Source organism: Streptomyces sp. NPDC050448, assembly GCF_040655295.1.
GTDB lineage: Bacteria > Actinomycetota > Actinomycetes > Streptomycetales > Streptomycetaceae > Streptomyces.
Genome location: NZ_JBFAJR010000002.1, coordinates 83,827 through 140,834 on the forward strand (window position 1 = coordinate 83,827; position 57,008 = coordinate 140,834).

Annotated in this window: 47 protein-coding genes and 3 pseudogenes (2 of these 50 only partly in view); 17 read left to right on the forward strand and 33 right to left on the reverse strand. The window is 73.1% G+C overall.

Annotated features, from left to right (window positions below; genetic code table 11):
• On the forward strand, positions 1-38 hold the 3' end of the coding sequence (locus AB0I68_RS03140; RefSeq protein WP_363175441.1) for a ferritin-like domain-containing protein. It extends 1,105 nt beyond the left edge of the window; only the last 38 of its 1,143 coding nucleotides appear in the window; the start codon falls outside the window, past its left edge; the stop codon is at positions 36-38.
• A 72-nt stretch (positions 39-110) separates the two neighbouring features.
• Here the strand turns inward: AB0I68_RS03140 and AB0I68_RS03145 are convergent.
• The 3 genes and pseudogenes from AB0I68_RS03145 to AB0I68_RS03155 form a co-directional block, all read right to left on the reverse strand.
• A pseudogene (locus AB0I68_RS03145) lies at positions 111-236 on the reverse strand (DUF3291 domain-containing protein); the annotation flags it as partial.
• A 33-nt stretch (positions 237-269) separates the two neighbouring features.
• On the reverse strand, positions 270-1,751 hold the full coding sequence (locus AB0I68_RS03150) for a penicillin-binding transpeptidase domain-containing protein (RefSeq protein WP_363175442.1): 1,482 nt from the start codon (positions 1,749-1,751) through the stop codon (positions 270-272).
• Positions 1,748-3,121: an FtsW/RodA/SpoVE family cell cycle protein gene (locus tag AB0I68_RS03155; protein ID WP_363175443.1), complete on the reverse strand. Its 1,374-nt coding sequence runs from the start codon at positions 3,119-3,121 to the stop codon at positions 1,748-1,750. The genes AB0I68_RS03150 and AB0I68_RS03155 overlap by 4 nt, the downstream gene beginning before the upstream one ends.
• Before the next feature lie 95 nt (positions 3,122-3,216).
• Here AB0I68_RS03155 and AB0I68_RS03160 point away from each other — a divergent pair, with 95 nt between their 5' ends.
• The 3 genes from AB0I68_RS03160 to AB0I68_RS03170 all read left to right on the forward strand — a co-directional run bounded on the left by AB0I68_RS03160 (position 3,217) and on the right by AB0I68_RS03170 (position 6,165).
• Complete coding sequence (locus tag AB0I68_RS03160; protein ID WP_363175444.1) at positions 3,217-3,627, forward strand: DUF6325 family protein; 411 nt, start codon at positions 3,217-3,219, stop codon at positions 3,625-3,627.
• Entirely contained in the window at positions 3,627-3,962 is a 336-nt protein-coding gene (locus AB0I68_RS03165) for an SHOCT domain-containing protein (protein ID WP_363175445.1), read from the forward strand. Before AB0I68_RS03160 ends, AB0I68_RS03165 begins: the two co-directional genes overlap by 1 nt.
• Positions 3,963-4,383: 421 nt before the next feature.
• Positions 4,384-6,165 (forward strand): NlpC/P60 family protein, encoded by a 1,782-nt coding sequence (locus AB0I68_RS03170; protein ID WP_363175446.1) that lies wholly within the window; start codon positions 4,384-4,386, stop codon positions 6,163-6,165.
• Here AB0I68_RS03170 and AB0I68_RS03175 read toward each other — a convergent pair.
• From AB0I68_RS03175 to AB0I68_RS03195, 5 genes are all read right to left on the reverse strand, one after another.
• Positions 6,117-7,376 (reverse strand): styrene monooxygenase/indole monooxygenase family protein, encoded by a 1,260-nt coding sequence (locus tag AB0I68_RS03175; RefSeq protein ID WP_363175447.1) that lies wholly within the window; start codon positions 7,374-7,376, stop codon positions 6,117-6,119. The genes AB0I68_RS03170 and AB0I68_RS03175 overlap by 49 nt on opposite strands.
• Before the next feature lie 124 nt (positions 7,377-7,500).
• Positions 7,501-8,091, reverse strand: a complete 591-nt coding sequence (locus AB0I68_RS03180; protein WP_363175735.1) for an ATP/GTP-binding protein — start codon at positions 8,089-8,091, stop codon at positions 7,501-7,503.
• Positions 8,092-8,125: 34 nt separating this feature from the next.
• Complete coding sequence (locus tag AB0I68_RS03185) at positions 8,126-8,533, reverse strand: DUF742 domain-containing protein (RefSeq protein ID WP_363175448.1); 408 nt, start codon at positions 8,531-8,533, stop codon at positions 8,126-8,128.
• Positions 8,530-9,009: a roadblock/LC7 domain-containing protein gene (locus AB0I68_RS03190; RefSeq protein WP_363175449.1), complete on the reverse strand. Its 480-nt coding sequence runs from the start codon at positions 9,007-9,009 to the stop codon at positions 8,530-8,532. Before AB0I68_RS03190 ends, AB0I68_RS03185 begins: the two co-directional genes overlap by 4 nt.
• On the reverse strand, positions 9,006-12,296 hold the full coding sequence (locus AB0I68_RS03195; protein WP_363175450.1) for a nitrate- and nitrite sensing domain-containing protein: 3,291 nt from the start codon (positions 12,294-12,296) through the stop codon (positions 9,006-9,008). Before AB0I68_RS03195 ends, AB0I68_RS03190 begins: the two co-directional genes overlap by 4 nt.
• Before the next feature lie 471 nt (positions 12,297-12,767).
• Here AB0I68_RS03195 and AB0I68_RS03200 point away from each other — a divergent pair, with 471 nt between their 5' ends.
• Entirely contained in the window at positions 12,768-13,541 is a 774-nt protein-coding gene (locus tag AB0I68_RS03200; RefSeq protein ID WP_363175451.1) for a protein phosphatase 2C domain-containing protein, read from the forward strand.
• Between the two features lie 77 nt (positions 13,542-13,618).
• Here AB0I68_RS03200 and AB0I68_RS03205 read toward each other — a convergent pair whose 3' ends face one another.
• The 5 genes and pseudogenes from AB0I68_RS03205 to AB0I68_RS03225 all read right to left on the reverse strand — a co-directional run.
• Complete coding sequence (locus AB0I68_RS03205; protein WP_363175452.1) at positions 13,619-14,059, reverse strand: MarR family transcriptional regulator; 441 nt, start codon at positions 14,057-14,059, stop codon at positions 13,619-13,621.
• A gap of 128 nt (positions 14,060-14,187) precedes the next feature.
• Positions 14,188-16,584 (reverse strand): endopeptidase La, encoded by a 2,397-nt coding sequence (gene lon, locus AB0I68_RS03210; protein WP_363175453.1) that lies wholly within the window; start codon positions 16,582-16,584, stop codon positions 14,188-14,190.
• A gap of 616 nt (positions 16,585-17,200) precedes the next feature.
• A complete protein-coding gene (locus AB0I68_RS03215) occupies positions 17,201-17,956 on the reverse strand; it encodes a DUF4097 family beta strand repeat-containing protein (RefSeq protein ID WP_363175454.1) in 756 nt (251 codons plus the stop codon).
• An 89-nt stretch (positions 17,957-18,045) separates the two neighbouring features.
• Positions 18,046-18,588 (reverse strand): DinB family protein, encoded by a 543-nt coding sequence (locus tag AB0I68_RS03220; RefSeq protein WP_363175736.1) that lies wholly within the window; start codon positions 18,586-18,588, stop codon positions 18,046-18,048.
• Positions 18,580-19,446, reverse strand: a pseudogene (locus AB0I68_RS03225) (sulfurtransferase); the annotation flags it as partial. The pseudogene AB0I68_RS03225 and the gene AB0I68_RS03220, both read right to left, overlap by 9 nt.
• Positions 19,447-19,759: 313 nt before the next feature.
• Here AB0I68_RS03225 and AB0I68_RS03230 point away from each other — a divergent pair.
• A complete protein-coding gene (locus AB0I68_RS03230) occupies positions 19,760-20,287 on the forward strand; it encodes an N-acetyltransferase (RefSeq protein ID WP_363175455.1) in 528 nt (175 codons plus the stop codon).
• On the opposite strand, the gene AB0I68_RS03235 is transcribed toward AB0I68_RS03230, so the two are convergent.
• The 3 genes from AB0I68_RS03235 to AB0I68_RS03245 form a co-directional block, all read right to left on the reverse strand.
• Positions 20,284-20,523 carry a DUF397 domain-containing protein gene (locus AB0I68_RS03235; protein ID WP_363175456.1) on the reverse strand — a complete coding sequence of 80 codons (240 nt, stop codon included), beginning with the start codon at positions 20,521-20,523 and terminating at the stop codon, positions 20,284-20,286. The two genes, AB0I68_RS03230 and AB0I68_RS03235, sit on opposite strands and share 4 nt — an antisense overlap.
• Before the next feature lie 2 nt (positions 20,524-20,525).
• Positions 20,526-21,356 (reverse strand): helix-turn-helix transcriptional regulator, encoded by an 831-nt coding sequence (locus tag AB0I68_RS03240; RefSeq protein WP_363175457.1) that lies wholly within the window; start codon positions 21,354-21,356, stop codon positions 20,526-20,528.
• A 100-nt stretch (positions 21,357-21,456) separates the two neighbouring features.
• Positions 21,457-23,223 carry a hypothetical protein gene (locus tag AB0I68_RS03245; protein WP_363175458.1) on the reverse strand — a complete coding sequence of 589 codons (1,767 nt, stop codon included), beginning with the start codon at positions 23,221-23,223 and terminating at the stop codon, positions 21,457-21,459.
• A gap of 73 nt (positions 23,224-23,296) precedes the next feature.
• Between AB0I68_RS03245 and AB0I68_RS03250 the strand changes: the two genes are divergently transcribed.
• The 5 genes from AB0I68_RS03250 (at position 23,297) to AB0I68_RS03270 (ending at position 31,379) form a co-directional block, all read left to right on the forward strand.
• On the forward strand, positions 23,297-23,491 hold the full coding sequence (locus tag AB0I68_RS03250) for a hypothetical protein (protein WP_363175459.1): 195 nt from the start codon (positions 23,297-23,299) through the stop codon (positions 23,489-23,491).
• A 190-nt stretch (positions 23,492-23,681) separates the two neighbouring features.
• Complete coding sequence (locus AB0I68_RS03255) at positions 23,682-24,938, forward strand: hypothetical protein (RefSeq protein ID WP_363175460.1); 1,257 nt, start codon at positions 23,682-23,684, stop codon at positions 24,936-24,938.
• A 429-nt stretch (positions 24,939-25,367) separates the two neighbouring features.
• Positions 25,368-26,108, forward strand: a complete 741-nt coding sequence (locus tag AB0I68_RS03260; RefSeq protein ID WP_363175461.1) for a response regulator transcription factor — start codon at positions 25,368-25,370, stop codon at positions 26,106-26,108.
• A gap of 68 nt (positions 26,109-26,176) precedes the next feature.
• Positions 26,177-27,229 (forward strand): HAMP domain-containing sensor histidine kinase, encoded by a 1,053-nt coding sequence (locus tag AB0I68_RS03265; RefSeq protein ID WP_363175737.1) that lies wholly within the window; start codon positions 26,177-26,179, stop codon positions 27,227-27,229.
• 259 nt (positions 27,230-27,488) lie between these two features.
• Positions 27,489-31,379: a multifunctional oxoglutarate decarboxylase/oxoglutarate dehydrogenase thiamine pyrophosphate-binding subunit/dihydrolipoyllysine-residue succinyltransferase subunit gene (locus AB0I68_RS03270; RefSeq protein ID WP_363175462.1), complete on the forward strand. Its 3,891-nt coding sequence runs from the start codon at positions 27,489-27,491 to the stop codon at positions 31,377-31,379.
• Between the two features lie 1,277 nt (positions 31,380-32,656).
• Here AB0I68_RS03270 and AB0I68_RS03275 read toward each other — a convergent pair.
• The 4 genes from AB0I68_RS03275 to AB0I68_RS03290 all read right to left on the reverse strand — a co-directional run bounded on the left by AB0I68_RS03275 (position 32,657) and on the right by AB0I68_RS03290 (position 35,508).
• The gene (locus AB0I68_RS03275) at positions 32,657-33,496 is read right to left on the reverse strand and encodes a hypothetical protein (protein ID WP_363175463.1); all 840 of its coding nucleotides are present in this window, start codon (positions 33,494-33,496) and stop codon (positions 32,657-32,659) included.
• Positions 33,497-33,509: 13 nt separating this feature from the next.
• A complete protein-coding gene (locus tag AB0I68_RS03280; RefSeq protein WP_363175464.1) occupies positions 33,510-34,184 on the reverse strand; it encodes a pentapeptide repeat-containing protein in 675 nt (224 codons plus the stop codon).
• Between the two features lie 63 nt (positions 34,185-34,247).
• A complete protein-coding gene (amcA, locus tag AB0I68_RS03285) occupies positions 34,248-34,484 on the reverse strand; it encodes a multiple cyclophane-containing RiPP AmcA (protein WP_363175465.1) in 237 nt (78 codons plus the stop codon).
• Entirely contained in the window at positions 34,462-35,508 is a 1,047-nt protein-coding gene (locus AB0I68_RS03290) for a radical SAM protein (RefSeq protein ID WP_363175466.1), read from the reverse strand. Before AB0I68_RS03290 ends, amcA begins: the two co-directional genes overlap by 23 nt.
• 685 nt (positions 35,509-36,193) lie before the next feature.
• Between AB0I68_RS03290 and AB0I68_RS03295 the strand changes: the two genes are divergently transcribed.
• A complete protein-coding gene (locus tag AB0I68_RS03295) occupies positions 36,194-36,766 on the forward strand; it encodes an HD domain-containing protein (protein ID WP_363175467.1) in 573 nt (190 codons plus the stop codon).
• A gap of 98 nt (positions 36,767-36,864) precedes the next feature.
• On the opposite strand, the gene AB0I68_RS03300 is transcribed toward AB0I68_RS03295, so the two are convergent.
• The 3 genes from AB0I68_RS03300 to AB0I68_RS03310 all read right to left on the reverse strand — a co-directional run bounded on the left by AB0I68_RS03300 (position 36,865) and on the right by AB0I68_RS03310 (position 38,556).
• Positions 36,865-37,038 carry a hypothetical protein gene (locus tag AB0I68_RS03300; RefSeq protein ID WP_363175468.1) on the reverse strand — a complete coding sequence of 58 codons (174 nt, stop codon included), beginning with the start codon at positions 37,036-37,038 and terminating at the stop codon, positions 36,865-36,867.
• Positions 37,038-37,259, reverse strand: coding sequence for a hypothetical protein (locus tag AB0I68_RS03305; protein ID WP_363175738.1), 222 nt, complete (start codon positions 37,257-37,259; stop codon positions 37,038-37,040). The genes AB0I68_RS03300 and AB0I68_RS03305 overlap by 1 nt, the downstream gene beginning before the upstream one ends.
• 112 nt (positions 37,260-37,371) lie before the next feature.
• Positions 37,372-38,556 carry a helix-turn-helix transcriptional regulator gene (locus AB0I68_RS03310; RefSeq protein WP_363175469.1) on the reverse strand — a complete coding sequence of 395 codons (1,185 nt, stop codon included), beginning with the start codon at positions 38,554-38,556 and terminating at the stop codon, positions 37,372-37,374.
• An 89-nt stretch (positions 38,557-38,645) separates the two neighbouring features.
• Here AB0I68_RS03310 and AB0I68_RS03315 point away from each other — a divergent pair.
• The 3 genes and pseudogenes from AB0I68_RS03315 to AB0I68_RS03325 all read left to right on the forward strand — a co-directional run.
• Positions 38,646-38,858: pseudogene (locus tag AB0I68_RS03315) on the forward strand (HAD family hydrolase); the annotation flags it as partial.
• 536 nt (positions 38,859-39,394) lie between these two features.
• A complete protein-coding gene (locus AB0I68_RS03320; protein WP_363175470.1) occupies positions 39,395-40,123 on the forward strand; it encodes a hypothetical protein in 729 nt (242 codons plus the stop codon).
• A gap of 237 nt (positions 40,124-40,360) precedes the next feature.
• Positions 40,361-40,735 (forward strand): hypothetical protein, encoded by a 375-nt coding sequence (locus AB0I68_RS03325; RefSeq protein ID WP_363175471.1) that lies wholly within the window; start codon positions 40,361-40,363, stop codon positions 40,733-40,735.
• A gap of 185 nt (positions 40,736-40,920) precedes the next feature.
• Here the strand turns inward: AB0I68_RS03325 and fxsT are convergent, their stop codons facing one another.
• The 7 genes from fxsT to AB0I68_RS03360 form a co-directional block, all read right to left on the reverse strand.
• Complete coding sequence (gene fxsT / locus AB0I68_RS03330) at positions 40,921-43,929, reverse strand: FxSxx-COOH system tetratricopeptide repeat protein (RefSeq protein WP_363175472.1); 3,009 nt, start codon at positions 43,927-43,929, stop codon at positions 40,921-40,923.
• Between the two features lie 64 nt (positions 43,930-43,993).
• Positions 43,994-45,250: an HEXXH motif domain-containing protein gene (locus AB0I68_RS03335; protein WP_363175473.1), complete on the reverse strand. Its 1,257-nt coding sequence runs from the start codon at positions 45,248-45,250 to the stop codon at positions 43,994-43,996.
• Entirely contained in the window at positions 45,247-46,995 is a 1,749-nt protein-coding gene (locus AB0I68_RS03340; RefSeq protein WP_363175474.1) for an FxsB family cyclophane-forming radical SAM/SPASM peptide maturase, read from the reverse strand. Before AB0I68_RS03340 ends, AB0I68_RS03335 begins: the two co-directional genes overlap by 4 nt.
• A gap of 126 nt (positions 46,996-47,121) precedes the next feature.
• The gene (gene fxsA, locus AB0I68_RS03345) at positions 47,122-47,316 is read right to left on the reverse strand and encodes an FxSxx-COOH cyclophane-containing RiPP peptide (protein WP_363175475.1); all 195 of its coding nucleotides are present in this window, start codon (positions 47,314-47,316) and stop codon (positions 47,122-47,124) included.
• Between the two features lie 91 nt (positions 47,317-47,407).
• On the reverse strand, positions 47,408-50,569 hold the full coding sequence (locus AB0I68_RS03350; protein WP_363175476.1) for an SAV_2336 N-terminal domain-related protein: 3,162 nt from the start codon (positions 50,567-50,569) through the stop codon (positions 47,408-47,410).
• 6 nt (positions 50,570-50,575) lie between these two features.
• On the reverse strand, positions 50,576-51,607 hold the full coding sequence (locus AB0I68_RS03355; RefSeq protein ID WP_363175477.1) for a MoxR family ATPase: 1,032 nt from the start codon (positions 51,605-51,607) through the stop codon (positions 50,576-50,578).
• 25 nt (positions 51,608-51,632) lie between these two features.
• Positions 51,633-53,714 carry a trypsin-like peptidase domain-containing protein gene (locus AB0I68_RS03360; RefSeq protein ID WP_363175478.1) on the reverse strand — a complete coding sequence of 694 codons (2,082 nt, stop codon included), beginning with the start codon at positions 53,712-53,714 and terminating at the stop codon, positions 51,633-51,635.
• A gap of 132 nt (positions 53,715-53,846) precedes the next feature.
• Here AB0I68_RS03360 and AB0I68_RS03365 point away from each other — a divergent pair, with 132 nt between their 5' ends.
• On the forward strand, positions 53,847-54,032 hold the full coding sequence (locus AB0I68_RS03365; protein WP_010061466.1) for a DUF6104 family protein: 186 nt from the start codon (positions 53,847-53,849) through the stop codon (positions 54,030-54,032).
• 66 nt (positions 54,033-54,098) lie between these two features.
• Here AB0I68_RS03365 and AB0I68_RS03370 read toward each other — a convergent pair whose 3' ends face one another.
• The 3 genes from AB0I68_RS03370 to AB0I68_RS03380 all read right to left on the reverse strand — a co-directional run bounded on the left by AB0I68_RS03370 (position 54,099) and on the right by AB0I68_RS03380 (position 56,656).
• Positions 54,099-55,190 carry a methyltransferase domain-containing protein gene (locus tag AB0I68_RS03370; protein ID WP_363175479.1) on the reverse strand — a complete coding sequence of 364 codons (1,092 nt, stop codon included), beginning with the start codon at positions 55,188-55,190 and terminating at the stop codon, positions 54,099-54,101.
• 119 nt (positions 55,191-55,309) lie between these two features.
• Positions 55,310-55,771: a hypothetical protein gene (locus AB0I68_RS03375; protein ID WP_363175480.1), complete on the reverse strand. Its 462-nt coding sequence runs from the start codon at positions 55,769-55,771 to the stop codon at positions 55,310-55,312.
• Positions 55,772-56,656, reverse strand: coding sequence for a helix-turn-helix domain-containing protein (locus AB0I68_RS03380; RefSeq protein ID WP_363175481.1), 885 nt, complete (start codon positions 56,654-56,656; stop codon positions 55,772-55,774).
• Positions 56,657-56,659: 3 nt separating this feature from the next.
• Here AB0I68_RS03380 and AB0I68_RS03385 point away from each other — a divergent pair, with 3 nt between their 5' ends.
• Positions 56,660-57,008, forward strand: the 5' portion of a protein-coding gene (locus AB0I68_RS03385; protein ID WP_363175482.1) for a hypothetical protein. It continues 125 nt past the right edge of the window; 349 of the gene's 474 nt are visible here — the first part of the coding sequence; its start codon is at positions 56,660-56,662; its stop codon lies beyond the right edge, outside the window.

The window sequence follows — 57,008 nt, forward strand, 5'->3', positions numbered from 1 at the left end:
ATGGCGCCACCGGTGCCCCTGGCGCTGTCGGGGACTAGGGGGTGCCAGGCGGCCCGGGCCCGGCCCTGATCCGCCGGACACCCCCTAACTAAGCCCCGTAGGGCCCGGCGCTACGCCGACGGCTCCGGCGGGAACGACGTGCGCAGGGTGAACGCGTACGGGGTCGGGCCGTGCTCACGCAGGTGGAGCAGTCGCTTCTCGGCGTCCGCCACCGTGGGCCGCTCCCCCGCCGGAACGCATCAGCCCCGCCCGTTCCCCCGCAAGGCGTTTCACTGGGTGGACGGGGGCGGCGGCGCCCCGTGCAGCGCGGCCTCCATCACCGCGCGGGCGATCGGCGCCGCCGCGCCGTTCCCGCTGATGTCCCCGCGGTGTGCCTCCGCGTCCTCGACCACCACCGCCACCGCGACCCCCGGCAGCGGCGCGTCCTCGGCCTTGGCCCAGCCGATGAACCAGGCGTACGGGGTTCCCGCGTTCCCGACGCCGTGCTGGGCGGTGCCGGTCTTGCCGCCGACCACCGCACCCTGGATCGCGGCGTTCCGCCCGGTGCCGTTCTCCACCACCTTCACCATCAGCTCCTGTAGCCGCAGCGCCGTCGCCGGGTTCATCGCCCGGCCCAGGCTGCGCTGCTGCCCGCGCCGGACCTGGCCCCCGTCGGCCCGGGTGGTCCGGTCCACGAGGTAGGGGGATTTGAGCTCGCCGCCGTTCGCGACCGCCGCCGCCACCATCGCCATCTGCAGGGGCGTCGCCGTCGTGTTGAACTGCCCGATCGAGGACAGCGCCAGCTGGTCCGGGCTCATGTCGGTGTCGAAGTTCGACCGCGACACCCAGGCCGGCACCCGCAGCCGCGCGTCGTCGAACCCGAACCGGCGGGCCGCGTCCACCATCCCGCGCAGCCCGACCTGGACCCCGATCTTCGCCATCACCGTGTTGCAGGACCACTGCACCGCCTCCGCCATCGAGGCGTCCTGACAGCCGGTGCCCGCGTTCGGCAGCAGGGTGCTGGTGCCCGGCAGCGGGTAGGGGTCGGGGGTCTGCGTGGGCGCGTCCACGTCGGCGACCACGCCCGCGTCCAGGGCCGCGGCCGCCGTCACGATCTTGAAGGTGGAGCCGGGCGGGTACGTCTCGCGCAGCGCCCGGTTCAGCATCGGCCTGGCGGGATCCGCGTTCAGCCGCTCCCAGGCCGCCTTGACGCCCGGGCCGGTACCGGAGAGCACGGCCGGGTCGTACGAGGGGCTGCTGACCAGCGCGAGGATCTTCCCGGTGGCGGGGTCGAGCGCGGCCACCGCGCCGCGTCTGCCCGCCAGCCCGGTGTACGCGGCCAGCTGCATGCCGGCCCGGACGGTGGTCGCCGCGTTCCCGCCGGCCGGTCGGCCGCGGGCGAGGTCGTACCAGAGCGGGAAGGCCGAGAGCCCCGGATCGGTGCCCGAGAGGATCGCGTCCTCGGCGCGCTCGAGGAGGCTGGTCCCGTACGTCTGCGAGGAGAACCCGGTGACCGGCGCGTACAGCGGCCCGTTCGCGTACGTCCGCTCGTAGCGCAGCAGCTGGTGGCTGTCCCGGGATCCGGTGACGGGCCGCCCGTCGACCAGGATGTTCCCGCGGGGCTGGCCGTAGCGCTCGATGGCGGGGCGCTTGTTGGCCGGGTTCGCCCCGTACGCGGCGGCCTCCCAGACCTGCACCCGGGCCACGTTGACGAGCAGGGCGAGGAGCAGCAGGGCGCAGAAGTACGCGCACCAGCGGATGTACCGGATCACGCTGCGGCCTCCGCTCCGGCCGGGCGGGGCCGGCGGGCGCTGTCGCCGAGCCGGACGAGCAGCGCGACGATGATCCAGTTGGTGACGACGGAGGAGCCGCCCTGGGCGAGGAACGGCATGGCCATGCCGGTGAGCGGGATCAGCCCGGTGACTCCCCCGGCGATGACGAACACCTGGAGCGCGACGATCGAGGCCAGCCCGGTGGCGAGGAGGCGCCCGAAGGGGTCGCGCAGGGCGAGCCCGGCGCGGAATCCGCGGTCCACGAGGAGCCCGTAGAGGAGCAGGATCGCGGTGAGTCCGACGAGGCCGAGCTCCTCTCCGGCGGTGGCGAGGACGAAGTCGGACTTGGCGGCGAAGCCGATGAGGAAGGACTGGCCGTGGCCGAGTCCGGAGCCGAGGAGTCCGCCGGCCCCGAAGGCGAAGAGGGACTGGGCGAGCTGGCCGGGCCCCTCGCCGCGCTCGATGGAGGCGAAGGGATTCAGCCAGTCCTCGACGCGGCTGTGCACATGCGGCTCCAGGGCGCCGACGGCATACGCGCCCAGGGCGGCCAGCAGCAGCCCGATCGCGATCCAGCCGATCCGGCCGGTGGCGGTGAACAGCATGACCACGAAGAGCCCGAAGAAGAGCAGTGAGGTCCCGAGGTCCCGCTCCAGGACGAGCACGCCGACACTGAGCAGCCAGATGGCGAGGATCGGGCCGAGGACCCGGCCGGGCAGGAGCCGCAGCTTCCACAAGAGCCGGCGGCCGGTGAGGGCGAGCGCGGTGCGGTTCGCGGCGAGGTACGCGGCGAAGAAGACGGCGAGCAGGATCTTGGCGAACTCCGCGGGCTGGAAGGAGAGTCCGGCGAACCGGATCCAGATGTGGGCGCCGTTGACGGCCGGGAAGAACACGGGGACGAGCATCAGCGCGAGGGCGGCGGCCACGGAGAGGTAGGCGTACTTCTGCAGCACGCGGTGGTCGCGCAGCAGGGCGACGACGAGGACGAAGAGGGCCACGCCCAGGGCGGACCAGCGCAGTTGGTCCCCGGCGGTGAGGTGGGCGGGGGTGGTCGCGTCGAGGCGCTGGACGAGGACGAGGCCGAGGCCGTTGAGGAGGACGGCGATGGGCAGGACGAGCGGGTCGGCGTACGGGGCCCGGAAGCGGACGGCGAGGTGCGCGAGCAGGGCGGTGCCGGCGAGGCCGGCGGCGTAGCGGCCCGCGGGCAGGGGGGTGTGGCCGGTGGTGGCGAGGCCGACGTAGAGGTGGCCGAGGACGGAGATGAGGACGGCCCCGGCGAGGAGTGTCAGCTCGACGCCCCTGCGTTTGGAGGCGGAGCCGTCGGGGGGTGGGGGCGGGGCGGGCTCCGCCACCTCTGCCGTCAGAGCGGTCATATGGGAAACGTAGCAAGCAGACGGATGGTATGTCCGCTTATGTCATAGAGTGCCGAAGAGTCGTCAGAAACGGTCACGAGTGGGAGCCGCGGCACATGGGACCAGTGGAATTCATCGTCCTCGCCTTCCCGGAGGAGCAGCTGCGCGTACCGGCGGTCGAGGCCGTGATGGGACTGCGCAAGGCGGGGGTGGTACGGCTCATCGACGGGCTCGTGGTCACGAAGACGGCGGCGGGTGAGGTACTGGCGGCGGAGTTCGACGAGTTCATGGAGCTCCAGGGCCTGCTGAGACACCGCGAGGCCGCGCAGCTGATCGGGGCGGAGGACGTCCGGGAGGCGGCGGAGCTGCTGGAGCGGGGCAGCTGCGCGCTGCTGCTGCTGGTGGAGCACGTGTGGGCCGAGGACGCGGCGATCGCCGTACGTGCGGCGGGCGGGCGGATCGTGGGCTCGGTCCGGATCCCGCCGGAGCGGGTGCCGGCGGGATCCGGCGGGGCGGGGGTGGCGTGATGTTCATCCGCCCGATCGGGGTGACGGTCCAAGCGGCCAATCGGCCGGCGGGGCGCCCGCTGCTGCGGGGGCTCCTGTCCCGGGCGGCGGGCGCCACCGCCCCTGCCGGGGAGGCGACTGCGGAGACGGCCGAGGCTGCCGAAGCCGCCGAGCCGGTCTCTCCTGGGGAGCGGGCCGCCGAGCCGGGGGCTCCGCCAGGGGGGCCGGCCGCCGAGCCGGGGGCTCCGCCGGTGGGGCTGGCCGCCGAGCTCGCGCAGCTGGCGGAGCTGGCCCGGGAGGGCCTCCTGACCCCGCAGGAGTTCACGGAGGCCAAGGCCCGCCTCCTCCACCCCTGACCGAGCGGCACCGGCCGCGGTTCGGCTGCGCCGCCGCTGTCGGGGACCGGCCCCCGAACCCTCCCCCGGACTCCGCCGGAGGGACCCCGGCGCCTCAAACGCCGGCGGGGCTGGAGTTGCCGGGGGCGGGCGTGGGGTGGGGTGGGGTGTCGGCCGGGGCGCAAAGCCTGATGTGTGGCGCGGATCCCGGACCCCTGTTGCACCGCGGAACAGGCGCCGTAGTTCATGCCCCGCCCCCGGACGACACCCCACCGCGCCCCCCGGCACGGCCCCCGAAGCCCAGCCGCGCAGGGAGTCGCCCCGCAGGGAACGGCCTCCGGTCTGACTCCCGCCCGGCCATGGCGCGGCGGGGCGGGTGCTGGGCCGGACAGGTGAGTGTGGGGAACTGGCCGTCTTGGGTGGGGGATTTGTCATACCGGGCGTGGCAGCATCGGCCGCCCTGGAGGTGATCACATTGTCACGCCGCCTGCTCCGCGCCGCCTGCATCGCCGCCGTGTTCGTCACGGCCGGGCCGCTCCCCGCCACCCACGCCGGTTCCCTGCCCGACGCCTCGTCGGGCAGGGACCCCGCCGCCACCCGGCACACCCCCGGCGCTCCGGGCGCCACCGGCTCCACCCGCAGCCCAGCCCCCGGCGGGGCCGAATCCACCACCCCACGGACCCGTGGCACGGCAGGAGCCACCACCCGCCGGACCCCAGGCTCGACGGAAACCACCCCGCGGCAGGCCACCGGCGGGGCCAACTCCCGAGCGCAGAGCCGTGGCACGACGGCCGCCGCCCCCCGGACTCCCGGCTCGGCGGACGGCACCGCCCCGCAGAACCCCGGCACGGCGGCCGCCGCCTCCCGGACCCCCGACGCCGCAGACGGCGCCGCCCGGCAGAACCCCCGCTCGGCCGCCGGCACCCCGCAGGCCGCCGGCACCGCAGGCGCCACCACCCGGCAGACCCCCGGCACGGCGGACGCCACCGCCCCGCAGGCCGCGGCCACCGCAGACGCCACCAGCCAACAGAACCCCCGCTCGGCCGCCGGCACCCCGCAGGCCGCCGGCACCGCAGGCGCCACCACCCCGCAGAACCCCGGCACACAGGCCGCCGGTCGCGCAGGCGCCGCCGCGCAGGGGCTCGGCCCGGTGAATGCCGGCGCTCCGCAGGGGCTGGGTGTCGGGGCGCTGCTCGCGCAGTTGCAAGGGCTCTACCGTCAAGCCGAAGAGGCCGCCGAGGCCTACAACGCCACCGAAGTCGCGCTCAAGGCCGGCCAGGACGAGGAGCGGCGGCTCGGTGCCGAGCTCGGGAAGACCCGTACCGCCCTCAGTGCGGAGAAGGCCGCCGCCGGGCGGCTGGCCCGGGAGCAGTACCAGGGGGCCCGCAGCTTCTTCCCGTACGTCCGGATGCTGCTCACCGGCGACCCCCAGGCCGCCCAGGACGAGCGCCGGCTCATCGCCCGCGAGGGCGCCCGGCGGGCCGGGGTGCTGGCCCGCCTCACCCGCGGCGAGCACCGGGCCGGCGACCTCGCCGCCGCCGCCCGCAAGTCCCTCGACGCCCGGCAGTCCCTGACCGCGCAGCGGGGGCTCCACAAGCAGCAGGCCGACCTCAAGCTCAAGCAGGTCGAGCGGATGCTCGCCTCGCTCAGCGCCGATCAGCTCGCCCGGCTCGGCACCCGCGAGGCCGCGGACACCGCCACCGCGCAACGGGAGCTTCTGAACTCCGGCCGGCTCGCCACCACCCCCCGTACGCCCACGGCCGCCGGCGGCGCCGCCCTGACCTACGCCACCGAGCAGATCGGCAAACCGTACGTCTGGGGTGCCGAAGGGCCGGGGTCCTTCGACTGCTCCGGGCTCACCTCACAGGCCTGGGCGCACGCCGGCCGGTCCATCCCCCGGACCAGCCAGGAGCAGTGGGCGCAGCTCCCCAAGGTGCCGCTGGACCAGCTGCGCCCCGGCGATCTGGTGGTCTACTTCCCCACCGCCACCCATGTGGCCCTGTACGTAGGCGACGGCAAGGTGATCCATGCGCCACGGCCCGGGGCGAAGGTCAAGGTCTCCCCCCTTGCGGCCAATCCGCTTCTGGGAGCCGTGCGGCCCGACCCCGACGGGGCCCCGCTCGCCGAGTACACCGCACCGCCGATGCCCCAGGCCGCGGAGGGCGACGACGCCGGCTACTCCGCGGAGGAGGCGCCGGCCGACGACGCGACCTCCGCCAGGTAGTCCGCCGCGTCCTGCGGGTCGTAGAAGTACGCGTCGAAGTCGGCCGGGTGGTCGAAGCCGTTGGCGAAACGGTCCGCCACCGGCTGCAGCTGCCCGGCCGCGCCGATCAGGTTCAGCACGTGCTCCGGCGGGACGCCCAGCATCGCGTTCGTCCACTGGGTCACCGGCTTGCCCGTCGTGAACCAGAACGTGTCGAAGGTCGCCTTCATCCACGCCTCGTCGAACGGCTTGTCCCCGTGCATCAGGATCGACGACAGGTACGAGGCCGCGCACTTCGACGCGGAGTTCGAGCCCTGGCCCGTGATCGGGTCGTTCGCGACGACCACGTCCGCGACGCCCAGCACCAGCCCGCCGCCGGGCAGCCGGCCGATCGGGTTGCGGACGATCGGCGCGTACCGGCCGGCCAGCGTGCCGCCGGCGTCCGTCAGTTCCGCCTTCTTCGCCCGCGCGTGCTCCCAGGGCGTGAACTTCTCCATCAGCTCCAGCGTGAGCGCGAGGTGTTCCGCCGGGTCGTTCACTCCGCGGAACACGTCCAGCGGACCGCCCGGGAGGCCCTCCCAGAACAGGATGTCCGCCCGCCCCGACGTGGTCAGCGCGGGCATCACGAACAGCTCGCCCACCCCCGGGACCAGGTTGCAGCGCACCGCCTCCGTCTCCGGGTGCTCGGCGCGCGGCTCGAGCCCGTGCACGTACGAGACGGCCAGCGCGCGCTGCGGCGTGTCGTACGGGGAGCGCGCCGCGTCCCGCCCGAACATCGACACCAGCTCGCCCTTCCCCGCGGCGACCAGCACCAGGTCGTACGTACGGGAGAAGTAGTCCAGGTCGGCGACGGACGCGCCGTGGATCACCAGCTGTCCGCCGCGCTGCACGAAGGTGTCGAGCCAGCCGGCCATCTTCACGCGCTGGTCGACGGACTGCGCGTACCCCTTGAGGCGGCCGAGCCAGTCGATGGGGCGGGAAGCGTCCGGGGCGGCCACGGAGACGCCGATGCCCTCGATCCGCGGGGCCTGCCGCTCCCAGAAGTTCAGCCCGAGGTCGCGCTCGTGCTGGAGCGCCGTATTGAACATGACCTGCGTGGACATGATCCGCCCGGTGCGGATCTCGTCCGCGGTCCGGTTGGACATGAGGGTGATCTCGTACCCCTTCGCCTGGAGGCCGAGGGCGAGCTGGAGACCGGACTGGCCGGCCCCCACGACGAGTATCTTGCGCATCTCACGTTCTCGATTCGGTGTGCAGTTCGGCGTTCGGCGTCGGCGGTTCTGCGGGTTCCACGGTTCTGCGGGTTCCACGGTTCTGCGGCTTCCACGGTTCTGCGGCTTCCACGGTTCCGGGGACCTATTCGGGGGTCGCGTCCAGCGCGTGGCCCACCAGCGTCAGCAGGGAGGCGACGACCGTGTCCCGCTGCCGCGCGTCCATGATCATCACCGGCACGTGCGGCGGGATGGTCAGCGCCTCGCGCACGTCCTCCGGCTCGTAGGCGTCCGAGCCCTCGAAGTGGTTGACGGCGACGGAGTACGGGAGCCCGCAGCTCTCGAAGTAGTCGAGGGCCGGGAAGCAGTCGCGCAGCCTGCGGGTGTCGGCCAGGACGATGCCGCCGATGGCGCCGCGCACCAGGTCGTCCCACATGAACCAGAACCGCTCCTGGCCCGGGGTCCCGTACACGTACAGCACGAGGTCGTCGTCGAGGGTGATGCGGCCGAAGTCCATCGCGACGGTGGTGGTGCTCTTGTCCGGCGTCGCGGACAGGTCGTCCGTCGGCAGGCTGGCCTGGGTCATCACCGCCTCGGTGCGCAGCGGGGTGATCTCGGAGACGGACGACACGAAGGTGGTCTTGCCGACGCCGAAGCCGCCCGCGACCAGCACCTTGACGGCGACGGGGGCGCGGGAGCGGTCGTACTGCCAGGGCTGGACGGCCTCGTCGTCCAGGACGTCCGGGCCGGCGGGCGGGCCGAGGGGCGGGTCAGAGACGGCGAAGACCACTGAGCACCCTTTCCAGCAGTGCGCGTTCGGGGCGCCCGGGGCCGTGCCCCGTCCCGTAGACGCGGATCCGTCCCTGGTCGGCGAGGTCGCTGACCAGGACGCGGACCACCCCGAGCGGCAGCTTCAGCAGCGCGGATATCTCGGCGATGGTGCGCATGCGGCGGCAGACCTCGACGATCGCCGGCATCTCGGGCATGCGGTCCGTGCTTCCCGCGGGGTCCTGCGGCTGCGACGCCCGGGTGTCGAGGGCGGCGACGAACGTCTCCACGTGCAGGACCTGCGTGAAGCGGGTGCGGCCGCCCGTGAGGGAGTACGGGCGGACGCGGGCGGGCCGGCGGTCGGCTCCGCGTATCGGCAGCCGCTCGGACGCCGAGGCCGTACTCCTCACGGGGTCTTCTCCATCGACTGGCGCAGCTCGCTGCGGACTTCGGGGGTCAGGACGTGGCCGGCGCGGCCGACGAACAGGGCCATGTGGTACGCCACCACGCTCATGTCGCAGTCAGGGGTGGCGTGCACGCCGAGCAGCGAGCCGTCGCTGATGGCCATGACGAAGACGGAGCCGAACTCCATCGCCACCATCGTCTGCTTGACCGCGCCGCCGTCCATGAGCTCGGCGGCGCCGGTGGTGAGGCTGCCGAGGCCGGAGACGATGGTGGCCAGGTCGGCGGATGCGCCGCGCGGGCCCTTGGTGGGCGCGGGGGTTGCGCCGGCGGCCCCTCCGGGGTCGGAGGACAGCAGCAGGAGCCCGTCCGAGGACACGACGGCGACGGAGTTGACGCCGGGCACCTCCTCGACCAGGTCGGTCAGCAGCCACTGCAGGTTGCGGGCCTGGGTGCTCAGTCCGTACGTACTGGGCGCGGTCATGTGCGTGCCTCCTGTGCGGTGTCCCCCTGGTCGGTGTCCTGTGCGAGTTCGGCGGCCGCGACGCGCCGTCCGTCCCGCGTCCCCTGGTAGAAGCCGCCGAGCCGGCGGCGCAGCTCCTCCGCGTCGACGCGCCGCGGCGGGTCGGGCCGTACGGCTTCGGTGCGGGCGGTGCGTCCGGCGGCCACGGCGCGCGGGGTGCGCTTGGGCAGCCCCTTGCCGGTGACGGCCTCCGGGGCCTGTTCGGGGTGGCTCCCCTGGCGGGGGACCCAGCCGGCCTCGGCGGGTGCGTGCCGGTGGGGCTCCGCCGAGCCGTCGGGGGCGAAGGCGGTGGCGGTGCCGGTCTGCCCGGGGAGGGTCAGGCCTTGTTCCGATACGTCGGCCAGCGGGCCGGCATCGGGCAGCGGGTCCGGGGACGCCGGGTCGGGGTCGGACCCCGCGAAGGCCTCCGGTCCTGCGTCGGGGACGACCCGCGCGAGCAGCTCGTCGCCGGGATCCCGCTCGACCGGGACCTCTTCGGCGCCGTCCGCTTCGGGGGCTGCATCCGGGACGACCCGGGCCAGTAGTTCCTCGGCCGGGGCCGGGACGGTGAACACCTGGTCGGTCGGAGGCAGTACGCCCTCGGGGTCCGCGAAGGCGTGGCCGGCGGCGAACACCCGGTCGGTGGGCGGCAGCCCACCGTCCACGGCCAGGCCGTGCGCATCCGCGTCGGGCTCCAGGCCCCCGGCCAGGTCCGGCCCGAAGTCCGGGGCCAGCTCCGCGCCCGACACCTCGGCCGCGCCGTCGGTGCCCGAAACCGGGTCCGGGACCGGTTCCGCGCCCGGGGGCGACGCCTCGGCGGCGGCCGCAGCCCCGCCAAGCGGCGCATCCGGGTCGGGCTCCGGTCCCCCGGCCGGATCCGGAGCGAACTCGGGGGCCAGGTCCGCATCGGCATCCGGAGCCGCGCCCGGGGCCGGCTGCGCGCCCGGGAGCGGCGCCTCGGTGGCGGCCGTGGCCTCGCCGGGCAGTGCATCCGGGTCGGGGCCGGGCCCCGCAGCCGCGTCCGGCCCGAAGTCCGGGAGCTGGGCGAGGTCAGGACCAAGGGCCGAAGCCTCGGCCGCTTCCGGCGTCTCGGTGTCCCACTCCATGCTCCGCAGGAGCTCCGCGTCCGCCTCCGGGCCCAGGTCCCGGAAGGGCGCGGGCTCGGGCTCGGCCCCGGCCTCGGCCTGCGCCAGGAGCTCCGCGTCCCGTTCCGCCACCGGAGGTACCCGGCGGGGCGGGATGGTGTTCTCGTTCGCCTCCGCGATCACGCCCGGCAGCTGGAGCTCCGGCATGCCCGGCGAGGCGAAGGTGTGCACCGGCGAGGTCGGCGGGGTGACCGGGAGCAGGGCCGCCGGGACGACCACCAGGGCCTCCGTGCCGCCGTGCCGCGGGGCGCGCAGCTCCGCGGTGACCCCGTGGCGGGCCGCGAGGCGCCCCGCCACGTACAGGCCGAGGCCCAGGCCGTGTTCCGCTTCCGGCTCCTCGTCGTACGCCTCGGGCGTGGCCAGGCGGGCGTTCAGCGCGTCCAGCCGGTCGCCGGAGACGCCGATGCCCTCGTCCACGACGGACAGCACCACGTCACCCGATTCGAGCAGCCGCCCGGAGACCTTCACCTTGGCCTCCGGCGGCGAGAACGTCGTCGCGTTCTCCAGCAGTTCGGCGAGCACGTGCGAGATGTCGTCGGCCGCGTGCCCCGCGACCTGGGTGAACGGGGGCAGCGCCGCCAGGTCGACCCGTTCGTAGCGCTCGATCTCGCTGACCGCGGCCCGCATGACGTCGACCAGCGGGACCGGGGCCCCGGCGCCGTGGCCGTGCTCCTGTCCGGCCAGGACCAGCAGGTTCTCGTTGTGGCGGCGCATGACCGTCGCCAGGTGGTCCATCTTGAACAGGGTCGCCAGCCGGTCCGGGTCCTGCTCTTTGGACTCCAGCTCCTCGATGACCGCGAGCTGGCGCTCCACCAGGCCGAGGGTCCGCAGCGACAGCGAGACCGACGTCGTCGACATGACGCGGCGGTGCTCTTCGAGGCCGGCCCGCAGCTCTGTCAGCTCCTGCTCCAGTGCATCCCGGCCCGAGGTCAGCGCCTCGTTGCGGCCGATGAGCCGGCGCCCGTCGGCGACGAGGCCGGCGATCCGGGTGTGCAGGGAGACCGTCTGGTCGCGGACCGCGTTGAGGTGGCGTACGACCTCGGCGAACTCGTCGTTGCGGCCGGTGAAGCGGACCGGCTCGACCGAGCCCTCCGGGGTCGCCAGCCGGGCCGCGCCGCGGCGCAGTACGGACAGCGGCCGGGTCAGCGAACGCGCGACGGCCGTCGAGAAGCCGACGGCGACCAGGAACAGCAGGCCGAGGACCGCGACCAGCATCTCCAGCCGGGTCACGTCGTCGTCGCGCAGGGTGGCGAGCGCGGTGGCCCGCTGCCCGGCGAGGGTGGACTCCACGGACCGCATGCGGTCGATCCGGGCGGTGAGCGCGGGGGCGACGGTGGCGCCGTCGAGCTTGCGGTCGGCGGTGGACAGCGTGGGCCGCTCGGTGAGCCGCTTGAGGTAGTCGTCGGCCGTCTTGACCTCGGGGCCGGTGACGGTGGCGGCGAGGGTCTGGCGTACGTCGGGCCGCGCGACCCGGGTGAAGTCGTCGAGGGCGGCCTGCTCCCGTACGCGGGCCCGCTGGGCGGCGGTGGTCAGTTCGTCCACGGCCGCCGTGTTGGAGGACTGCTCGCCGCGGGGGACGGCCAGCGCGGCGAGCAGCAGTCCGCGGGTGGCCGAGGCCTGATCCACGGCCTGGCCGAGGGGGGCCAGCGGGCGGGTGGTGGCGAGGGCGGCGACGGCGCGCGGCGGGGTCAGCTCGGCGAGCCGGTCGCCGGGGGCGAGCAGCTCCGCGATGACGCCCGTGTACGCCTGCTGGGCGGCGAGGGCGCTGCCCTTGCCGTCGACGGCCTCGCTGCGGACGGCCTGGACGCGGCCGAGGGCGCGGGCGAGCGCCTCGTCGGCCTCGTTCTGGACCTCGGCGAGCTGGCGGTCGGTGAGCGCGGTGCGCTCCTGGACGGGGCCCTTCGCCTGTGCGCCGGGGCGGCCCTTGGCCACGTACTCGACGACGGCGTCGCGCTCGTCGCCGAGGAGGTGCGCGAGGGTGAGGGTGTGCTGGGTCTGCTCGGCGAGCGTGACCAGCTGCTGGGAGTCGTTCAGCTCCCGTGTCGCGGAGACCACGGCTGGGGTACCGGCCGCGAGGACGGTGAGGCCGGCGACGGCGACGCCGAGGACGAGCCTGCTGCGCACGCGGACAGGGCGTCCTGCGGGGGCGGGTCCGTCGGTGGCGGTGCCGTTCTTCCGAGACCGCTTCTTCTGCACCGGTGCTCGCAATCCTGTACGTGTGCTCGTGCTCGTCTACTCGTGTGGCCGAGGTAACGGCCGGTCAACAAGTAAACGCCCCCTGCCCCCTCGTACCGCCTCAGACCTTTGCAGTGTGTTGGGGAGAGAGCCCGACATCGCCCACCCGGCCACTCGAACGAGTGAACATCACGGATGAGTTGGCAACCAACTCGGCGGGGCGCTGCCAGAGGGCCGTCATGGACGGGTGGTTGAAAGATCGATGGGGGCTTTGGCAGTATGCCCGCCCACATCTCCCGGGGGGCCGCCGAGCGCCTCCGGGGACGGGCGGCTGCCGCCCGTCCCGCCTGCTCCACATTGGTACGGACTTTTCGGTCCAGCGCGGCCGTGCGGTGTATGCGCGCCGGGCAGAATGTCCGCATGCGCATCGACCTCGCCTCGGCCCCCGGCAACCCGGAACGCCCCAACGAGGACTGGCTATCGGCGGCGATACCCGCTGCGGGCGGCGGAGTCCTGGTCGCCCTGGACGGGGTCACCCCGCCGAGCGGCGAGGTGGGGTGCGCGCACGGCGTGCCCTGGTTCACGGCCCGGCTCGGGGGCCGATTGACCGAACTGTCCGGATCGCGGCCGGACATGCCGCTGGACCGGATCCTGGCGGAGGCCGTCCGCGACACCGCCGACGCACACCGGGACACCTGTGACCTTTCTCACGTGCGGACCCCGCAGGCGACGGTGGTGATGGTCCGTTGGGACGGGGCGTCCGTGGAGCACCTCGTGCTGTCGGATTCCGTACTGCTCCTCGAAGGGCCCGGGGGCGAGGTGACGCCGGTGCTCGACGACCGGCTCGACCGGATCCCGCGCGAGCTGCTGCGGACGCAGACCGCGGCGGACGCGCTGCGCAATGCGGAGGGCGGGTTCTTCACGGCGGCCGCGGACCCGGCGGTGGCCGCCCGCGCGGTGACCGGGCGCAGCCCGCGCGAGCGGGTCCGGGCGGTGGCGGCGCTCACCGACGGGGCGAGCCGGTGGACGGACACGTTCGGGGAGGGTGACTGGGCGCAGTGCCTGGCGGTGCTCCGGAAGGAGGGCGCGCAGGGGCTGATCGGCCGGGTCCGCGCCCTGGAGTCGGACCCGGGCCGCCACCTGACCCGCGGCAAGCGCCACGACGACGCGTCGGCGGCGTACGCGGAGCTGTAGCTGTAGCTGTAGCTGTAGCTGTGTCAGCCCGGCCGGACACAGCCATCGGCCGGTGTGAAATCCAGCCCCGCCGGGGCCTACTCCTCGCCCTGGTTCAACTGATTCAGCAGTCGGGCCAGTTCCGCGACCTCACCCCGGTCCCAGTCCGCGAGCTTGCGCATGTACTGCTCGCGCCGGGCGCCCCGTACGCGCAGGAACCGGTCCCGGCCCTCGTCCGTGAGCCCGACCAGGAAGGCCCGGCCGTCGGCGGGGTCCGGCTCGCGGGCCACCAGGCCCAGCACCTCCAGGGCGCGCAGCTGCCGGCTCATGGTGGCCTTGCCGACCCCGAAGTAGGCGGCGAGCTCGGTGGCCCGCTGGCGGCCCGCGGCCTCCAGCCGGACGAGGAGCCCGTACGCGGCGGGCTCCAGCTCGGGGTGCAGGGCGCGCGCCATCTCCCCGGAGGAGGCGCGGGCGCGCCGGAGGAAGACGGACAGCTCCCGCTCCAGAGCAAGGAACTCCTGGTCTTCACTTCCGTGCACGTCCGCTCCCATCGGTGGTGTCCTGAGGCACCAGTATTTCGCAGCGGGTACGGCGGCGGCCCGGGGCCCCGCCGGAGCAAGGTCCCGGGCCGTGCGCGCCGAGCGGCCGGGGGATCAGGGGGCCGGGATCAGGCGGCTGCGGCGACGACCGCCTCCGCCTGGCTGAGCGCCAGTTCGAGGACCTGGCGTACGTCCGTCACCGGGTGCACCTCGAGCCCTTCCAGCACTTCGGACGGGACATCGTCCAGGTCGGCCTCGTTCCGCTTCGGGATGATGACGGTGGTCAGGCCGGCCCGGTGCGCGGCGAGCAGCTTCTGCTTCACCCCGCCGATGGGCAGGACGCGCCCGGTCAGCGAGACCTCGCCGGTCATGGCCACGTCGGTCCGGACCTGTCGGCCCGACAGCAGCGAGGCGAGGGCGGTGGTCATGGTGATGCCCGCGCTCGGTCCGTCCTTCGGTACGGCGCCGGCCGGGAAGTGGATGTGCACGCCCCGGTCCTTCAGGTCGGCGACCGGGAGTTCGAGCTCCGCGCCGTGCGAGCGCAGGAAGCTGAGCGCGATCTGCGCGGACTCCTTCATCACGTCGCCGAGCTGCCCGGTCAGGGTGAGCCCGGCCGCCCCGGTCTCGGGGTCGGCCAGCGAGGCCTCGACGAAGAGGACGTCGCCGCCCGCGCCGGTCACGGCGAGCCCGGTGGCCACGCCGGGGACGGCGGTGCGCCGCTCGGCGGGGTCCTGCGCGGACTCCGGGACGTGGTGCGGGCGCCCGATGAGCCCCCGCAGGTCGTCGGCGCCGATGCGCAGCGGCAACTCCCGCTCCCCCAGTTCGTGCTGGGAGGTCACCTTGCGCAGCAGGCGGGCGATGGAGCGCTCCAGGGTGCGCACGCCCGCCTCGCGGGTGTACTCGCCGGCCAGCCTGCGCAGGGCGTCCTCCTCCAGGACCACCTCGTCGGCGCCGAGTCCGGCGCGTTCCAGCTGGCGGGGCAGCAGGTGGTCGCGGGCGATGACGACCTTCTCGTCCTCGGTGTAGCCGTCGAGGCGGACGAGCTCCATGCGGTCGGCGAGGGCCTCCGGGATGGCCTCCAGGACGTTGGCGGTGGCCAGGAAGACCACGTCGCTCAGGTCCAGTTCCACCTCCAGGTAGTGGTCCCGGAAGGTGTGGTTCTGGGCGGGGTCGAGCACCTCCAGCAGCGCGGCCGCCGGGTCGCCCCGGAAGTCCGAGCCGACCTTGTCGATCTCGTCGAGCAGCACGACGGGGTTCATGGACCCGGCTTCCTTGATGGCCCGGACGATCCGGCCGGGCAGCGCGCCGACGTACGTGCGCCGGTGGCCGCGGATCTCGGCCTCGTCGCGGACGCCGCCGAGGGCGACGCGTACGAACTTGCGCCCCATGGCGTGCGCGACGGACTCCCCGAGGGAGGTCTTTCCGACGCCCGGAGGCCCGACGAGCGCGAGCACGGCCCCGCCCCTGCGGCCGCCGATGACGCCCATGCCGCGCTCGGAACGCCGCTTGCGCACGGCGAGGTACTCGGTGATGCGGTCCTTCACGTCGCTGAGCCCGGCGTGCTCGGCGTCGAGGACGGCCCGGGCCCCGCGGATGTCGTACTCGTCCTCGGTCCGCTCGTTCCAGGGCAGTTCCAGCACCGTGTCCAGCCAGGTGCGGATCCAGGAGCCCTCCGGGGACTGGTCGCTGGCCCGCTCCAGCTTCTCGACTTCCTTGAGCGCGGCCTCCCGTACCTTCTCGGGGAGGTCGGCGCCCTCGACGCGGGCCCGGTAGTCGTCGGACTCCTCGCCGTCCTTCTCCCCGTTCAGCTCGCGCAGTTCCTTGCGTACGGCCTCCAGCTGGCGGCGCAGCAGGAACTCGCGCTGCTGCTTGTCGACGCCGTCCTGGACGTCCTTGGCGATGGACTCGGCGACGTCCTGCTCGGCGAGGTGTTCGCGGAGCCAGGTGACGGCCAGCCCCAGCCGTGCCACGGGGTCGGCGGTCTCCAGCAGCTCGACCTTCTGGGCCACCGTCAGGAACGGCGAGTACCCGGAGTTGTCGGCGAGCGCGGACACCCCTTCGATCTGCTGGACCCGGTCCACGACCTGCCAGGCCCCGCGCTTCTTGAGCCAGCTGGTGGCGAGCGCCTTGTACTCCTTGACGAGCTCGGTGACGGACCCCGGCAGCGGATCGGCCAGTCTTTCGTCGACGCTCTCGCCCTCGACCCAGAGCGCCGCCCCGGGCCCGGTGGTCCCGGCCCCGATCCGGACGCGGCCGACACCGCGGATGAGCGCCCCCGGATCGCCGTCGGAGAGCCGCCCCACCTGCTCGACGGTCCCGAGCACACCGGTGCCGGCGTACTTCCCGTCGACCCGCGGCACGAGCAGCACCCGGGGCTTCCCGCTCCGGACCGCCGCCTGGGCGGCCTCGACGGCCCCCCGTACCTCGGCATCGGACAGGTCCAGCGGAACGACCATCCCAGGCAGCACGACCTCGTCGTCGAGCGGCAGCACGGGCAGAGTGAGCGTTACGGACGTCGAAGCCATGATCTTCCCTCCGGCAGTGAAGTTGAGCTATGCCGACTCAATGCATGTGCGCCCCCCGATGTTCCCCAACCCCCGTTCGCCCCCGGCGAACACGCTCCGGCGATGTCCTGTAGCGGCTGACCTTGCACAGGTCGGATTGACCTTGCATCCGGGCCTGCACAGAGAAACCGGATCTTGCCTACGGCTGCGGGTTCGTACTGTCGGACGACGTCAGAGCGTCAGCGGGAGCGGGAGACGACACGAGATGTCAGGGGTCGGCGACATGAGCCTTGTCGGTAGGTGGTGACGGCTCGGAGAGCATCCGCAGACTGGTAAGCGATCAGGCTCCTCGGACGGAGGAGGAACGGACGCACCCTCGCCACCGGCGGCTTCGACAAGACCGTGCGGCTGTGGAACGTCGTACTCCCCCAGCCGGCCGCAGCAGTGAAGAAGATCTGCCAGTCCGTCAATCGCGGCCTCACCCGCGAGGAACGGACGGCGTACCTGCCAGGCCAGTCGGTGGGGCGCGTGTGCTCCGCCCGCTGACGCAGCACACCCCTGAAGCGCCGCGGGACCGGCGTCACTCCGTCAGTGGCCAGCCGCCTGCCGGGATCGTTCCACAGTCCGAACGACGTGCTCAGTCCGTGGGTGTGATGTGGATGTCGCCCGAGGAAGTGCGGATCGAGAGGCGGGACGGTGCCGTCGGGGTCGTCGGGAGGGGGGTGTCCTGCTTGCCCGAGGCGGTGGCCGTCGTGATCCGGTACGGGGCCTGCGGGACCTGGAGGGTGATGTCCCCCGAGCTGGTCTGCGCCGACACCGACGCCGGCGGCTTCGCGAACGTCAGGCTGGCATCGCCCGAGGAGGCGCGGAGCTCCGCGGTCGGGCCGGTGAGGCCGGTGGCGGTGACCGACCCCGACGAGGTACGGACCTTCAGCGGGCCGGCGATCCGGTCGGCCCTGACGTCGCCGGAGGAGGACGAGAGCTCGGCCCCGGCCACCCCGGCCACTGTGATGCGGCCGCTGCTGCTCTCCAGCTTGACCGTGGCCGAGGCCGGGATCTCCAGGCGATAGTCGATGTAGCAGGTGTCGGAGCAGCCGTCCGTGAACGTGAGGACGCCTCCGGAGACCCGTTGACCCGGCGTCGGCGCGGTGTCGCCGCGGTAGTGGACGGTCCGGTGGACGGTGACCCCCGGGCCCGTGCCGGGGGTCACCTCGATGGAGCCGCTCGTCGCCTCCTTCACCTCGACCGCCGTGACGGCCTCGCCGACCGTGGCGTCGGCGGCCGCCGTCTTCTGCTCGGTGTCGTCGAGGGAGCATCCGGAGAGCAGCAGTCCAGCGGCAAGGGCGACAACTGCCGTGCGGGAGAGCCGGGGGGAGATGACGTGGGAAGGCATGTCCGAGAGTCTGCCGACTCAAGATCCACCTGCCGATGGCGGCTACACCCGGATCCATGGTGGTGCTGGCACCACCCCGGCCCCCCTCCTCACAAGCCGGCCGCTCCGTCGATCCGCTCGCGCAGCAGGTCGGCGTGCCCGTTGTGGCGGGCGTACTCCTCGATCATGTGGATCAGCACCCAGCGCAGCGACACCTTCCCGCGCCACCCGTCCTCGCCCTCCGCGTCCAGGTCGGGTGCGGCGGCCGCGAAGGACTCCGCGAACGCGACCTCGTCCCGCCAGGCCTCCCACGCCGCCGCGACGGCCCCCGGGCCGGACACCGCCCCGTCGAAGTCGCCGTCCGGGTCCGCCTCCGAGGAGAACAGGGCCGGCACCTCCTGCCCGGCCAGGACCCGGCGGAACCAGCGGCGCTCCACGTCGGCGAGGTGCCGGACCAGGCCGAGCAGCGAGAGTGTGGACGGCTCCGCCGACCGCAGGGACAGGGGCTCCGCGGCCAGCCCGGCGCACTTCAGCTCGAGCGTCGCGCGCTGCGCCGCCAGGACGTCGGCGAGCAGGATCCGCTCGTCGCCCGTCGTGGAGCCGGTGAAGCGGGTCTCGGAGGCAGCGAAGAATTCCGCCCGCCGGCCCGTCACCGCGGGCAGCTCCGGGCGCATGGCCCAGTCGGTCCACGAGCCGTCGTACACCGCCAGGTCGCAGTAGCCGGCGAGGGTGGCGCCCAGCGCCAGCACGCACGCCGTCACACCCGAACCGCAGCTGAAGTACAGCCGCTCCCGGTCACCGCTCAACGCGGCGAAGGCCTCGCGGAGTTCCCCGGCGGGCCGCATCAGGCCGCCGTCCCGCTGGAGGTCCCCGAACGGCAGGTTCACCGCCCCCGGCATGTGCCCCCCGCGCAGCCCGGCCCGCGGTTCCGGGGCGGTGCCGGTGAAGCGCTCGCGGGTACGGGCGTCCACTACGACCGCTGCCGGATCGGCCAGGGCCGCGCCGACCGCGTCGGCGTCCACCAGCAGCCCGGTCCGCGGCCGGGCGGTGAAGGAGCCGCGCGGGCCCTCGTACGCGGGGCCGCACGCCTCGACGGGCAGTCCGGCGGCGGTCCAGGCGGGCAGCCCGCCGTCCAGGACGGCGGCCCGGTCGAAGCCCATGGCGCGCAGCATCCACCAGGCGCGGGCGCTGGAGTAGATGCCGGCGCCGTCGTAGACGACGACGGTGCTGATGTCGTCGACGCCGAGCGCGCGTATCGCCTCCTCGAACTCGACGGCCCCGGGCATGGCGTGCGGGGCGGGGGCGTCGTGGTCGGACAGGGCGCCGTCGAGGTCGAAGGGCCGCGCGCCCGGGATCCGCCGGCCGGCGCCGCGGTGGGCGCCGACGGAGGCGTCGAACACGACGAGGCCCGGCTCGCCGAGCCGGCCGGCCAGCCAGTCCGCCCCGACCAGCGGTCCGGGCCCGGCAGCGGCGACGGCGGCGGCGGCCTCGAGAGGACGGGACGGGGTCATACGGCACCTCCGGGTGAGGGACGGGCCTCGGCAAGGGAAACGGCCCGTCGCACATCCTCCTACGGGGCCCGACGGCTGTTGCAACGCGCCTTGCCGGGAGGGGAGTTCGCGAGGATGCTCCTGGATGAGTCCCTGGACGCCCTCACCGAGGACGACGGGGAACGCGGGCCGTTCCGCCGGGCGCTCGGGAGCACCTCCGGGGTCGCCCGGCTGGCCGGCGAGGTCGGCCTCCCGGTGGCCGAGGCCGTCCGCCGGGCGCCGGCGCTCTTCGGCGTGCAGGTCCCCGTCTCCCCGAGGTCGTTAGGGTGCGGCCATGGAACCGGAAACGATCACCGTCCTGGACGGCCGCGAGTGGACCCCCGATCCGGAACCGGTGCACCGGATCCTGGCGGACCTGATCACCGGCGGCGCGGCCCTGGGCTGGGTCGACCCGCCCTCGCCGGACGAGGTCGCACAGCTGCTCGACGACGTGGTCACCGCGGCCCGGTCCGGGGACGCGGCCCTGCGCGTCGCCCACCTGGGCGGCCGCCTCGTCGGACTGGGCTACTGGCGGCGCTACGCCAGGCCGACGCACCGGCCGCATGCCGATCTGGAGAAGGTCGCGGTCGACGCTGCGGCCCACGGGCGCGGCATCGGCCGGGCGCTCACGGCCGCCCTGATCGCGGACGCCCGGGCCGCAGGGATCGAGGTCCTCACCCTGGACGCCCGAGGCGACAACACCCACGCCCTGGGGCTCTACCGCTCACTGGGCTTCGCCGAGTACGGCCGCCTCCGCGACTTCGTCGCCGTCGGGGACGACCGCTACGACAAGGTGTTCTACATGCAGGACTTGCGCGGTTAGCGCGCCGCCCAGGCGGTGAAGTCGGCCCAGGCGGCGGGGGCCACGGTCAGGGACGGGACGGCGAGGTCCTTGGAGTCCCGGACGTGGACGGCGTGCGTGCAGGTGGCCACTTCGACGCACGCGCCGCCGCTGGAGTCGCTGTAGCTCGACTTGTACCAGTCGTACGCCACCTCGACGCACGCGCCGCCGCCGTCGTTGCTGTAGCTGGACTTGAACCACCGCAAGGTGCCGCTCATCGCTACTCTCCCGCCAACCGCTCGACAAGGCCCAGTGATTCACGTGGGCCAAGGGCCTGTGCGCGGATCCTCGCATACCGCTGTGAATAGGTGCTCACCTTCGCCCCGTCGCTGAGCAGCAGGCTCTCGTCCTGCATTTCCAGGTAAACCAGACGCTCGTGCTTGGGTGTTTCGACGAGATACATCCCGCCACGCATGCCCGCGTGCTCACCGGAGAACCCGCAGTCGAGGGGGAGCACCTGCACACTGACATTGCGACGCTGGGCGAGCTCCGCCAGGTGCCGGTACTGGTCGCGCATGATGATCTTGTTGCCGACCCCTCGGCGCAGCGCAGCCTCGTCGAGGATGAGCTGGATGAGCGCTGCGGGCTCCCGGTCGAAGAGGGCGGTGCGGGCCATCCGTGCCTCGACCAGCTCGTCGAGTCTCTGAGTCGAGAGAACCGGGTAGCCGCCCGCCATCAGTGCGCGGGCATAGGGCTCCGTTTGGAACAGGCCGTAGATCGCCTGATTCTCGAACAGGTACAGGCTGAGGGCTTCCTGCTCCAGTAGGGCGAAGTCCTGGAAATACGGAGGGAATTTTTCCAGCCGGACCCATTCGCGGGCCACCTCGAAGGCCCCGAGACCGGCCCCGATCGTCTCCTCCAGCTTGACCAGCATCTCGTCGCTGGCAGGCTGGGCGCCTGTCTCCACCGCGCTGATCGCCGCACCCGAGTAGCCCACCCTCTGTCCCAGTTCCTTCTGGGTCAGCTTCTCCTTCTGCCTCAATACCCGCGCCAGATGGGAAACCATGTGGGTCGCCCCACCAGCCATCGCCTTGTGGTCAGTCTTCGCCATGGAGATTCCCCCACTCAACCGGATGCAGCGCCGCTCAGGGTCACGAAAACGGTAGACCTGTGCGGGCACGCCAGTGGAGCGAATACAGAAAAGCGGCACCTTACGGGCAGCGGCCCGGCTGGGCGTAGACCACGATCCGGGCCCCCCGGACCTCGTCCACCGAGCAGAGGTCGAAGTGCGAGGCCAGCGTCTGCCGTTTGACCGCCTCCCGGGGGTACGGGTCCAGCGGCTCGCCCGCCGGGTCCTGCAGGGCCACCACCCGGGGGGCGTCCACGAGGCGGGCCCAGATCTCCGCCGTCGGCAGCTCCGCGCCCCACAGGCTGTGCGAAGCCGCCGGGGTGCGGCCCAGGGCGAGGTCGCGCAGGCCCCCGTACACCTGCGGCGAGGACAGCAGCCACTCGCGCCGCCGCGACGGCATGAACAGCACCGCGTCCCCCGGCCGGGCCCGCTCCCGGACCGTGGCGGCCACCGCGAGCACGTCGTCCCTGCGGCTCTCGGGGGTGCGCAGCCAGACCGACCACCACCCGAACGGCACCAGCAGGGCGGCCACCAGTACCCACGGCCGCCGCCCCCGCGCCGCCGCCAGCCGGGTCCCGGCGAGCAGGGCGAGCCCGGCCAGCGCGTAGAGCACGTACCGGTCGACGTACCAGGGGTTCACGAGCGAGACCGCCATCAGCAGCCCGGGCGGCAGCAGCACCAGCGGCAGGGCCACCCGTACGAGGTCCCGCCCGGCCCCCCGCGCGAGCAGCAGCGAGGCCGCCGCGGCCACCCCGTACGCCGCCCAGTCCTGCCAGCCCGGCCGTCCGAGCCAGCCCAGCTGCTGCTCCGCCTGCCGCGCGCTCACCACGGCCAGCGGCAGCAGCAGGACCGCCACCACCGTGGCGCTCACGCGCCAGCCGCGCGAGCGCCACGCCCAGAAGGCGTGCGCGAGCAGGGCCAGTGCCGCGAACTCGTGCAGCCAGCAGCCCAGCAGCAGGACCGTCGTGTACCCGACCCAGCGCTCGCGCAGCATCAGGTACGTCGCCCACACCACGGCGGCCGCGACGAGGGCGTACGAGCGGCCCTCCTGGGCGTACATCTGCACGGGCGGCAGTACGGCGTAGGCCACTCCGGAGCACAGCGCGGCCCGCTCCCCCGCGAGCCGGTGGGCGACGGCGGCCACCCCGGCGGCCGCGAGGGCGGTGGCGGCGACGGACGGCAGGCGCAGCGCCCACAGGCCGCCGGCCGCCGGCCCGCCGCCGTCCCAGGCCAGGAAGACCCCGTGCATCAGCAGGTAGTACAGCCCGTGCACGGCGTCGACCTGCCCGAGCAGCTCCCGGATACCGCCGAGCGGCCGGTGCGCCACCTGCCAGGTGACGGACTCGTCGCGCCACATGCTGGCGCCGCGGCGCAGCCCCCAGAGGCCGAGGAGGGCGGCGAGCAGCGGCGGCAGCCAGCGCCAGGCGGCGATGCGGCGGATGTCGTCCTCCCGGTGCTTTCCGTACGGGTGGTGCCGACTCCATACTCGGGGGTCGGCCCGAAAACCTACGGGGGTGGGTGTGCGCGCGTTCCGAGCGGTGGCGGCGGTGCTGCTGAGTGCGGTGGTCCTGAGCGGGTGCGGCTCGGGGGGTGGCGCGGCGGACAGGCCGGCCGCGAGTCCCTCGTCCGGCGGCAGCGGCAGCAGCAGCAGCACCACTGCGTCCGCTTCGGCGCAGCCGTCACCCGGACCCGCGTCGAGCACGACCGGTGCGCCGCCGGGGAAGCCGACGAGCACGCCGACGGCCTCGTCCGTCCCCCAGCCGCCGGCCCCCTCCTCGGCGCTGGAGCGGCTGGTCACGGTCACCCGCAGCGGGGGCTTCACCGGGAAGACGAGCACTCTGCTGGTCAAGGGCGACGGCTCGTGGACCCGGCTGGACGGGCAGGCGAAGCCGACGGGCTCCGGAAAGCTGTCACCGGACGGGGTGACGAAGCTGCGCGCGGCGCTCGGGGGCGCGGACTTCGCGCACCTGCCCCGGGTCCCGACCGGCGGCCCGACGGTCTTCGACGGGTACCTCTACGTCTTCGTGCACGGCGGCTACGAGGTGGCCGCCGACCAGGGGTCGCTGACGCCGGGCCTGCAGAACGTGCTGGACGCGCTGCCCCCGTTCGAGCAGTAGGGCCTCCGCCGCGCGGGGCGGGACGGGGCCGCCCGGTGGATCACGGGGCGGGGGGCGGTGTGTCCCCGGGCGCCGTGCCGGACGGCTGTGGCTTGATCGTCGGGTGGTCCCGGTCGAGGACCGGGCGGATCAGCCGGTGTCCGCGGCGCACTCCGAGTGGGTGGCGCGGCCCGTTCGACGAGGAGTGGTGATGGTGGGACTGAACCCACGGCATGCTGTGAACGAACGACGGGCTCCGCGGTCACGGGGTCTGGCACGGCGTGCCGGTCTGCTGCTGGCCACGGCGGTGCTGCCGGCGGCGGCGCTGGTACTGCCCACCGCCACTCCGGCGGCTGCGGCGCCGGTGACCGTCACCTTCGGCGCGGGCGCCAATCAGCCCTTCACGGTCCCGGCCGGGATCACCTCGCTGTCCGTCACCGCCACCGGCGCCGCCGGCCAGAACGGAGGCAACGGCGGCACGGGCGGGGCCGGCGGCACCGTCACCGCCACCCTCCCCGCCACCCCGGGCGCCACCCTGTACGTCAACGTCGACACCGGCGGCGGCAGCAGCACCGGGAGCTTCCCCGGAGGCACCGGGGGCGGCGCCAGCGACGTCCGCACCTGCAGTTCTGCCGCCCCCGGCTGCACCCTGACCGGCGTCACGGGCACCGACCCGCGCCTCATCGTCGGCGGCGGCGGAGGCGGCGGCGGGCACGGCGGCTCCACCATCACGGCTCCCGAGACCACCGGCGGTGCCGCCGGCAGCACCGGGGGCACCGGCGGCTCCAGGCCGAACGGCGCCACGGGCGGTGGCGGTGGCACCCAGACCGCGGGCGGTGCAGGGGGCGTCACGTGTCCGACGTACTCCTCGACCAACGGCACCAACGGCCAGTCCGGCTCCGGCGGCATCGGCGGGACCGGCTTCGGCGGCGGCGGAGGCGGGGGCGGCTGGTTCGGCGGAGGCGGAGGCGGAGGCTGCAACGCCATCACCTCGAACGGCACGGGGGGTCCCGCCGGTGGCGGTGGCGGGTCGAACCTCGTCCCGGCCGGCGGCACGTCCGGCGCCGCGGCGGGAGCCGCGCAGGTGACCATCACGTACGTGCTGCCCGACACCTGCGCGACCGCGACGGCCACGATCACGGGAACCAACGGTCCCGACGTCCTGATCGGCACACCCGGCGACGACGTCATCTTCGGCCTGGGCGGCAGCGACGTCATCGACGGCCGCGGCGGGAACGACATCCTGTGCGGCGGCACCGGGAACGACAGCATCTCCGGCGGTGCGGGCAACGACCGCATCGAGGGCCAGGACGGCGCCGACTACCTCAACGGCGGCGACGGCAACGACGCCCTCTTCGGCGGCAACGGCAGCGACTCCCTCGACGGCGGCCCGGGCACGAACACCAACGACGGCGGCCCCGGCTCCAACTTCTGCACCCGCCCCCGCACCGGCCCCGGCTGCAGCTGAGGCCTGCCCGGCGGCTCCCGAAGGAACGGCCCCGCACCCCCGCCCCCAGCGGCCGGGAGCGGGGCCGTGGCGACCGCCTCGCAGGCGGGCCGGGCCGCAGCTCGCCCCGGGCGACGCCCGTCTCTCGATGGCGGCGGCGCAGGCCTCGCGGCCGGATGTCCCGAACGGCACGGTCGACCCGGTGTTCCCGCACGGCCACGGCCCGGCCCTGTAGGGGGTCGACAAAAAGCGCGCGGTTGCCGACGATCACCGCGCACCGGGTGGCCGTGCCGTGGGGGGACGACCACCCGGCATCACCGCCCATATCCCCATTCCCGCCATAATCGGAATCATCGCTTCCGCTGGTTTCCCTGTCCGAACCCCGCATAGCCGCAGGCCGGTGCCTCCTCTACGCTGCACCCCTACCACGCGGATCTTCAGGGGCGGGAAATGGAACAGACACACACCACCCACGGCGGAGCCGCGGCCACCCCAGGCGCGCAGCGGCGCGTGCTCGTGGTCGAGGACGATCGCACGATCGCCGACGCCATCGCGGCCCGGCTGCGCGCCGAGGGGTTCCAGGTTCAGGCCGCGTTCGACGGCCCGGCCGCCGTGGCTGCGGCCGAGAGCTGGCAGCCCGAGCTGCTGGTCCTCGACGTCATGCTGCCCGGCTTCGACGGCCTGGAAGTCTGCCGCCGGGTCCAGGCGCAGCGGCCGGTGCCGGTACTGATGCTCACCGCCCGGGACGACGAGACCGACATGCTGGTCGGGCTCGGCGTCGGTGCGGACGACTACATGACCAAGCCGTTCTCGATGCGCGAGCTCGCGGCGCGGGTCCACGTCCTGCTGCGGCGCGTGGAGCGGGCCACCCTGGCCGCCACCGCCCCGCGCGGGGCCACCCTGCGCCTGGGCGATCTGGAGATCGACCACGCACAGCGCCGGGTCCGGGTGCAGACCGAGGACGTACACCTCACGCCCACCGAGTTCGACCTGCTGGTGTGCCTGGCCGGGACCCCGCGGGCGGTGCTCTCGCGGGAGCAGCTGCTCGCCGAGGTGTGGGACTGGGCCGACGCGTCCGGGACCCGTACGGTCGACAGCCACATCAAGGCCCTGCGCCGGAAGATCGGGGCGGAGCGGATCCGTACGGTCCACGGCGTCGGGTACGCCCTGGAGACCCCGGCCCAGGCGTGAGCGCCGGGCGCCCCGACCGGGGGCGCGGCGTCGGCCACCCCGGTGGAGCCGGTGCTCGCACCGGGGGACTGCGGCCGTACTCCCCGTTCTCGATCAAGACCAAGCTCGGCACGCTCGTCGTGGTGTCGGTCTTCATCACGACGGGCCTGCTGATGGTGGCCCTGCGCACGGACACCGAACTGCGGTTCATCACGGTGTTCTCGGTGATCGCCTCGATGCTGATCACCCAGTTCGTGGCGCACAGCCTGACGGCGCCGCTGGACGACATGACCCGGGTGGCCCGCGCGATATCCCACGGGGACTACACCCGCCGGGTGCGCGGGGCCGGGCGCCGCGACGAGCTGGGCGACCTGGCCTCCACGATCAACCTGATGGCGGACGACCTGGAGGCGGTCGACCAGCACCGCAAGGAGCTGGTCGCCAACGTCTCGCACGAGCTGCGCACCCCGATCGCCGCGCTGCGGGCGGTGCTGGAGAACGTCGTGGACGGGGTCTCCGAGGCCGATCCGGAGACCATGCGGACGATGCTGAAGCAGACCGAGCGCCTGGGCCGGCTCGTGGAGACCCTGCTGGACCTCTCCCGGGTGGACAACGGAGTGGTCCCGCTGCGGGCCCGCCGCTTCGAGGTGTGGCCGTACCTGTCGGGGGTCCTGAAGGAGTCGGGCCTCGCGGCCGCCGGCCGGCCGGGGCTGCTCTCCGGCTCCGGCGGGCACACCCGCAACGACGTGCATCTGCATCTGGACGTGTTCCCGCCCGAGCTCACGGCGTACGCGGACGCCGAGCGTCTGCACCAGGTGGTGGCGAACCTGATCGACAACGCGGTCAAGCACAGCCCGCCGCACGGCCGGGTCACCGTCCGTGCCCGGACCGGCGACGCGCCCGGGAGTCTCGCGCTCGAAGTACGCGACGAGGGCCCCGGCATCCCGGAGGCGGAGCGGCACCGGGTCTTCGAGCGGTTCAACCGGGGCAGCGCGAACGGCGGCGACGGCGGTACCGGACTGGGCCTGGCCATCGCCCGCTGGGCCGTCGGCCTGCACGGAGGGCATATCGGAGTGGCCGAATCGTCACGCGGCTGCCGCATCCTCGTCACGCTTCCGGGCAGCTCCCAGGCGTCACATTGACGTAGGGTTCGAGTGCGTAGGACATGATCTCGGCCACACGTGCCCGGGGTCCGTCAGGGGTGCGAAGCCATGGGGGCCGCAACCACGGTGCCCCCTACCCGAACCACGCTAGTTTCCCGCCATTCAGAGCGGTGAAACCCGCCGTTCGGTGTGACCTACGTGACGGAAGTCCCGCCCGGTCTGCATCCAGCGGCCCGGGAGGCGTAGCCTTTATTCCCGCTGTCCATACCTTGTGAAGCGGAAGAGGGCGGTTGCCGCCGTGTCGCCACAGTCCCCCAGTAACCCGAGCACCACGACCGAAGCAGCAGAGGGCGGGAAGACCCCTGCCTCAGGCTTCGGCGCCAATGAGTGGCTCGTCGACGAGATCTATCAGCAGTACCTCCAGGACCCGAATGCGGTCGACCGGGCCTGGTGGGACTTCTTCGCCGACTACAAGCCGGGGGGCACTGCGTCTCCGGTGAAGCCGGACGAACCCAAGAAGTCCCCGACGACGGACGGCGCCTCCGCACAGGCCGCCACCGCCGTCGCCGCAGCTCCGCAGGTCTCCGACGCCGCCGCCACGGGGGCGGCGAGCGCCGCCGCGCCCTCTCTCGCCGCCGCGCCCACACCTGTGTCAGCTCCTGCCCCTGCTCCTGCCACTCCCTCTGGTGCCCCTGCTGTGACTGTCACCTCCCAGGCCCAGGCCGCCGCACCGGCCGCGCCCGCCCCTCAGGCCCCGGCTCCGGCCGCCGCCCCTGTCGCCGCCCCCAAGGCCGCGCCCGCCGCCGAGGCCCCCGCGGGCCCCGAGCTGGTGACGCTCCGCGGCCCGGCCGCCGCGGTCGCCAAGAACATGAACGCCTCCCTCGATGTGCCGACGGCCACGTCCGTCCGCGCCGTCCCGGTGAAGCTGCTGTTCGACAACCGCATCGTCATCAACAACCACCTGAAGCGCGCCCGGGGCGGGAAGATCTCCTTCACCCACCTCATCGGCTACGCGATGGTGCAGGCCATCAAGGCCATGCCGTCGATGAACTACTCCTTCGCGGAGAAGGACGGCAAGCCGACCCTGGTCAAGCCGGAGCACGTGAACTTCGGCCTCGCGATCGACCTGGTGAAGCCGAACGGCGACCGCCAGCTCGTCGTCGCCGGCATCAAGAAGGCCGAGACCCTCAACTTCTTCGAGTTCTGGCAGGCGTACGAGGACATCGTCCGCCGCGCCCGCGTCGGCAAGCTGACGATGGACGACTTCACCGGCGTCACCGTCTCGCTCACCAACCCCGGCGGCCTGGGCACCGTCCACTCCGTGCCCCGCCTGATGCCCGGACAGTCCGTCATCATGGGCGTCGGCTCCATGGACTACCCGGCCGAGTTCCAGGGCACCTCCCAGGACACCCTGAACAAGCTGGGCATCTCCAAGGTCATGACCCTGACCTCGACCTACGACCACCGGGTCATCCAGGGCGCGGCCTCCGGCGAGTTCCTGCGCATCGTCGCGAACATGCTGCTCGGCGAGAACGGCTTCTACGACGACGTCTTCGAGGCCCTGCGCATCCCGTACGAGCCGGTCCGCTGGTTCCGGGACATCGACGCCTCGCACGACGACGACGTCACGAAGGCCGCCCGCGTCTTCGAGCTGATCCACTCCTACCGGGTCCGCGGCCACGTCATGGCCGACACCGACCCGCTGGAGTACAAGCAGCGCAAGCACCCCGACCTCGACATCACCGAGCACGGCCTCACCCTGTGGGACCTGGAGCGCGAGTTCGCGGTCGGCGGCTTCTCCGGCAAGTCGATGATGAAGCTCCGCGACATCCTCGGCGTGCTGCGCGACTCGTACTGCCGCACCACCGGCGTCGAGTTCATGCACATCCAGGACCCGAAGCAGCGCCGCTGGATCCAGGACCGCATCGAGCGCCCGCACTCCAAGCCGGAGCGCGAGGAGCAGCTGCGGATCCTGCGCCGCCTGAACGCGGCGGAGGCCTTCGAGACGTTCCTGCAGACGAAGTACGTCGGCCAGAAGCGCTTCTCCCTGGAGGGCGGCGAGTCCGTCATCCCGCTGCTCGACGCCGTCATCGACTCGGCCGCCGAGGCCCGTCTCGACGAGGTCGCGATCGGCATGGCCCACCGCGGCCGCCTGAACGTGCTCGCGAACATCGTCGGCAAGTCGTACGCGCAGATCTTCCGCGAGTTCGAGGGCAACCTCGACCCGAAGTCCATGCACGGCTCCGGCGACGTCAAGTACCACCTGGGCGCCGAGGGCACCTTCACGGGCCTGGACGGGGAGCAGATCAAGGTCTCGCTCGTCGCCAACCCCTCGCACCTGGAGGCGGTGGACCCGGTCCTGGAGGGCGTGGTCCGCGCCAAGCAGGACGTCATCAACAAGGGCGGCACGGACTTCACCGTCCTGCCCGTCGCCCTGCACGGTGACGCGGCCTTCGCCGGCCAGGGTGTCGTCGCCGAGACGCTGAACATGTCGCAGCTGCGCGGCTACCGCACCGGCGGCACCGTCCACGTCGTGATCAACAACCAGGTCGGCTTCACCGCCGCCCCGGAGTCCTCGCGTTCCTCGATGTACGCGACCGACGTGGCCCGCATGATCGAGGCGCCGATCTTCCACGTGAACGGTGACGACCCGGAGGCCGTGGTCCGCATCGCGCGGCTCGCCTTCGAGTTCCGCCAGGCGTTCAACAAGGACGTCGTCATCGACCTCATCTGCTACCGCCGCCGCGGTCACAACGAGTCGGACAACCCGGCGTTCACGCAGCCGCTGATGTACGACCTGATCGACAAGAAGCGCTCGGTGCGCAAGCTGTACACCGAGTCCCTCATCGGTCGCGGCGACATCACGCTGGAAGAGGCGGAGCAGGCGCTCCAGGACTTCCAGGGCCAGCTGGAGAAGGTCTTCGCGGAGGTCCGCGAGGCCGCCACGCAGCCCGCGGTCGCCCCGCCGGTCACCCCGGCCTCGCAGGCCGACTTCCCGGTGGCGGTGACCACCGCGGTCTCGCAGGACGTCGTCAAGCGGATCGCCGAGTCCCAGGTCAACGTCCCCGACCACGTCACCGTGCACCCGCGTCTGCAGCCGCAGCTGCAGCGCCGCGCGTCGATGATCGACGAGGGCACCATCGACTGGGGCATGGGCGAGACCCTCGCCTTCGGCTCGCTGCTGATGGAGGGCACCCCGGTCCGGCTGTCCGGCCAGGACTCCCGCCGCGGCACGTTCGGCCAGCGCCACGCGGTGCTGATCGACCGGGAGACCGGCGAGGACTACACCCCGCTGCAGTACCTGGCGGACGACCAGGCCCGCTTCAACGTCTACGACTCGCTGCTCTCGGAGTACGCGGCCATGGGCTTCGAGTACGGCTACTCGCTGGCCCGCCCGGACGCGCTGGTCCTCTGGGAGGCCCAGTTCGGTGACTTCGTCAACGGCGCGCAGACCGTCGTCGACGAGTTCATCTCCTCCGCGGAGCAGAAGTGGGGCCAGACCAGCGGTGTCACGCTGCTCCTGCCGCACGGCTACGAGGGCCAGGGCCCGGACCACTCGTCCGCCCGCCCGGAGCGCTTCCTCCAGCTCTGCGCGCAGAACAACATGACGGTCGCGATGCCGACCCTGCCGTCGAACTACTTCCACCTGCTGCGCTGGCAGGTCCACAACCCGCACCACAAGCCGCTGATCGTCTTCACCCCGAAGTCGATGCTGCGTCTGAAGGCGGCGGCGTCGAAGGCGGAGGAGTTCACGAACGGCTCGTTCCGTCCGGTCATCGGCGACGGGACGGTGGACCCGAACGCGGTCCGCAAGGTCGTCTTCTGCGCGGGCAAGGTCTACTACGACCTGGAGGCCGAGCGGGAGAAGCGCGGCATCACGGACACCGCGATCATCCGCATCGAGCGGCTGTACCCGCTGCCGGGTGCGGAGCTCCAGGCGGAGATCGCCAAGTTCCCGAACGCGGCGAAGTACATCTGGGCGCAGGAGGAGCCGGCGAACCAGGGTGCGTGGCCGTTCATCGCGCTGAACCTGATCGACCACCTCGACCTGGCGGTCGGCGCGGACGTCCCGGCGGGCGAGCGCCTGCGGCGCATCTCGCGCCCGCACGGCTCGTCCCCGGCGGTGGGCTCCGCCAAGCGCCACCAGGCGGAGCAGCAGCTCCTGCTGAACGAGGTCTTCGAGGCGTAAGCACTGCGCTAGCTCGAACGGCGGAAGGCCCGGCCCCCGAGGGGCCGGGCCTTCCGGCTGTCCGCCGGCTTCGCTTGCTCGGGGCCTTCACCCCCTCTCCCCATCACCGCTGCGCGGTGGTTACCCACCCGCCCCCACCCGCGGCGAGATAAGGCAAGGTGAATCGCCGGACGGGGTCGGGGGCAGCGGCATTCCGCTGAGCCGAGTCGGCCGGTGGGCCGACGGCTTCGGGGTTCGGCACCCAATCACCCCGGATCAGGGAGGGTTTGGGGGTTTCCCGTCAGTCTCATCGTCTCTCCGGTCCGAGCCGCCCTGTCAAGGGCGCTCCCTCCGGTCGCGTCGCTGCGCGATGCAATGCCGCGTACTTAAGGAGCCACCCCGGTTGCCAACCGGGGCGAAACGGGCACCACGGAGCCCCGGCATCTCTTGCTGAGAGGCGTCGGAAATGGACAGACCGGGACGCTTGCCCCGGTGCTCCCTCCCTGGCGGGCCGCTTGACAGCAGGCGGGAGAGCTTAACTACGAGGCATTGCTGCGCGATGGCCTCCGGCCACCCTGGACAGACCGCCCCGGCCCGGACATACGAAGACTGCCGGGAAGCCCCCAAAAGAACGGCACGGGTCGGAAGGACGCACACGGGCAGACCACGGAGCGGCTGCCCGGTTCCCTGGGGCGGCTGGCCAAGCGCCGCCACCCCGGCCGGGCAGGGTCGGGGGCCCGGGCATCGAGCAGACGTCCGCCCGGGGCCCATACGCAGGCATGTTCCGGGTCGGTGGCGGCTCTACCCGCACGAAACAGCGACCAGCACCCCATCGGGAGCCGCCAATCGCATCTGATCGCTACGCGCTCCTCACCGACGGCGTCCGACGGCCGTCCGGAGCTGGGCATAGGCCGCCACAGATCGCTACGCGGCTGAGGTGACCTGGCGTCAATCAGCCTGGCATGGGCTGGTCGCGGATCAGGCTTCAGGCCTGGAGCATGCCTAGCACGCGACGCTCCGGGAGGCGCCCGTTTCGGGGTCCAGCATGACGGTCACCCCGGAGCCGTGCGGGCAGACCCGACGGGGCCGCTTCGGAACTTCGCTCACCGCGACTCCCTCCTTGCGCAACGCCGCCGCTCGACAAGTAGGGGATTGGACACTGAGGATGTGTGGTGGTTTCTCCGCCGGGTTTGACTCACGGACTGACCGACGCCGACTGGCTGTCCTTCAGGGGATGCGTCGGCTCGCGCGGAGGGCCACCGCAGGCGACCGGACGGGCGTCCGTGACCTCATAGGAGTCAGCCGTTCACCTGCGGATGACGCCTCGCGGGCGTGAGAATCGGTATGGGGCTGTCCGCCGACGCCCATCGATGTTTGGGCGGTGAGCCCGCATAGGAGCATCCGCCTCCGGCCGGGCGTCTCATATGAGGGAGGGCAGGACTCCGCGGGACCAGTGGCCGAGCCAGAAGGCCATGGCGGACGGCTCGTCCTGGCCTTTCGGTGGAGCCGTCGTGCAGCAGGTACTCCGTGGGCGCGATGTAGCCCTCTCCGGGCGAGATGCGGACCCGTACGACGCGGATCGGGTTCCCGGCGGCGACGTGTTCGCGGTAGTCGTTGGTGTGGGGGTGGCGGAGGGCGTAGTCGTCCGGGTGAACGGCCCGGCAAACGGCCTGTGCGTCCAAGCCGCCGAGGATGATGTACCTGGTGCCGGGGCCAAGGTTGAGGGCGAGCCTTCGCCGGCCGCGTGCTTTCGCGCCGTGGATCAGCTTGTCCCAGTTGTCGAGGTGCAGACCGAGCAGCAGGCCGGCCGCGTAGTTCTCGGTCGTCGTCGTCATGTTCGCCTTGGCACGGGCCTGGCCGAGGTACTGGACATCCGGATCGCACATCTCGTCCGCGAGGTGCTCCTGGTCGTCCTCGCCGGGCTCGGGCGGTCGGACGATCTCCACGAGGGTGCTCGGCGGAGTCCAGGAGGGTGCGGTCAGCGTGCGGCCGACAGGCTCGGTGAGTGGCTGCCAGAGCCCGGACGGGATGACGGCGCCCCTCTCGTACTCGGGCCTGTCCCTGATGGTGCGGACCTCGGCGGTTTCGCACCGCTCGCGTAAGGCGTCCACGTCGTTGACGGCCAGGTGCAGGGGCACGGCTTTCCTCCGGTCAGTCGTCGCCGAGGGCGATCTGGAGTTCGTCCACGAGGGCCTCGGCAAGCTGGATCTGCTGCCCGTGGTCGATGCGGATCTTCGCGAGGTGGCCGGCTCCGCGGATCGTGCTCAGATCGTTTCCGCGCAGGTCCAGATCCCGGTAGCGGCCGGCACCGAACTCGGTCAGTTTCAGCCCGCAGTCGGAGAACACGGCGTCGGTCAGGTCGCAGTCGGTGAACGTGGCCTCGGTGAAAGCGCAGCCGGTGAAGGCGACGGGGCCTGTGGCACGGACCTTCTCGAAGGTGGCGAAGTCGAACTTGCAGCTCTCGAAGAGGACGTCATCGAGCACCAGGCTGTCCAGGGCGGCGCCCATCAGCTTGCAGTCACGCACGACAACGCGGGTCAGCTTGCTCTCGCTCCAGCGGGCCGCTCCAAGGTCGCTGCCGGTGATCTCGACACCATGCAGGTTGAGGGCCTCGAACTCGACCCGCTTGGCGTGCACGCCGGTGATACGGCCGGTGATGAGCTGGGCGTCCGTGAGTTCGAGCGAGCGAAGCTCGGCGTCTCCGTACGTGAAGTCCTGCACGGCGCCGCGCGGGCTGTCGAGCATGTCGACGCGGGACAGGTAGATGCCGGGCTCGTCCAGGTCGGGCAGGGTGACGGTGACGTAGCCCAAGGTACGGGTGGCCATGGGGTTCTCCTTCAGGGTGTGCCGGGGCAGCCCCGTACTGCTGGCAGGACCGCCCCGAGGGGATTACTTGTTCTTCCAGTTGTCCCAGGTCGGGCGATTGTCGAAGACCGGCGTGGGGTTGTCCCAAGTCGGCCGATTGTCGAAGGTGTTCGCGGCGCTGACGGTGGGGCTGTTGTCGAAGTCGGCGTTGTTCCAGGCGTTCCCCCAGCGCGCGATGCTCTGGGAGCCGGCCGCCTCCAGCAGGGATGTGAAGGCCGGACCCGAGTCCAGCACAAGGTCAGCGGCGATGTTCGCGGACATGTCGAACGACTCCTTCCAGAAGGGCGACTTTCGAGGTCGTGCAGTACGAGGTACGGGTGCCGTCCATCCGGCCCCCGTGCTCGAAGTACCGGTTCGCTGGGTGCGCGCCTCCGCAGAAGGCGAAGTACTCGCACGTGGCGCGGCAAGAGTCCACGCCGTCCCAGAACTCGGAGATCCAGGGGGTGCGCTGCTCGGCCTCGGCCACCAGGACGTCCAACCCGTCCTTCAGCACGTTGCCGGTGGTGAAGTCGCCGAACCGGGCATCGGTGAACCCGGCCAGCTCCGGGGACAGCATGACCACGCCTCCGTCGTAGGCGACGGTCGGCAGGGCGTCCCAGGGGGAGGACGCGGGAAGCGGGGCGGTCTCGTGGCCCTTGAGGACGGCGCCAGCGAAGTTGAGGACGCGCTGTACCTCCCGCAGCCGCACGACCGGGTTGGCTCGCCAGGCGTCCGCGAGGGCCGTCCAGAACTTCGCTGCTCGCACGGGGTCAGCGGCCTTGGCACCGGTGTTGACGCCTTCCTCCTCTTCGACGTTGACGCCGAGGGTGGTCACGCCCAGGTCGGCGAAGAACTCGTAAAAGCGGATGGCGTCGGTCGGATCGGGGTCGGATACGACCGCGATGGCGGAGTACGGGATGCCGTTGCGGCGCAGGCGCTCGATCCCACGCATGGTGACGCGGAAGCCCGGGTGTCCGGCGAGGGTGACGCGGTGGCTGTTCATGTCCTCGGGGCCGTCGATGCTGACCCCCACGTGTACGTCGTGCTCCAGCAGGAACTCGCACCAGGCGTCATCCACGAGGGCCGCGTTCGTCTGTACGGAGTGCTTCACGCTCTTGAAGGGGGACATGAGGGCGGCCAGGTGCTCGCGGCCGGCCGCCAGCGGCTCCCCGCCGTGCCACACGACCTCGAACTTCGGATTCGCCGCCGCCCATACGTTGACCGGGCCGGCCACAGCCTCGGCGATGTCCACGGGCATGAGGTTCTTAACCTTGCGGAACGGCAGGTAGCAGTATGTGCAGTTCATGGGGAGGCACTCTGTGGTCGGCTGCATGATCACCGAACCGGGGACACGGGCAAGGCGGGTTGACATCGTGCTCCTCTCGGGTGCGAGCAGGCGTTCGTGGGCCTGGCGGGGAACTTCGGGGACGACGATCCATTCGACGCCCCCACCCTCGGGCCGGAGGAACATGTGCAGGGCATGAAGCGCCGGGTCTGGAGGTCCTCAACGGCCCCATGAACTGCACGGTCGCCTCGGGCTCGCGGCCGGGGTCGAAGACGCGGGCCTCCTCGTAGAGCCAGCCGGGCCGCTTCTGGTGGGATGCGGGGCGGAGTGCCGTGTTCACGCGCTGCTCTCCTGCCGAGTGCTGAGGTCGCAGCGGCGCATGAACTTCTCCCAGCCGCTGGTCGCGCGGACGCGCAAGGCTCGGCTTGGTGCTCCCGGTCGGGGTTCCGGCGAGGTGTACGTCCGGCCGCTGGCGTCGGGCGTGCGGCGGGGATGGTGCTGTCCACGGCGTTGCTCCTCTCCGACGGGGGATGCAGCGGGACGCTGGCGGCGTTGGGGACGGGCACGCGGCCCACTGCGTGGAGGCCACCCATGCGGGGGTGACAGCGTCAACGGGCATTCCCCGTTTGGGGCCTGTCCGTTTCGGCTTCTTGAACGTACGGTCGCGGCGGACACGGTGATCGCACCTGAGAGCGGAGGTCACCACATGGCAGACGAGACGGCGAAAGGGACGGCCGGGTTCATCTTCGAGATGGGCGTCATGAAGCAGGCCAAGCGGACCGGGTGGTGGTTCACCGGGAACAACAACCCCGAGTCGATCGCCGACCACTCGTTCCGTGTGGGGATCATCGGCTCCGTGCTGGCCATGATGGAAGGCGTCGACCCGGCGAAGGTCGCCCTGATGTGCCTCTTCCACGACACGCAGGAAACCCGGATCGGGGACATCCCACACATCGGCCGCCGCTACATCGACGCGGCCAGCAACGCGACGGTCACCGCCGACCAGGTCGCCCGCGCGCACCCTGCGGTCAAGGCCGGGGTGCAGCGGGTGGTGGCTGAGTACGAGGCCAACGACAGCCCGGAGGCGATCGTGGCGAAGGACGCGGACAAGCTGGAGTGCCTGGTGCAGGCATTGGAATACAGGGCCCAGGGCAACACGCTCGTCCAGGACTGGATCGACACCTCCCTGAACAGCCTCAAGACGGCGTCCGCCCGGGAACTGGCCGAGGCGGCGCTGAACATGTCGCCTTTGGAGTGGCGGCAGACCTTTCTCCGCTGACCCCACAGAACACGAAAGCCCCCGCGGTCGACTGGGATGCCGGTGCGGGGGCTTGGCGTAGGGGTCAGTCCTCGCGGACCGAGGCGATACCCGGGCGCTCAGCGGCGGGTCCGCAGCTCGGGGTGGTGTCTTGTGATCAGTACGTTCATGTCGCTGACGCGCGAGCGGTCACGGTCCACGTGGGCCTGGAAGCGGGCCACGACGTGGGCGGCGCACTCGGCGCAGGTTTCCGGGGGGATCGGCAGCCGCGGGAACAGGTCGGCAGGCTCCACTACACGGCCTCGATGTTGGCCACGGCCGTGGAGATCTCCCGGCCGGACGGTCCCCGGACGTACGCCAGCCTCACCCAGCACTCACGGACCGGGGTGTCGGAGACGTCCTCCCTGACCACCGCCATGAGCACACCCTCGACACCGGACGCGATGTCACGCACCCGCTTGTGGAGCAGCACGTGCGGGACGTCCTCGAAAGGACGGGGTGCTACGTCATGCATCACGGGGGCTTACTCCCTACCTCGTCTGCGGGTGGTGAGACGAGTGTGGGAGCACGACAAGGCCCCGACTATCACGACATATTGATAGTTGGGGCCAAGGATCCACTCAGCGTTATGCGCCCAGCCAGGACCCGTACGACAGGAAGGAATCGGGGAGTTGGCGGCGCGCCGCCTCCAGGCCCGCGTAGGTCTCGCGGACCGTCTGGTGATATCGAGCCTGCTGCGGCGCGGACTTCCTCGCCTTCAGCAAGTTCTGGAACGAGGCGTCGAGGTCGCCCGTCCACATCTGCGCCCGGGCCAGCTCCGCGTAATGGTGCGATCGACGGGACTTCGGCCAGTCGGCCGGGATCGTCACGCTGCGGCCCGCCTGCGCGGCCTGACCGTACTCGTCGAGCTCGGCAAGCACGCTGACCCGGTGCACGGCAACATTCGTCGGCCCGAACGCCAGCCAATACGTGCTGACCGCCTCGCCTGTGCCGGCGGCGATCCGCTCCGCTTCGGAGAGGTGCCCCTCAGCGCGACCGCCGTCCTTCGACCGGCCGGCCATCACTGCCGCGCCAAGATGCAGCTGCCCGGTGACGACCTCCCGTTCCCGGGACGGGTCCGCCTGCGCCAGGGTGCGCAGTCCGAGGTCCACCAGGCGCTCCCCGGTGCGGTACTCGCCGTCCCTGAGGTAGGTGAGCGCGCGCATGTACCGGTACATGCCGCCGAAGACAGCATCGGATGCCCGCTCCGCCGCCCAGTCCATACGGGCCAGGGCCAGCGCGGCGAGGTCGTAGTAGCCGAGCTTGCTGGCGACGTCGTAGGAGGTGCGGTAGAGGCTGGCCAGCAGCAGCCACCGTTCCCGGCCGGGTAGCGCGTGGGCTGCCGTGGTGGCCTCTTGGATGAGACCGGGGAGCCGGCCGGCGGTCTGCTTGATCTCCCCGGCCCGGACCGCGATGAGGAGTGCCTCGGCGTCATCGTTGAGGAGCGGGTGGGCTCGCGGACTGATGTCCGGGTCGGCGCCGAGGTCGTACACATCCAGGGCCTGGCGGATCGGCCGGATCAGGATGTCCAGTTCGTCAGCACGCAGTTCGGTGGCGTACGGCTGCCCGGTGATCGTGTCGACGGACACCCGAAGAGCGCGGGCGACTGCGGCGATCAGGTGCGGACTGGCCGGAATGACGCCCTGTTCGGTCTTGGTGTAGGTGCTGTACGGGACCTGGGAAAGGTCCGATACCGCCTGCTGGGTGAGGTGGCGTTCGAGGCGCAGGCGCTTCATGCGCGCGCCGGTGTGGTCGTTCGATAGAGAGTGCATGCTGGCTCCCGTTCAGACTCGACACCTGAACGGTACCGGCACACGACGAAGTCCCCTCCCGGCCGAACCCGCCCCGGTGGTCGGGTCACTCGCCGGAGGCGGTCTGCGCGCGCGACGCGGACAAGCTGGAGTACATGCTCCAGGGCATCGAGTACAAGGCCCAGGGCCACGAGAACGCGCAGCGGTGGATCGACAACAGCCGGGCCCGGCTCACGACCGAGACGGGGCGGCGGCTGGCCGACGAGCTGCTCGGACAGGGGCCGTTGGACTGGCTGCGGAACGCCCTCGGTGAGAAGGCCTGACACCATGGATGGCCAACCGCTCACGCACCCTTGGGGCGCTCAGCCCCGGACGGCCGTCGGACGCCGTCGGCGAGGAGCGCGTAGCGATCTGACGCGACCAGTGGCTCCTGATGTGCTGCTGGTCGCTGTTGCGTGCGGGTAGAGCCGCCACCGACCCGGAAGATGCCTGCGTACGGGCCCCGGGCGGAAGCCTGCCCGATGCCCGGGCCCCCGACCTGCCAGGCCGGGGTGGTGGCCCTTGACCGGACGCTGCCCCCGGGAACCGGGCAGCCGCTCCCTGATCCGGGGTGACCGGGTGCCGCACCCCGAAGCCAGGGGCCTGTCGGTGGGGGCGGGGGGCAACCACCTTCCGGCTGCCGGGGCCCCGGGGCGGCCGATGATCTTACCGATTCCTGACGCCCCCTCTGGGGACGCCCACAAGTCCCCTGCTGCCTCTAGCGTGTTCGTACATCCCCGAGTGCGACCGGTCGGCGCAAGCCGCACCCGATGCCGGTTCGAATCCGAGGAAGCCCGAAATTTCACGAGAAGGCGGAAAAATGACGGTCGAGACGCTTCCCCTCTGCGCCTACCCGGAGTGCACCAACCACCCCGAGGCGCCGACGCCCGGCAACCCCGAGCCCCGGTACTGCGCTCACCCCGACCACAACGCGCTGGGCGCGTTCCGCAAGTTCCGGGCCAAGCGGCAGCAGCGCAAGGACGAGAAGCGCCTGGCGGCCGAGGCCAAGAAGGCGGCCAGGACGGCGCCCGCCGCGGACGCCCTTCCTGTCGAGCGGACGATGGAGTCCGCGATGGAAGCCGCTCTGGAAGCCGCGATGCCGGGCACGGACGGATCCGGCCCTCGCGCCGACCTCGTGGCGCTCATCTCCCAGCTGTCCACGGACCTGCCGGGCTACATCGAGGAACTGGCCATCATCACGGACTCGGCCGCCGCCGAGGAGCGCATCCGGACCGTGACCCAGGCCGCGGCCCAGCGGACCCTGGACGCCGAACAGCGCACCGCGCTGGCGGAGGAGGCCGCGGACATGGCCGTCGCCCAACTGGACGTGGCCAAACACCGGTTCGAGGAGGAGGCGGACAAGATCCGCCAGGAGGCCGCGCAGCAGGTGGCGGACGTGGCGTTCGTACGGGCCGAGCTGGAGCGCTACCGCGAGCGGGTCGCCCAGCTGGAGGAGCGACTCGACAAGGTACGCGAGGAGGCGGACGCGGCCCGCCGGGAGCTCAGCGAGCTCGCACGGCAGACCGAACAGCACCGGTGCGAGGTCTGACGACCGCCCCCGAACCGCCAAGAATACGGCGCCGCCGCCGTTATAACGGGCACATTCAGGCGATCGTGGATTGCGAAGCGAATCACATAAGACAGCATCTGAAATTGCACGCATCCACCTCAGGGTTTTACGGATCAATGCGACGATTCGCCAGAGCTCCACCGATGCGCCGGCCACGCACTCACAGGCCAGTCCATTCACATATCGCAGCACAGAATTACCACAAGTGGAGGAAACGTGTCTCGTACCGTCAAGCGGACCACCAGGCTGGCAACGGTCGCCGGGATGGTGGCAGCCGTCAGCGCGGGAATGATCGTGACCGCACCTGCGAGCCAGGCGGCATCGGTCGCGGCCTTCCGCATCAGCAACTTCTCGGCAACCATCGCGAACATCTGCGTCCACACGGACGTCGCAACGCAGTGCTCGGGAAACATAGCGGCAGGAAAGAGCACGGTGTACAAGGTGGAGTACAAGGGGCCGCGCAACTGGTACTGCACTTCGACCGCGAAAGGACTGACCGGCACCGCCAGCACTCCTTATTTCAGCCGGGACGACGTGAAGGAATGCGCGGAGGTCGGCAACATTTTCGGAGCCAGCATCATGCTCAAGTGACCACCACCGGGGGCTCCGGAAGTCATCTCCGCCTTATATTACGGCTGAGCAATGGCAGTCCGGAGAACTCCGGCACCGTCGTCACATCGAACGACGGCTGAGAGTCCCGCCGCCGCCCGGTCTCATGGCCAGTGCCACTACGAGACCGGGCGCCGGACGCAACGCAGGCGCACCGCGTCCGCCGCCTACGGCTGCGGCTCGAAGTCCCAGTACGGGCGGTTCTGCTGGCGGGCCGAGACCGTGTGGACGTGTTGGGGGCCCAGCGTGCGGGTCAGGGCCTTGAGGCCCGCGTCCTCGTACTTCTGGGCCTCCACGTCCTCGCGGACCGACCGGAGGTCCGCCGCCAGGGCGATCTGGGCGCTCAGGGTCATCGGGTGGTCCGGGCCCAGGATCTGCTCGCAGCCGCGCAGGGTCTGCCGGCTCAGGTCCAGCGCGTCCTCCAGGCGGCCCGTGATGTTGCGGTGCCCGGTGGCGTTCAGGGCGCAGCCCAGGGTCCACGGGTGGCGGTCGCCGACCGCGCCGCGCATGCCGACCAGGGCCTGCTCCGCCAGGTTGAGGGCCTCGACCCGTTCGCCCTGGGCGCGCAGGACGAGGCCGAGGTTGCCCACCGTGCCGATGCTGTACGGGTGGGCCAGCCCGAGCTGCGTCTGGTAGCCCCGGACGACCTCCTCCGAGATCCGGCGGGCCTCGCCGATGTCCCCGTACTCCCGCAGGTAGGTGGCGTAGTCCGAGGCCACCATCAGGGTCCAGGGGAACTCCGCCCCGAAGACTCGGGTCGAGCGTTCCAGGACGCTGCGCAGGCGGGCCCCGGCGCCCGGGATGTCGCCGGAGCGGCGCAGGCACATGCCGAGGTTGTGCTCGGCGCGCAGGGTCTGGGGGTGGTTGATGCCCAGCACCTGGGAGTTGAGCTTGAGGCCCTGTTCCTGCCGGGCGAGGGCCTCCCGGTAGCGGCCCATCAGGCGCAGCCCCATCGCGCAGCCGATGCCGGAGGAGAGCGTGGCGATGTGCCGTACGCGCAGCACCCGCTCGCGGCGGCGCAGGGTGTCGAGGTCGGTGTCGTAGGCCTCCTGGTAGCGGCCCAGCAGCCGCAGCGCGACGGCGACGTTGTTCTCGGCGTTGAGGGTGGTGGAATCGTCCTCGCCGAGCAGCTCGCGGTACCGCGCCAGGGCGTGCTCCAACAGCTCGCGGGCCTGTTCGAACTTGGCCGTGCTGAGCAGCACCCCGGCGTACGTGCTGGTGGCGCGCAGGGTCTCCAGGTCCCGGTCGCCCCGCTCGGCCAGCATCCGGTCGGCGACGGATTTGGCGAGGGTCTCGGCGCGCTTGAAGTGCCCGAGCATCCGCAGGGCGCCGCCGTAGTGGTAGCTGAGCTCGCGGACCTGGTCGTGGTCGTCGCCGAGCATCGTGCGCCACACCGCGTCGGTCTCCTCGGCGAGCCGCAGGCAGGTGCGGTACTCCCCGGCGAGGATCAGGTAGCGCAGGCAGTGCAGCAGGAAGGTCTGGATCCGCTGGTTGCTGCTGGTCAGCACGCCTGCGGTCTCCAGGTGCGGGATCAGCTCGGCGAAGCGGGGCCACAGCCGGGAGTCGGAGGGTCGGCCCGGGTCGGCGGCGGCGAGGACCCGCCGGACGGCGCGGGAGAGCGGTTCGGCCTCCTCCTCGGAGAGGTTCTCGCGGACGATCCCGTGCACCATGCGGTGCAGCTGCACGGTCTCCAGCCCGCCGCCTCCCTCCTCCACGGACAGGTCGGAGTATTCGAGGCGGACGACGGAGAACTGGACGAGCTTGTTGAGGGCGGCGTTCCACCTGATCTGGTCGTTGATCAGCCCGGCGAGCTGCTCGGGCACGTCGTCGGCGGGGAACTCGCGCAGCAGCCGCAGCGGCACCGGCCCGGGGGCGAAGAACACGAACAGCCGCAGCAGGGCGAGCGCGTCGGGGAAGTTCTCCCGGACGTTGTTCAGCAGTATCGCGAGGGCGGTGGGGAAGGGCAGCGGGTAGTCGTCGGAGACGGTGACGGCCTCCCGGGAGTCCAGTCTGCGCTGGAGCAGCGCCAGGTAGTCGCCCACCGTCAGCGGGGAGTCGGCGAGCCAGCCGGCGGTCTGGTCGAGGGCGAGGGGGTAGTCCTCCAGGGCCTCGGCGAGCTGGTCGGCCTCCTCGCCGGTGAGCCGGCGGGCCCGGCGGCGGATGAAGGTGACGGACTCGGGCCGGGCGTACAGCGGGACTTCGATGAGGCTGGTGTGCCGGGAGGCCCATTCGCGGTTGCGGGAGGTGATGATGACGTCGCCCGCGCCCGACGGCAGCAGATCGGTCAGGTCGTCGGGGTTGTCGCAGCCGTCGAAGACCAACAGCCAGCGGCCGTACGGGGATCCGCGGCGCAGCGCCTCCAGGACGGCCCGGATCTGCTCGCCGTAGCTGCCGGCGCCGCGGGGCAGGCCCATCGCCGGGGCCAGGTCGGCGAGCCGCTCGCGCAGGGTGGGCCGGTCCGCGGCGGGGACCCACCACACCACGTCGTACTCGGAGGCGAAGCGGTACGCGTACTCGGTGGCGACCTGCGTCTTGCCCACCCCGGACAGCCCCAGCAGGGTGACGGTCGACGCGCCGGGCGGGGCGTCGACGAGGGCGGCGCGCAGCCTGCCGATGACGTCGTTGCGGCCGGTGAAGCGCGGGTTGCGGCGCGGGACCCGGCCCCAGATCTCGGGCGGGTCGTTCGGGAAGCGGGGGCCGCGGCGGCCGGTCTCGGTGCCGATCCGGTCGGTGGGCAGCTCGAGCCGGCGCAGCACCCGGTACTCCGCCTCGTACGCGTCCAGGCCCCACAGGTCGGTCTTCTCCAGCGCGGCGACGGCGCTGGGCAGCGGCGCGTCGGTGAGGCAGACGGCCGCGAACCGGTCGGGGTGGCTGTCGGTGACGGTGCGCAGCGCGGTGTTCCACTCCTCGTCGGTGTGGGTGCCGGCGGAGAAGTAGCGCTCGCTGAGGATGAGCAGGACCCGGCTGCCGCTGCGGGCCAGGTCGTCGAGGGCCGGAGCGAGGCCGGGGCTGCCCTGCGGGTCCCAGCGCGCGAGGGCGACACGGTGGCCGTGCTCCTCCAGGCGGTGGGCGATCCACACGGCCCAGGGCCGGTTGAACCCCGCGAAGCTGATGACGAAGCGCTGTGGCTGCGCGGCTCCGTCGCGGTCTCGGTCCTGCCGAAGTCCGGTGGTCATGCGGCCGTCTCCCTGGAATCCGGGCGGTGGACGGGGTTGAAAAGGTATCGCAGCGAACGGTCCGTCACCCCTGTGCGAACGGGGCGAGTTCGGGGTGCTGTGTGCACCAGGCGCGGCGTTCGCGGTCGACGGCGCGGCGGGCGACGGCGTGCTGGTCCCCCGGCGGCGGCAGGTCGTCCATGGCCCGTTCGGCGGCGGCCATGGCGGCGGTGAACTCGCGTCCGGCGGCGGTCAGTTGCGAATGCCTGCGGAGCGCGGGGAGGGCGGCGGCGACCTGGGCGCGGATGCGGGCGTGCTGGGCCCAGGCGCCGCGGGCGCCGTAGAGGGCGGCGCGCTGCCAGTACCCGGCGAGGGCCAGATGGGCGTACGCGCCGTGCAGGAGTCCCTCCAACGGGCGGGGGTCGCTGCGCCAGGGGGCCCAGTGCCGGGGCGTGCGGTCGGCGGTGTGCAGGGTCAGGACGTCGGCGAGGGCGGTGAGCTTGCCGTGCTGGACCTCGTGGACGAGGGTGGCGGCCAGCGCGGGCGGGGCCTGGGTGCGGGCGAGGACGGACCCGGCGGCCGCGGGCAGGGTGGCGCCGCTGGAGCGGGAGCCGCCGCCGAGCGGGACGACGGAGCGCAGCAGCAGGCCGATCTCGTCGGCGCGGGCGGTGTCGTACCGGTCGAGCAGGGTGAGTGCGCCGGACCACTGGGTGTCCCAGCGCTTGTGGCCCTTGGGGGTGAGCCGGCGGGCGGGGCGGACGGGCGCCGGGTGGGCGGGGCCGGGAGCCCGGTAGGGGTCGAGGTCGTCGAGGGCGGTGCGGCCGCCGGGCAGGGTGTGCAGGGCGAGGGTGGCGGGGTCGTCGGGATCCCAGGAGCATTCGGTGAGGGCGAGCGGGCCGGGCCGGGCCGGGCGCAGCAGCCCGAGGGTGGGCAGGACGAGCCGGCCGTGGGTGGGCCGCAGGGTGGCCTTGAAGGCGACGCCGGAGCGCAGGGCCGCGGCGACGGCGAGGGCCCCGAGGTGGCCGAGGTCGGCCGGGGGCCCGTACGGGGCGTGCAGCCGGCGCAGGGTCTCCTCGGCCCACACCCCGGTGGCCGGGTAGTGCAGTACGTCGCGGACGGCGTCGGGGTCGTGCCGTTCGGCCTCCTCGAGCAGGGCCCAGTGGTCGGCGGCCTCCCCGGCGCGCCCGCCGGGAGCGGCGTCGAGCACCCCGCGCAGCAGGACGAGCCGCTTGGAGCGGCGGATGTCGCGGACCAGGCGGGTGCCGTCCGCGGAGGGCTCGGTGGAGGCGAGGGCGCCGAGGAGGGCCGAGGTGACGGTGAACCCGGTCAGGGCGGCGGTCATGAGGCGGCGGCCTGCCGGGTCGCCTGGCCGGCGGCGAACGGGCCGAGTTGGCCCGCGCCCTGGACGGACGTGGCGCGGCCGAGCGGGCCGGTGCCCGGAACCACCGCCTGCCCCGTCGCCTGGCCGGCGGTGTGGCGGCAGGCCGCCTCGGCGGTGGCGGGGCCGAGCGTGGCGGTGCCTCGGGCCGACGCCTGGCCGCGGGTGAGCGGGGCGGTGCCCGGACCGGCCCCGAGACCGGCGACCTGCCGGGCGGCGGCAGCCTGCGGGGCCCCGGCCTGCCCGGCAGCCTGCTGCGGGGCGGCGCCGGGACCGTTGGCCTGCGGGGCGGCGCCGGGAGCGGTGGTCTGCCGGGTGGTGACGGCTTGCGGGGCGGCAGCCTGCGGGAGCGCCTGGCCCGCGACAGGTGGGCCGGCTGCCTGCCGGTCCCCCGCCGGGGCGGCGGGCTGCACGGCGACCGGCTGTCCGGGGGCGGCCTGCCGGTCCTCCCTCGGGGCCGGGGCCCGGCCGGGCACGGCCTGCGCGGCGGCCCGCTGGAGGGCGGCGGCGATGTGCCGGATGACGACCTGGAGGTCGGCGCAGTACACGGAGGGCTGGCGGAAGCCCTCGCCGGCGCGGTAGCGGTGCGGGTAGTGGCCGCCGCCGCAGACCTCGACGAGCTCGCAGGAGCGGCAGCCGTCGGCGAGCGCCTCCCGTCCGAGCTGGCGGGCGGCGAGCCCGGGGTGGTCGAGGAACGCGTCGAAGCTGTGGCGCTCCAGGGTCATCCCGGTGGCGGCGGCGCCGTCGTAGGCGGATTTGAGCGAGTCGGCCTGCTCGATGGCGCCGTCGGTCTCGATCACGGCGGTGGCGGCGGGGGCGAGGCCGAGGGTCTCGGTGGCGGCGGGCAGTCCGAGCAGCAGGGCGATGATCTCCTCGAAGATCCGGATCCGGGTCCGCAGCACCCCGTCGTGCCACCAGCGCTCGAAGACGGCGAGGAGCCAGTCGGCGTACGGGGTGCCGGGCGGGTGGTGGCCGGGCGGCGGGCTGCTCCAGTTGGCGAGCGGCAGCAGCAGTCCGATGGTCGGCGGGGTGAAGGCGAGCAGGGACTCGTACGTCTCCACCGGGTCCTGGGCGAGGTCGACGACGCAGAGCACCCCGGCGTAGCTCTCCGGGTGCCGGGCCAGGAGGCGCAGGCCGCGGGCGGCGGCGCCGAACCCGGGGCGCCCGGTGTGGTCCACGCGCCGCGCGTTGTGCGCGGGCAGGCCGCCGTCGAGGCTGACGCCGATGCGTATCCCGGCGGCGGCGAGCGCCGCGAGCCGGCCGCGGGTGAGCAGGGTGCCGTTGGTCTGGACGGTGGCGGTGACCCGGGTCCGCGGCGAGGTCCGGGCGAGGGCGGCCCGTACCGCGTCGACGGGGGCGGCCAGTCCCGCGGGGGCGGTGAGCAGGGGCTCGCCGCCGTGCAGGACGAGGTCGACGCGGGCCAGGTCGTGGGCGGCGGCGTGCTCGGCGATGCGGTCGGCGGCGCGGGCGACGGTGGCCGCGGACATGACGGCGGGCCGGCCGCGCCAGCTCTGGTCGGCCATCTCGTACACGTAGCAGTAGGTGCAGGCGAGGTTGCAGCGGCTGCGGGTCTTGAGCACGAACTGCCGTATCGGGTGCGGTCGGTGGCCTGCGGCGCGGAGCGCGGGCACGTCGAGCCGGGCGTACGGCCACGGCGCGTGGATCCGATGGGAGGGCAGCACGACGTCGCTCGTGTTGGTCTGCCTCATTGCCGATACCTCCCGCGCCGCGGACGGTGCATCCCTGCCCGGCGGACGGCACCGGCTAACGGCGGAAACGGGTCAACTGTGGCTGCTCTGCGTATCCTTGGGAATGCGGTGCGTGAGGAGTCCGGGTCAGGCCACTCCGGAGTCGAACGCGTTGAGGATCTCGGCAGGGTGGGTGACCCGCTCCACCATGCCTTCGATGACCCGGGCGAGCACGGGATGGTCGATCCCGCGCAGTGCGGCCAGGTCGAAACCGGAGAGGTCCGGTAACTGCCCGGGACAGGCGGAGGCCGCCGTTTCCACTTCCTGCTGCCGAGTCACCATGGGCTGCCCGTCCCCCTGTTGAGTCGCATGTCCGATGGTCCACTGCCCTTTCCCCGGCCCCTTCAAGCCTGGCCCGGGCGCGGCGGGCCCCTCACAGCCCCGCCTCCAGGGTGCGGACCCGGGACCGCAGCGCCTCCCGCCGGTCCGCGGCCGTCTCCCCGAGCCGGGTCCACAACTCCACGGCCGAGCGGTACGCGTCCAGGGCCGCCCGGGGCCGTGCCAGCCGTTCGAGCACCTCCCCGCGCAACTCCTGCGCCCGCGCTCCCAGTTCCACCGCGTCGTCCCGCCGCTCCTCCCGGTCGGCGGCCAGCGCGGCCCGCCAGGCGCGCCGGTAGGAGTCCGCCGCCCGGTCGAGCCGGTCCAGCGCCCGGGTGTGCGTGTGGATCTCCTGCTGGACGTCACCGTGCTCGCGCCAGGCGCGGGCCTGCTCCAGCGGGCTGCGGCTCTGCCGGACGGCCAGTTCCAGCAGGTACTCCGCCTCCCGCAGGTCCACCACGTCCCCCTCGTACCCGTGCCGCAGCCGCAGCCCCTCCGCGAGCCGCATCAGCCGCTGCGCGGAGCGGGCGTCGGACTGCGGCACCGCCGCCCGGCTGTCGCGCAGCACCCGTACGGCCGTCGAGGTGAAGCGCCGCCCGTCGGCGGCCCGCGCCCGGTCCAGGAGTACGTCGCCCCACTCGGGCAGCAGCTCCCCGTAGGCCTCCCCGTCGCGGGGGATCAGCCGGCGGGCCCTGCCGTACGCCTCGGCCGCGTCCTCCAGCGCCGCCGGGTCCGCGTCCCGCGCGTACCGGGCCCGGTGCACCCGCGCCAGGCACACCAGCCCGGCCAGCCGCAGCTCCGGGTCCCCGGTGGCCTCGGCCAGGGCCAGGTCCAGCTGCCCGGCCGCCTCCTCCAGCCGCCCGGGCAGGTACCGCAGGGCCGTGGCCAGCTCCACCCGTACGCGGGCGGCCGCCGCTCCCGACGGCCCGGCGGCCAGCCCGGCCGCCAGGTGCTCGGCGGCCAGAGCGGCCAGGGCCGTGCGCTCCTGCGGTCCGGGGGTGCGGGACAGCAGCGCGAGCAGGACCCGGCCGAGGGCCGGCCGCAGCGCCGGGTCGGAGGCCGGGCCGCCGAGCGCCGCCTCCAGCGCGGACCGCGCCTCGCGCAGCGCCCCCGTGTCCTCGCGGAGCTCGCCGATGCGGACCAGGGTCTGTGCCCGCCGCATCACGCAGTCCAGCCGCAGCCGCGGGTCCAGGTCCGGGTCGGGGGCACCGCCGACGGCCGCGAACTCCCGCTCCGCCGCGGCCAGCAGCTCCGCGTCCGGCTCGGCCGCCAGGGCCTGCTCGTACAGCACCCGGCCGAGCACGGCCCGGGCCGGCGGCGTCCCGATCCCGGTCACCGCCCGCTCGGCCTCCGCCAGCAGTTCCGGGTCCCGCTGCCCGGCCCACAGCCGCAGCAGCACCCCGGCCAGCTCGCACTCCGCCTCACCCGGCGGGTCCTCGGGCCCGGCGGGTGCGGCCACCGCCCGGCGCAGCACGGCGACGGCCTCGTACAGCCCGCGCTGCCCGCCGTCGCCCCCCTGACGGTCCTGCGCGGCGAGCCGGTCGCGCGCCGTGCGCACCGCCCAGGCCCGTCCGGGCGGGGGTGCGACGGGCTCGGTGGCCGCCGGGTCCCCGGCGGGCGGCCCGGGCAGGTAGCGCCGTACGACGCGTGCCGAGACCTCGGCGAAGGCCTGGGGGAGCCGCCCGGCGGGAACCCGCTCCTCGCCGCCCTCCTCGACCACCGGCGCCCCGGTCAGCTGCGAGACGGCCAGGGCGGGGAAGTTCCGTACGCCCCGCCCGAAGTGCGCGAGCACGTACTCCGAGCAGTGCTTGAGCACCAGTGCGGCCTCGTCCCGGCCGAGCGGCCCCAGCAGGACGTCCTGGACGCCGGGCACGAACTCGTACCACTGCCCGGAGGCCTGGCCGCGCCGCAGCAGCCCGCTCAGCAGCACCTCCGCCAGGTCCGAGGGCTCCGAGTCCGGCAGCATCGTGCGCTGCACCAGCCGCATCACGGGCAGGGTCAGCGGCGCCGCCGACAGGTACACCGCGAGCTGTACGGCGCGGGGCGAGGCGGAGGCGCGGAAGCGGCGCACCAGCTCGCGCGGCGGGCGGACGGCGCGCGGCGGCGGGACGGGCGCGGCGGGGTGGTCGGCGAGCACCCGCCCCACCTCGGCGGGGACGGGCCCGGTGCCGAGCCCGGCGACGAGGCGGGCCCATGCGCCGAGGGCGGTGGCGCTGGGCGGCAGGACGGGCACGGTCAGCCCGCCGGTGGGCCGCCCGGGGCGGGCCGGCCGGTCCGGCCGGAAGTGCAGCTTCCCGGTGCTGCCCTCGCCGCGGGTGAGGGTGCCCCGCTCGGTCGGCAGCCAGCTGCGGCTCCACAGCCGCTGCGGCAGCGGCTGGACGACGACGCAGGGGGTGCACTCGGCCCACCGGTGCAGCAGCCGCTGGGCCTCGCCCTCGCGCCAGAGCGGGCCGGCGCAGTCGGAGACGACCATGGTGAGCGCCCGTCCGGTCGGGTCCCGCAGCTGGTCCCCGGAGCGCAGCCGGCTGCCGGGGCCGGGTCCGCGCCCGACGGCGGGCCGGCCGTCGGCGAGCCGGTGCAGGTAGTGCACCTGCACGTCCCGGAAGGCACCGAGGCGCTCGCACACGGACCGCAGCTCCTCGAACATGTCGTGCCACACGGCCATGGACGGAGAGGCGTCCATCACCAGCCGTACGGTCGCCTCGCGCCGGCTCTCGGGCCGCAGCACCGGGATGACCAGCCCGAGGGCCCGGGCGCTGGCCTCGGCGGTGGCCGGCTCGTCGAGGACCAGGCGGGTGGGCGGGCCGGGCGGGCGGTGCCGCTGGAGGGCGCGCAGGGCCCGCTGGATCTCCAGGATCCGGGGCAGCGCGGCCGCTCCGGGGACCCGTACGGGCACTCCGGCCCCTCCCGGGAACTCGGCCGCATCCTCCGCCACGGTCCCGAGGACCCGGGAGGCGTAGAGCCTGACCGGGTCCTCGGGCTCGGGCTCGGGCTGTACGGGCTCCTGCTCGGGCGGTGGCGCGTCGCCCGCGGTCCGGGGCCGGCGGGGCGGCGCCGTCCGGTCCCGGTCCGGGGCGGCGGGTCCGGGCGGGCCGATCCGCCCGGCCAGCCACAGCGCGTCGGCGAGTTCCTCGGCCGTGGGGTCGAGCCCGGCGGCGCGCAGCAGCGCGGCGAGGTCGCGGATGGCCGCGGGGACGGGTGGCCGGTCGGGGGACACGGGCGCTCACCTCGGGCGGTCGAGGCGCTGGATGAGCAGGTCGGCGAGGTCCTCCCGGGTGGGCGGGGCGGCGTAGTGGGTGAGGTAGATGGCGTTCAGCAGCTGGTCGGCGGCGACGAGTTCGGACTGGGAGCGGCTGAGGAACTCGCGGATCAGGTCGGCCCCGAGCTGGGCGGCCTCCTCGCCGAGGTGTGCGCGGACCATGGTGGCGAGCCGTTTCTCGCCGGGCTGCCCGAGCTTGAGCTGGATGCAGCGGCGCAGCAGGGCCGCCGGGAAGTCCCGTTCGCCGTTGCTGGTCAGGATGATGACGGGGAAGGCCCGGCAGCGCACCCGGCCGCCCTGGACGGTGACCTTGGCCCCGTCGTCGGTGAGCACCTGCACCTCGGGCTCGCTGTCGGCGACCCGTTCCAGCTCGGGCAGGGCGAACTCGCCCTCCTCCAGGACGTTCAGGAGGTCGTTGGGCAGGTCGATGTCGCTCTTGTCGAGCTCGTCGATGAGCAGGACGCGGGGCCGTTCGGTGGGCAGCAGGGCCGTCCCCAGCGGTCCGAGCCGGATGTACCTGCCGATGCCCGGGGCCTTGCCGGCGGTGCCGGGCGCCCCGGCGGGGGCGCCGCCGCTCGCGGCGATCTGCACGTCCTGGAGCCGGGCGATGGCGTCGTAGCGGTACAGGCCCTCCTGGAGCACGGTCCGCGAGACCACGGGCCAGCGCAGCACCCGGCCGAGTTTCAGCTCGTGCGCGACGGCGTGGGCGAGGGTGGACTTCCCGGTTCCGGGGTATCCGGTCACGAGCAGCGGCCGCCGCAGGTACAGGGCCGCGTTGATGGCTTCCAGCTCCTCGGGCTCGGGGCGGTGCAGCTCGGCGGCCTGCCGGTGCGCCCCGAGGCGCCGCGTGACGTTCCCGTCGGCCGTGTCCGCCAGTCCGCCGGGCTCGCCCACGGGACCGCCGTCGAAGTCCCGCCACGGCGGCGGATCGGGCAGGGCCTCGATCCCGTCGTGGGGTTCGCCGACCCCTCGGTAAATGAGCCATTCCTCGTTCACGGCTGCTCCCTCCCCCTCCCGCCCGTCACAGGTCGCCCTGCAGCGGCTCGTCTTCGGGCAGCGCGCGGGCCGGATCGTCCCATACGAGGGCCATCCCGTCCGCCCAGTACGCGTCGGGGTCGGCCCCGTGCGCGCGTGCCCGCAGTGCCTGGAGCCGGACCGGCAGCGGCGCTCCCCGCCCCGCCTCGGTCAGCTCCTCGCGCAGCCCGCGGTGGAACGGCGCGCAGTCGGCCGCCGGATCGGCCGGGGGCCGCCGGGTGACGGCCACCCCGTATCCGGCGTCGTGGACCGCGTGCAGGGAGCCGCGGGTGGGCTCCGCGTCGGCGGCCCGGCAGTGCACGGGCACGGTGTTGTCCGGCAGGGCGTCGAGCCATTCCGGTGCCGGGGTCCGGGGGCGCCCGCGCGCGCAGTCGGCCCGCTCGTCGAGCAGCGGCCCGGCCTGGACGCGCGCCCAGCGGTCGGCCCGGCGGTGGTCGGCCTCGTCGTCGGACGGGATGCCGCCGCTCCCGGCCGGGTGGCGGAACACCACCGGCCGCTGGACGCCCAGCGGTACCCGGCCCGCCACGGTCCAGGTGTCCACCGGCAGGCCGAACAGCTCGGGCGCCACGGCGACTTCGAGGAGGGCTGCCGCCTCGTGGGTGTCGCAGCGCCGGAAGGCCTCGGCGAGCGGGACCCGCAGCACTTCCGCCAGAGCCGCGCGGGTGGCCCGTACGCCCGAGTCCACCGGGGTCACCCGCCCCGGGTGGGCGGGCCCGGCCAGCACCGAGACCCGCCAGTCGTAGACGTCCTCCCAGCCGTGCGCCCACGCCTCCAGCAGCACCGAGGGCCCCCGGGGCAGCCCGCCGGCCGGCCGGCCGTGCCCGTTCGGCTGCTGCGCGGCCTGGATGCGCCGGCGCCGGTCCCGCCGCGCCAGGCCCTGTTCGTGCCGCTCGCCCAACTCCCGCCGCAGCGGCCGCCACAGCCGTTCGGCCGTCGCCCGTACCCAGTCCCACAGCTCTTCGTCGGCGCCCGCGGAGGGCGGCTCGCGGTGGTCGGCCACGCTCACGTCGGTCGCGTACCGGAGCATCGCGGCGGCCTCGCCCGCGCCGCCCGGCGGGTCGTGCAGCATGCCGAGCCCGTCGCGCCAGCTGAGCGGGGCCGGCAGGCCCGGGTCGGGCTCCTCGCCGCGGGCCGCCTCGACCAGCGCGCGGACGACCTCGGAGGAGCGCGGCGGGGGCAGTTCCGCGAGCAGCCCGCACAGCGTGGTGCGCTCGGCGGGGGTGAGGCGTCTGCGGCCCTCGTGCGGATCGCCGCCGGCCGGGAGCTCGTCGTGCACGTCGGTCCAGGTGCGGCGGCTGCCCAGGTCGCTCAGGTGCTGGTCGTAGTGGTAGAGGTCGTGGGCCTGCATGACCCGGCGGTAGAGGCCGACCTGGCCGGTGGCGGCCAGCGGCAGGGTGCGTAACTGCACGACGGACACGGCGAGTCCGCCGCCGCCTCCTTGCCGGCGGGCCTTGACGACGCCGACGACCTCGCCGCGATAAAGGTCCACGACCGGGCCGCCGGACATGCCGGGCTCGATCTCGTCGTCGTCGCCGAGGCGCAGGGCGGCGCCGCCCGCGGCGGTGCCGCGCAGCCGGGTGGTGCGGCCGGTGATCTCGGGGGTGCCGAGGTCCTCGGTGCAGCCGAAGTAGGCGACCTCGTCGAGGCGCGGTCTGCCGCGGTCGGTGAGCCGTACGCAGGCGTGCGTGATCGGTGCGAGGACCCGGACCAGCGCCAGGTCGGGCAGGTCCCACAGGGCGCGCCGGGCGGGGCGGCGCTCCTCCAGCCGCTCGGGCAGGACGCACTCGACGCGGCCGGTGACGGTCCCGGTGGCACCGTCGGCGCCGGAGGAGAAGGTGATGCCGAGCTCACGCCCCACGAGACGCACCGCTGCACCCCCTTCACCGACGACGTGCGCGCACGTCAGGACCCAGCCCGGGGCGATGAAGAAGCCACTCCCCCAGGTGGGACCGGTCCCACGGGGTGCATACCCGTCCGGGGCCGCGTGGACGCGCACGGTGGCCGCCTGGACGAGGGGCTCGAGGAGCTCGTAGGCGCGCGCGGTGCCGCCCGTGCGCCCGTCCTGCATCCCCTGCCCCCTCAGGTGTCTGGCAGTCCAGGCTAGCGCCGGGTCCGGCAGGGCGGGAGGTCTCGCCGGGTATGCGGATTATCCTGGCGGGAAACATCCCCTGCACACCTTCATCACGGCACGGAGCCCGACTTGTACTTCACCGATCGCGGCATCGAGGAGCTGGAGAAGCGGCGCGGCGAGGAGGAGGTCACCTTCGAGTGGCTCGCCGAGCAGCTGCGCACCTTCGTCGACCTGAACCCGGACTTCGAGGTCCCGGTGGAACGCCTGGCCACGTGGCTGGCGCGGCTGGACGACGAGGACGACGAGGACGAGTAGTCCACACGGGGGACGCCCCGGTCCTGCCCCGGACGGCCGGGGCAGGACCGGGGTGTGCCTCCCGCGTCACCAGAGGGTGGCGACGACCTCCGTGGGTTCACGGAGCCATACCTGGCCGCCGTGGGCCGTGGCGGTCAGGCCGAATTCGCCCCGCCCCGGCCGGCCGCTGTCCTGCCAGGACCGGTAGGCGTCCGCCACCTCGGACCACAGGCGGCGCGGGCCGTACTGCTCGGTGGCGTACTCCTGCCCGCCCTCCGTGAACTCGACGGTCGCCCAGGACTTCCGGTCGTCGGCGAGCAGCCAGTAGGTGGCTTCCCCCGGCGCGTCCTCTCCTGCCTGGTGGAGCTGCGCCCACACCCCGGGGACGTGGAGACCGATCCAGAACTCGGTGTCGCCCTGATGCCACAGCTCGTAAGGGCTGACGCGCGTCGTGCCGGCTGTTCCGTCCTCCCCGTTGTAGATGTCCTCGACCGCGGCGTACCGGGACCTCTGCTGCCTGGCCCACATGAAGTCGGGATCGCCGGTGAAGCGGCCGCGGGCTCGCCCGTCCTCCACGTCGAGCTTCAGGTACGAGAACGAGTGGAAGGCCGTCCCGAACGGGGCGACGATCGTCCCCCCGTCCCTCACCTGGCGGAGCAGGGCCTCCGGGACGACCTTTAGGGCGCAGGTCGCCAGGATCACGTCGAACGGCGCGCGCTCGGGGCTTCCCTTCAGGCCGTCGCCGACGAGGACGGTCGGGCCGTACCCGGCGAGCCGGAGGTTCCGGCGGCCGTCCGGGAAGAGACGCTCGTCGTACTCCATCGTGGTCACGTTCTCGGCGCCGAGCCGCTCGCACATCCACGCCGTGTTCATCCCCGTGGCCGTGCCGATCTCGAAGACGCGCTCCCCGGGCGCCAGGCCGGAGAGGGCCAGCATTTCCAGCATTACGGACGGCTTCGAGGAGGACGAGGTGGGGATGCCGTGGCCGTCCGACGCGCCGTCGTCGACTTGCGTCACGATGTCCAGCTGGCCGACGAGGTGGTCCCGCAGAGTTCGGGCCTCGCCGCAGGTGAGGACGAGTTCGCCGGCGCCTTGGTGGACATCCACGTCGAACAGGTCGATCGGGACCCGCACTTCCCCCGTTTCGCTGTCGGTACGGGGCTGCGCGTCGCGCATCATTGAGGCATGCCAGCCTCGAACCATCGTGCACCTCCTGGGTGATGACGTGTCGTCACCGTATGAGTGCACACAGCGAGACAGGGGGACAGGTTGTCCCCCTACCCCAAGTCGTCCCTGCTCTAGGCGGTGGCGACGCCTACGGCCTCCGCGAGGGTGCCGGCCTCGGGACGTAGCGCGCGCGGCGCCTCCCGCCACAGGTCCAGAACCGCCGTACGGGCGGCCGGGGTGTAGACCACGGTTTCCGAGCTGATCTCGTGGGCGATCTGCATGACGTGCAGCGCGGCCGTGCGGTCCCCCCGCTGGATGTGCCCGCGTGCCACCTCGACCCAGAGCCGGGAGCGTCGCTCACGCGACGGCATGGCGTCGGGGTCCACTTCATCGGCCAGGGTGAGGGCCTGACGGGAGACGGACAGGTCGGTCGTGACGCTGATCTGGTGGAAGTCCACGTTCGCCCTGCCGAACATCGTGGAGGGGTGAACGTACCCGGGCGCCAGGGACTTGGCGACCTGGTCGCCGGAGTCCCAGTACCGCCAGGCGTCACCGGCACGGCCGGCGCGGGCCGCGGTGACGGCGGCGTGCAACTAGAGCGCGCCGTAGATCCCTCGCCAGTCGGCCGGGGCGCCGTCCAGGTGGGGGCGGAGCAGGGAGGCGGCGTCCTGCACGAAGCCGATGGCCTCGTCGGCGCTCGCGGTGCTGCGGAGGATGTTCCCGAGGCTCCACGCTGCGGCCGCGATGGCGGAGGGGTTGTCAGAGGCTTGCGCGGCGGCCAGGGCCCGGTCCGCGACGACCCAAGCCATTTCGGCCGGGGCGATGTAGGCAGTGGCCTGCCCCGTTAGCCGGTACGTCTCCGACAGGGCGACGCAGGCCGCGCGGCGGCGGCTCCCTTCGAGGGCGCGGACTGCCGTCTCGGCGTCCCGGATCAGGGCGGGCAGACGGGCCCCCACCTGCGTGCGGTTCCGGTCGGAGTCGTGCCAGAGCCGCCAGGCCTCGTCCACACGGGCTTGAAGTGCGGCGGGGTCCGGCGGCGTCTGCGGGAGGTCCCAGAGCAGGGGCCGGGCCATCACGGCTTCCCAGATGGCGGGCATGGAGGAGTGGGTGAGTCGGCCGCCGCCGACCGGCGTGGCTACTTCCGCGTCGCTGCCCGTGAGGAGCTGGAGATCGTCCAGCTGGAGTGCTCCGGCCAGACGCATCAACAGGGCGTGCGAGCGGAGTTCACGCTCACCCGACTCGATCTTCTTGAGCCAATCCGGACCGCGCCCGCAGAGGCCCGCCAGCACGGGACGGGACATCCCGCGCGACTCACGGAGGAGTCTGATTCGCTCGCCGGTAGTGAGGTTGCTGGGGATTTCCACGAAGATGTACCCCTTCTCTAATATGCCCTGCGGCCAGCGTACGGCCGGGCGTTGGAGCAGGGGAATGACGAAAGGCCGTGCGGTTGCACGACATCTACCTGTACGGGAGGACATGGGATGCACGTAGGGATCGCCGGTCACCGTGGGCTGAACGCCGAGGTGGAGCGGAAGGTGCGCAACCTGCTCGAAGCCGCACTGCGGGATCACGGCGGCACCGACTTGGTCGGCGTCTCCTGTATCGCAGACGGCCCCGACGTGTGGTTCGCTGAGTACGTCCTCGCCCACGGCGGCCGCCTGGAGGTGGTGGTCCCGGCCGAGCAGTACCGCGAGAGTCTGCCGGAAGAGCACTGGCTGATATACGACGAGCTGATGAGTCGGACCTCCGAGGTGCACCGCACCGGGATGGCCGCCTCCGATTCGGCGGCGCACATGGCCGGCAGCGAGATCCTCGTGGGCCTGGTCGACG

Excerpts from the sequence above, each read along its gene's own strand:
- amcA (WP_363175465.1), bottom strand. The coding sequence starts at position 34,484 with ATGTCCGCGAACATCGCCGCTGACCTTGTGCTGGACTCGGGTCCGGCC.
- AB0I68_RS03230 (WP_363175455.1), top strand. The coding sequence starts at position 19,760 with ATGGAACCGGAAACGATCACCGTCCTGGACGGCCGCGAGTGGACCCCC.
- AB0I68_RS03290 (WP_363175466.1), bottom strand. The coding sequence starts at position 35,508 with ATGAACTGCACATACTGCTACCTGCCGTTCCGCAAGGTTAAGAACCTC.
- AB0I68_RS03260 (WP_363175461.1), top strand. The coding sequence starts at position 25,368 with ATGGAACAGACACACACCACCCACGGCGGAGCCGCGGCCACCCCAGGC.
- AB0I68_RS03335 (WP_363175473.1), bottom strand. The coding sequence starts at position 45,250 with ATGACCGCCGCCCTGACCGGGTTCACCGTCACCTCGGCCCTCCTCGGC.
- fxsA (WP_363175475.1), bottom strand. The coding sequence starts at position 47,316 with ATGGTGACTCGGCAGCAGGAAGTGGAAACGGCGGCCTCCGCCTGTCCC.
- AB0I68_RS03165 (WP_363175445.1), top strand. The coding sequence starts at position 3,627 with ATGTTCATCCGCCCGATCGGGGTGACGGTCCAAGCGGCCAATCGGCCG.
- AB0I68_RS03320 (WP_363175470.1), top strand. The coding sequence starts at position 39,395 with ATGACGGTCGAGACGCTTCCCCTCTGCGCCTACCCGGAGTGCACCAAC.
- AB0I68_RS03160 (WP_363175444.1), top strand. The coding sequence starts at position 3,217 with ATGGGACCAGTGGAATTCATCGTCCTCGCCTTCCCGGAGGAGCAGCTG.
- AB0I68_RS03280 (WP_363175464.1), bottom strand. The coding sequence starts at position 34,184 with ATGGCCACCCGTACCTTGGGCTACGTCACCGTCACCCTGCCCGACCTG.
- AB0I68_RS03175 (WP_363175447.1), bottom strand. The coding sequence starts at position 7,376 with ATGCGCAAGATACTCGTCGTGGGGGCCGGCCAGTCCGGTCTCCAGCTC.
- AB0I68_RS03240 (WP_363175457.1), bottom strand. The coding sequence starts at position 21,356 with ATGGCGAAGACTGACCACAAGGCGATGGCTGGTGGGGCGACCCACATG.
- AB0I68_RS03295 (WP_363175467.1), top strand. The coding sequence starts at position 36,194 with ATGGCAGACGAGACGGCGAAAGGGACGGCCGGGTTCATCTTCGAGATG.
- AB0I68_RS03235 (WP_363175456.1), bottom strand. The coding sequence starts at position 20,523 with ATGAGCGGCACCTTGCGGTGGTTCAAGTCCAGCTACAGCAACGACGGC.
- fxsT (WP_363175472.1), bottom strand. The coding sequence starts at position 43,929 with ATGACCACCGGACTTCGGCAGGACCGAGACCGCGACGGAGCCGCGCAG.
- lon (WP_363175453.1), bottom strand. The coding sequence starts at position 16,584 with ATGGCTTCGACGTCCGTAACGCTCACTCTGCCCGTGCTGCCGCTCGAC.
- AB0I68_RS03200 (WP_363175451.1), top strand. The coding sequence starts at position 12,768 with ATGCGCATCGACCTCGCCTCGGCCCCCGGCAACCCGGAACGCCCCAAC.
- AB0I68_RS03190 (WP_363175449.1), bottom strand. The coding sequence starts at position 9,009 with ATGACCGCGCCCAGTACGTACGGACTGAGCACCCAGGCCCGCAACCTG.
- AB0I68_RS03305 (WP_363175738.1), bottom strand. The coding sequence starts at position 37,259 with ATGCATGACGTAGCACCCCGTCCTTTCGAGGACGTCCCGCACGTGCTG.
- AB0I68_RS03360 (WP_363175478.1), bottom strand. The coding sequence starts at position 53,714 with ATGCAGGACGGGCGCACGGGCGGCACCGCGCGCGCCTACGAGCTCCTC.
- AB0I68_RS03380 (WP_363175481.1), bottom strand. The coding sequence starts at position 56,656 with ATGTCCTCCCGTACAGGTAGATGTCGTGCAACCGCACGGCCTTTCGTC.
- AB0I68_RS03155 (WP_363175443.1), bottom strand. The coding sequence starts at position 3,121 with ATGACCGCTCTGACGGCAGAGGTGGCGGAGCCCGCCCCGCCCCCACCC.
- AB0I68_RS03340 (WP_363175474.1), bottom strand. The coding sequence starts at position 46,995 with ATGAGGCAGACCAACACGAGCGACGTCGTGCTGCCCTCCCATCGGATC.
- AB0I68_RS03255 (WP_363175460.1), top strand. The coding sequence starts at position 23,682 with ATGGTGGGACTGAACCCACGGCATGCTGTGAACGAACGACGGGCTCCG.
- AB0I68_RS03370 (WP_363175479.1), bottom strand. The coding sequence starts at position 55,190 with ATGATGCGCGACGCGCAGCCCCGTACCGACAGCGAAACGGGGGAAGTG.
- AB0I68_RS03215 (WP_363175454.1), bottom strand. The coding sequence starts at position 17,956 with ATGCCTTCCCACGTCATCTCCCCCCGGCTCTCCCGCACGGCAGTTGTC.
- AB0I68_RS03310 (WP_363175469.1), bottom strand. The coding sequence starts at position 38,556 with ATGCACTCTCTATCGAACGACCACACCGGCGCGCGCATGAAGCGCCTG.